We start from the raw sequence: 46,423 nt of genomic DNA on the forward strand, positions 1-46,423 counted from the left end.
CGGTACCCCGCGCCCCTCGCGGGGCGTCCGCAGGGCCGCGCGGGCCTTCGCCGCGCCCGCCGCCGCGTCCCCGGGCGGGCCCGACGGCTCCGGCGCCGCGGGCCTCGTCGCCCTCGCGTCCAGTTCCGCCGTCGACCCCGACGGCGACCACTGCTCGCCCCGCTTCCCCGCGTCCATGGCCTCGTTGGCCAGGCGGTCGGCGTGCTTGTTCCGTTCGCGCGGGATCCACTCGTAGGTGACCTGCGCGGGCGGCAGGATCCGGGCGGCCTCGGCGGCCAGCGGCTTCATGTCCGGGTGCTTGATCTTCCAGCGGCCGGACATCTGCTCGACGACGAGCTTGGAGTCCATCCGGACCCGGACCGTGGCGGTCGGGTCCAGCTCGCGGGCCGCCGTCAGTCCGGCCACCAGGCCGCGGTACTCGGCGACGTTGTTGGTGGCGAAGCCGATGTACTCGGCCGCCTCCGCCAGCGTCTCCCCGGTGGCCGCGTCGATGACCACGGACCCGTACCCCGCGGGACCCGGGTTGCCCCGGGAACCGCCGTCGGCCTCGACGATGAACTCCCGCACGCCCACGGCCCCTACAGGCCGGACTCGGACGTGCGCACCAGGATCCGGCGGCAGTTCTCGCAGCGCAGCACGGTGTCCGGGGAGGCCGCCTTGACGTCGTTGACCTCGGTGATGTTGAGCTCCAGGCGGCAGCCCTCGCAGCGGCGCTGGTAGAGCCGGGCCGCGCCGACGCCGCCCTGCTGGTCGCGCAGCTTGTCGTAGAGCTTGAGGAGATCGGCCGGGACCGAACCCGCGACGACGCCGCGCTCCTTCGTCACCGTGGCCGTCTCACCGTCGAGGGACTCGAAGGCCGCGTCCCGGCGCCCGGTCGAGTCGTCGATCTTCGACTGGACGGAGGAGACCCGCTCGGTCAGCTCGGCGACCCGCTCCTGCGCGGACTCGCGGCGTTCCATGACCTCCAGGACGACGTCCTCCAGGTCGCCCTGCCGCTTGGCGAGGGAGGCGATCTCGCGCTGCAGGTTCTCCAGGTCCTTGGGGGAGGTCACGGCGCCCGAGTCCAGGCGCTGCTGGTCACGGGTGGCGCGCTGGCGCACCTGGTCGACGTCCTGCTCCGCCTTGGTCTGCTCGCGGGCGCAGTCGCTCTCCTCGGTCTGCGCGGCGACCAGCAGGTCGCGCAGCTGCGTGAGGTCCTTGTTCAGCGACTCGATCTCGGCGTGCTCGGGCAGCGACCTCCGCTTGTGCGCCAGCTGCTGCAGGCGTACGTCGAGGGCCTGGACGTCGAGGAGTCGGATCTGGTCGGCGGGCGCGGCGTTCAGTTGGGGGCTCCAGATGTGTCGGTGTTCGAGGCCGCGTGGGCGGTCCAGGGGTCGGTGACCGTCTTCGAGACGTGGACCCGCAGGTCCCATCCGTGGCGGTCGGAGATCTCGTCGAGCTGGGTGGCGGCCAGCTCGCACCAGGGCCACTCGGTGGCCCAGTGCGCCGCGTCGAGCAGCGCGAGAGGACGGGGGGCGCGGACCGCCGTGAACTCCGACGCCGGGTGATGGCGCAGGTCCGCGGTGAGGAAGGCGTCGACGCCCGCGGCACGCACGTCGTCGAAGAGGCTGTCGCCGGAGCCGCCGCTGACCGCGACGGTCCGTACGAGCGCGTCGGGGTCGCCCGCGACCCGGATGCCCTGCGCGGTGGCCGGCAGCCGCCCGGCGGCGCGCGCGGCGAACTCGCGGACGGTCACCGGGTGGTCCAGTTCACAGACGCGGCCCAGGCCACGGCGGCCTTCGGGGTCGGTCGGGTCCGGTACGAGGGGGCGTACGACACGGAGGTCGAGGGCGCCGGCCAGGGCGTCGGAGACACCGGGGTCGGCCCGGTCGGCGTTGGTGTGCGCGACGTGCAGCGCGATGTCGTTCTTGATGAGGGTGTGCACGACCCGGCCCTTGAAGGTGCCGGCCGCGACCGTCGTCGTCCCGCGCAGATAGAGCGGGTGGTGGGTGACCAGCAGGTCGGCGCCCAGTTCCACCGCCTCGTCGACGACGTCCTGGACCGGGTCGACCGCGAACAGGACCCGCGTGACCTCCTGGTCGGGGTCGCCGCAGACGGTGCCGACCGCGTCCCATCCCTCGGCCCTCTCGGGCGGCCAGAGGGTGTCGAGCGCGGCGATGACTTCAGACAGACGGGGCACGGGCAAAGGCTACCTGCCCCACGTCCGTGTCCCACCGGTCGCGGGTTCTCCCGACCGGGCGGGCGGACCGCCTCCGGGCACGGGGTCCGTGGTCACCCCGGCCCCACCCCCTCCTCCGCACCCCGCTCAGCACACCCGCCCCCGTTCCCTCAGGCGAATCGCGACATGGCCACCCTTATGTGTGAAGCGGCCGGGCGTCGGTCCCGCGTCTGTGCGTACGAAAACTAGCTTCGTCGCCGGAGGTGACCGAACGATGACGGCCTGTGCGACCGAGCCCGCGGCGGACCACGAGAACCACGAGAGCACGGAGAACACGGAACACGTGGAGAACGCCGATCACGAGACCGGGCGGGCCGGCCGCCCGGGATGCGTGATCACCGCCGACGGGACCTACGCGGCGCGCCTCGCGCTCGACGGCGAGTGCTGGTTCCCGGAGCGCTGGACGCTGGACGGCCCCGAGCCGTACGCGGTCCCGCTGCCGTCGCACCAGCCGGAGGAGCCCGGCACCGAGGTGCTGCCGATGACCGACGGACGGGTGCTGATCCACCGGGTGACGGCCGGACGGCACGCGTTCTCGCTGCTGTATCCGACCGGGCCGGGCACCGGGGAGCTGCCGCTCGGCGCGGTGGAGTGCGCGGAGGAGGGCTCCCGGCTGTGGCTGCTGCCGCCCGCGCCCGACGGGGAGCGGGCGTACGCCCTCGCCGTGGGACGGGCGTCCACGGCGGTCTGGCTGGTGGCGGGCGGCGCCTTCGGTCCCGAACACCTCGCCGAGATCCCGGGCCGCTGTTCGGGCGGGGTGTGGCTGGACGGCACGGGACGCATGCTGGCGCTGGACCGTTTCCAGGGCGGCCGGACGAAGACCGTCGTCGTCGACCTGGAGCGCGGCGGCGAGGTGTCACCGCTGTTGCAGATCGCCGAGGACAGCAACGACCGGTTGCTCCTCGCGGACGCCGACAGCGGGCTGCTGCTCATCCGCTCGGACGCGCCTTCGCCGGGGCACGCCCGGCTGGGCTGGGGGGTGCTGGGGAGCACGCTGCCGGTCCGTTTCCCGGAGTGCCTGCGCGCCTCGGACTGCGCGGTGACGCCGTTCGCGATCCAGCCGGGGCAGGTGCTGACGCCGGAGCGTTGCGCGGTGGCGCTGCGGATCGACGGGCCGGCGGGCACCTGGGTGGGGATGTGGCGGCCCGTCGAGCGCCAGGTCCACCATCTTCCGGCGCCCGAGGGGTGGTTGGCGGGGGCGGGCCTGTTGACCGAGGAGGGCGTGCTCCGACTGCCGTACGCCACGAGGGCGGTGCCGTGCGGGGTGGCGCGGCTGGCGGCCCCCGCCGTTCCGGTGGACGCGGAGTCCGCCCGCCCCCCGGACCGGGTGGCCGCGCGTCCGGTCCCGCTTCAGCAGGCGCCCCTGACCGACCGGACCGCTCCGCCCGCCCGCCCGGCGGGACGGGCCGGCGGCGGCGCGGCCGATCCGGCCCTTCCCGCCGTTCCGGTCGTCCCGATCATCCCGGTCGCTCCCGCCTTCCCGGTCTCCCGGGCCGGGCGAGGGGCCGGAGACCGGGTGATCGGTGGGTGGGAGCGGGTGGAACTGGCCGGGGCGCATCCCGGTCACCCGCCCACGGCCCGGACATGACCACCGGTTAGAATCCCCCGGCTACAAAGAAGGATCTTGTTGACGGGGTGAACACCAGATGAGCGACATCAGCACCATGGAACCGCCGGTCACCGACGCCCAGGACGCCACGGCGTCGGCCACGGGCCACGGCAGGCACCGGGGGCCGGTCTCCGGCCAGGACGACGAGGCGATGCCGCACGGCCGGCACCGCAAGCCGTCCGGCCAGCCGGACACGTCGGCCTGACGGCACGTCCGACCAGGACACGGCCCCGCTCACCCGAGGTGAGCGGGGCCGTGTCGTGCCGCCGCCGTGTCGTGCCGCGTCGCGTCGCTTTGGCACCGCCGTTCGTCGGCCGTGGAGTCTCCCCCGTATTCACCGGGAGCCCGTCCACGCGCCCGGGATCACGGCGCCCGGACAGGTCCCGGTCCCGTGGGCCGGTCGCTACCCGTGCGCCAGCCCCAGGACCTCGGCCGCCGCGAACGTCTCCCCGCGTGGGCGCCCGGCGTAGTGCGGGCTGAGCAGCGCGTCGAGTTCGTCGTAGGTGAAGGCCTCCTGCTTGGTGTCGAACTTGGCGGCCACCCGCGGCCGTTCGACGACCGCCACCATGCCGCCGTGCACGACGAGCAGTTGCCCGTTGACGTGCGCGGCGGCGGGCGACGCCAAGTAGCCGACGAGCGGGGCGACATGTCCGGGAGCGAGCGGGTCGAGTCCCTCCCCCGCCGCCGCGCCGGCCCGTCGGGGCGGGAAGCCCGCGAACACGTCCTCCGTCATCCGGGTCCGGGCGCGCGGGCAGATGACGTTCGCCGTCACCCCGTACCTGGCGAGCGCCAGCGCGGTCGACGTGGTCAGGCCGACGATCCCGCCCTTGGCCGCCGCGTAGTTGGGCTGCCCGGCCGAACCCGCGAGGAACGCCTCCGACGAGGTGTTGACGATCCGCCCGTACACCGGCGCGTCCGCCGCCTTGGACCGCGCCCGCCAGTGCGCCGACGCGAAGTGCGTCATGTTGAAGTGGCCCTTGAGGTGGACCCGGATGACCGAGTCCCACTCCTCCTCGGACATCGAGAAGACCATCCGGTCGCGCAGGATGCCCGCGTTGTTGACCAGGATGTCCAGGCGGCCGAACTCGGCGACCGCCGACTCGACCAGCCCGCGGGCCTGTTCGTGGTCGGCGACGTCGCCGGTGTGGGCGAGGGCGCGGCCGCCCGCCGCGCGGATCTCGGCGGCGACCTCCTCGGCGGGTGCGGCGGAGGCCGCGCCCGAACCGTCCCGCCCGGGGCGCCCGTAGTCGTTGACGACGACGGACGCGCCCAGGCCGGCGAGCTCCAGCGCCTCGGCCCGGCCGAGGCCGCGCCCCGCACCGGTGACGATCGCGGTCAGCCCCTCGAGTGGCAGTGACATCAGGGTCCTCAGCGGTGGTCGGGGTCAGATCTCGATGCAGGTGCGCAGGGCGGTGCCCGTCCGCATCTGGTCCAGTGCCTCGTTGATCCCGGACAGCGGCACCCGGTGGGTGATCAGGCCCTCCAGGTCGATGCGGCCCGCGCGCCACAGGGCGACGGTCCGCTCGTAGGAGCGCAGGACGTCGCCGCCGCCGTACATGGAGGGCAGGATGCGCTTCTCGTCGAAGAACAGCTCGAACATGTTGAGCTGGAGGAAGTCGTCCATGGCGCCCGCGCCGACGACCACGAGGGTGCCGCCGCGCCGGGTGTTCTCGTAGGCGGTGCGGGCGGTGGCCGACCTGCCGACGACCTCGAAGACGTAGTCGAAGCCCTCGCCCGCGGTCACCGACTGCTTGGCGTCGGCCAGTCCGTCCGGAGCGACCGCCGTCGTCGCGCCGAACCGCAGCGCGGCCTCGCGGCGGGAGGCGACGGGGTCGACGGCGACGATCTCGGCGGCGCCCTTGAGGCGCGCGCCCTGGATGGCGGAGATGCCGACGCCGCCGCAGCCGATCACCGCGACCGACGAACCGGCCTGCACGTCGGCGGTGTTGAGGGCGGCGCCGAGCCCGGTCGTGACGCCGCAGCCGATGAGGGCCGCTATGTCGAAGGGGACGTCGTCGGGGATGGGCACGGCGCAACCCGCGTCCACCACGATCTCCTCCGCGAAGGTGCCGGTCCCGGCGAAACCGAAGACGTCCTGGCCGGAGCGCCTGAAGTTGGGGGTGCCCGCGTTCATGAACCCGGCCAGGCACAGCTCGGTCTGGCCGCGCTTGCAGGCGGGACAGGCGCCGCAGGCCGGCAGCCAGCAGACGACGACCCGGTCACCCGGCTTGAGACCGGTGACGCCCTCGCCCACCTCGGTGATCTCCCCGGCGCCCTCGTGACCGGGCACGAACGGTGCGGGCTGCGGCAGGACGCCGCTCATCGCGGACAGGTCCGAGTGGCACAGTCCGGTGGCCCGGACCCGGATCCTGACCCGGCCGGGCCCGAAGCCCACCGCTTCGACGTCGTCGAGGACGTCGAGTTTGTCTTGGCCGATCTCGTGCTGTACGGCTGCGCGCATGGTGCGGTTCCTCTCGACGGTGGGCTGGGCTCACGCGTGTTCGACGACGGTGTCGGCCAGCACCGGCGCGTCGTCCCGGTCGGCCGCGGTCACGGACACCCGGATCCCGCCGTCCGGGGCCGGTCCGCGCCACATGCGGATGCGCAGGGTCTCGCCGGGGAACACGACACCGGCGAAACGGGTGGTGTAAGAGCGGACGCGGGACACGTCCCCGCCGAGCAGCGTGTCGACGACCGCCTTCAGCGTCATGCCGTAGGTGCACAGTCCGTGCAGGATCGGCCGGTCGAAGCCGGCCAGTTTGGCGAACTCGGGGTCGGCGTGCAGCGGGTTCCAGTCGCCGGAGAGCCGGTAGAGCAGCGCCTGGTCCGCACGGACCGGGCGCTCGACGGTCCGGTCCGGCGGCCCTTCCGGTGCGTCGAGGCGTGCCGAGGGGCCCCGGTCGCCGCCCCAGCCGCCCTCTCCCCGTACGAAGATCTGGGCGTCGTTCGTCCACAACGGTCCCTCGGCGTCCGCGACCTCGGTGCGCATGACCAGGATCGCGGCCTTGCCCTTGTCGTACACGGCGGCGATCCGTCCGGTGGCCGTCGCCCTGCCCTCGGCCGGTATCGGGCGGTGCAGGGCGACGCGCTGGCCGCCGTGCAGGACGCGGGTCAGGTCGACGTCCACACCGGGCATGGACAGACCGCCGATCACACCGGGGGAGCCGGCGCCCGCGACGGTGGCGAAGCTCGGCAGGACGTGCAGCGCGGACTCGAAGGTGTACCGCAGCTCGTCGGCGTCCGTGGCCGGGTTCCGCTTGTCCGGGTTCGCGCCGGCTCCGACGCCGAGGTGGTAGAGCTGGACGTCCTTCCGGTCCCAGGCGATCTCACCGATGCGGGGTTCGGCGGCGAGGGCCTGTGCGGCGTCGATGGGCATGGGACTCCTGATCACTAGCGCGAAAGACCTCGATGCGGCCGTCCGCACCGTCGGCCGCACCGAGGTCGACACGGGGCCTCGGAACCCGCCTGTTCTAGAACGCGTTCCAGTACGGCGACCCCCTGTATAGCCCAGCGTCCCTGAGTTGTGAAGGCTGCTGACGTCATGTCAGATCCGGGCTCGACCACCGGCCTTGGCGCGTGCCCCGGGACGAGGCGCGGGGCCGGACACGGCACCGGGGAGCGCCCGGCCGTGACATTTGTCCCGGCCGATCGCCCACAAGTGCCTCTGCCGGGCCCACCGTCCGGGCTCGTAGCGTCGTCCTCATGACACGGACGACGGGGATGACCGGAACGACGGGGACGGAAGCGGCGGTGTCCTTCACGGGGGCCGCCAAGGCGTTCGGCGCGGTGCGCGCCGTGGACGGGATCGATCTGGAGATCGCCCGCGGCGAGACCGTGGCGCTGCTGGGGCGCAACGGGGCGGGCAAGTCGACGGCGATCTCCCTCCTGCTCGGGCTGAACGAGCCCGACGAGGGATCGGTCGCGCTCTTCGGCGGACCCCCGGAGCGGGCGGTGCGCGCCGGGCAGGTCGGCGCCATGCTCCAGGAGGCGCGGCCGGTGCCCCGGGTCACCGTCCGCGAGCTGGTCTCCTTCGTGGCGGGCCGCTATCCGGCGCCGCTGCCGGTGGACGAGGCGCTGCGGCTGGCGGGGATCGCGGAGCTGGCGGGGCGGCGCGCCGACCGGCTCTCCGGCGGCCAGGCCCAGCGGGTGCGGTTCGCGGTGGCGCTCGCCGGGAACCCCGCGCTGGTCGTGCTCGACGAGCCGACCGCCGCGCTGGACGTGGAGGCGCGGCAGGCGTTCTGGGTGTCGATGCGGGCGTACGCGCGGCGCGGGCACACCGTCCTGTTCTCCACGCACTACCTGGACGAGGCGGACGCGCACGCGGACCGGATCCTCGTCATCGACCGGGGGCGGATCGTCGCGGACGGCACCGGTGAGCAGCTCAAGCGGTCGGTGGGCGGCAACCTCGTCTCGTTCGACCTGGCCGGGGCGGGCACACAGGGGCTGACCCTGCTGCCCGGCGTGGTGTCGGTGGAGGTGCGCGGGGACCGGGCGCGCCTGCGGACGGACGACTCGGACGCGACGGTGGTCGCGCTGGCCCGACGGGGCTCGATCCGTGGCCTGGAGGTCACCGCGGCGTCCCTGGACGACGCGTTCCTGGCCCTCACCTCGTCCGCTCTGGAGGCGGTGTGATGCTGGACTACCTGCGGCTGGAAGTACGCCGGACGCTGCGCGACACCGGTTTCGTGATCGGTGGCGTCGCGATGCCCGTGATGATGTACCTGCTGTTCACCAACCTCGGTGGCGGAGGCGACGACGGCGGCTGGAAGACCGGTTCGATGATCGGGATGGCCGCGTACGGGGCGGTGGGCTCGGCCCTGAACACGGGTGGCGGGGTCGCGGAGGACCGGGTGACCGGCTGGCTGCGGCAGCTGCGGGTGACACCGATGACACCGCGCGAGGTGGTGCTGGGGCGGGCGCTGACCGGCTCGGTGACGGTACTGCCGGCGATCGCCGCGGTGCTGGCGGCGGGCGGTCTGGTCAACGGCGTGCGTCTGGCAGCCTGGCAGTGGGCGGCGGTCGCGGCGCTGCTCTGGCTCGGTTCCGTCCCGTTCACGCTGCTCGGCCTCGGCAACGGCTACCGGCTGACCGCGCAGACCACCGGCGTCGCGAACATGGCCTGCAACCTGGGGCTCTCGGTGGTGGGCGGTCTGTGGTTCCCGATCACGCTGTTCCCCGGCTGGCTGCGCTCGGTGTCCGTGTACACGCCGGCCAACCGCTTCGCGGAGCTCGGTGTGTCCGTCACCGACGGCCGCCCTCCTGCGCTCGGCGCGGTCGCGGTGCTCGTGGCCTGGCTGCTGGCCTTCGGTTCGTACGCTGTGGTCTCGTACCGCAGGGCGGGGCGGTCCTCCTGAAGGGCGCCGGTGCGTCCGTACCCGGGCCGTCCGCCCGTACCGCGGCGGCCCGTCCGGGCGGCGGCGGGGGGACGTCCGGACAAGGGGCGGGGAAGCCTCCCGGCAGGAACGCGGAACGGGGAGCACGGACATGGCGTGGTCGGACAGCTCATGGATACGGGTGGTGATCCGCCGGATGAAGGCGTGGCGGGAGTCGCGGCGGCAGTGGAGGGCGGACATGGCGGGGTTCAAGGCGGCGCGGCGCGCCGCGCGCGCGAACGGGGAGTCGCCGCCCGAGAATCCGGGGCCGCCGCCGACCGGGTTCGCCCTGCTGCCCTGGCTGCTGCTGGGCATGGGGGCCTTCTCCAACCTGTTCCAGGGCAGGACCGCGAACCCCTGGATAGGCGCCGTCGGACTGTTCGCCTTCAACTCCCTGTACATCTACGTCGCGTTCCGTGCCTTCGTGAAGAAGACGCGCGAGGCCCGCTCCACCCGCCTGGCGCTCGCCGCGATGGGCGTGCTGACCTGCGGTCTCGCCATCGGCTACGGCGGCAACTGGCTGCTGTTCTTCCCGCTGCTGGGTCTCGCGGCGGGGGCGATCCTGCGCGGCCCCTGGCTCGGCAGGTCGGGGATCGGTCTGGCCGCGCTGGCGGGCGGTGTCTCGGGCGTCCGGGAGGGCTGGGACGCGATCAACATCGCGTACGGCACCTTCCTGTCCACGATGGTCACGGCGGCGATCCTGTCGCTCGCCGAGGCGGTACGCGAGCTGCGGGCGGCCCGTGAGGAACTGGCCCGGCGTGCCGTCGAGAAGGAGCGCCTGCGTTTCTCCCGCGATCTGCACGACCTGCTCGGCCACACGCTCTCCGTGATCGTGGTGAAGTCGGAGGCGGCCCGCCGGCTGGCGCCGCGCGATCTGGAGGCGGCCCTGGTGCAGGTCGCGGACATCGAGTCGGTCGGCCGCCAGGCCCTCACGGAGATCCGCGAGGCGGTCACCGGGTACCGCGAGGGCAGTCTGGCCACCGAGCTGGACCGGGCCCGCTCCGCGCTGTCCGCGGTCGGCGTCGACCCGGTCGTACGGCAGTCGGGGCCGCCCCTCGTGCCGCGGTCCGAGGCCCTGCTGGGCTGGGTGCTGCGCGAGGCGGTCACCAACGTCCTGCGGCACAGCGGCGCGACCCGCTGTGAGATCACCGTCGCCGGCACCCCGGACCGGGTCCGCCTGGAGGTCGCGGACGACGGGGACGGCGTGCTCTCCCCGTCGCCGGTGCCGGGCATCGGCGGAACCGGCCTGAAGGGCCTGACCGAACGCCTGGCGGCGGCCGGCGGGTCCCTGCGGGCCGGCCCGTCCCCGCGCGGCGGCTTCACGGTCACGGCCGAACTGCCCGTCGAGGGCGAACTCCCGGCGGAGGGCGAACCGCCCACGGGGGACGGCCTCCCCGCGGCGGGCGCCCCCGCGGAGGGGGAACGTCCGGCGGAGGTCCCGCCCGCCGCGGACCCGGCGGAGCCGCCGCTGTCCAAGGCGCCCAGGGCGCGGTGACCCCCCATCTCACCTCGCCCGTCCGGGACATGACGCTGCCGCGGGCCTACGCTGGGCCCGTGGACGAGATGCCCAGGGATCACCGGCCGGTGAAGTGTGTGCGGGTCCTGCTCGCCGAGGACCAGGGAATGATGCGCGGGGCGCTCGCCCTGCTGCTCGGCATGGAGGAGGACCTGGAGGTCGTGGCACAGGTCGCGTCGGGCGACGCGATCGTGGACGCCGCGCTGCTGCACCGCCCGGACGTGGCCCTGCTGGACATCGAACTGCCGGGCATCAGCGGCCTGGACGCCGCCGCCGAACTGCGCCGGCAGGCCCCGGACTGCCGTGTGTTGATCCTCACCACCTTCGGACGGCCCGGGTATCTGCGCCGCGCCATGGAGGCGGGCGCCGCGGGGTTCCTGGTCAAGGACGGCCCCGTGGAGGAACTGGCCGAGGCCATCCGGCGGGTGCTGACCGGCGAGCGGGTCATCGACCCGGCGCTGGCCGCCGCCGCGCTGAGCGCCGGGCCCAGTCCGCTCACGGCCCGCGAGTGCGACGTGCTGAAGGCCTCGGTGGACGGCGCCACCGTCGCCGACATCGCGGGCAGGCTCCACCTCTCCGAGTCGACGGTCCGCAACTACCTGTCCTCCGCGATCGGCAAGACCGGCACCCGCAACCGCATGGAGGCGATGCGGGAGGCCCGTCAGCAGGGGTGGCTCTGACCGGCGGCCGCCCGCGTCGCCACGCGGCTCCCGCCGCTACTTCGTCACCGCCGCCGCCCTGAAGGTCCTGCCCTCCGGTCCCAGGCAGACGAACCAGTCGGACGGCGAACCGTCCGCCGGACGGATCAGGTCCTCGAAGTCCCCGGCGATGCCCGTCCCCGGGGCGGGCCGGTACGCCTTGGTCGTCGTGGCGTCGTCCCAGGTGCAGGTGACCTCCTGGGCGGTCGTGGAGACCCGGCCGATCACGAGCCGTTCGCCGGACCCCCTCGGCGTCGTCCTCCTGATCTCCAGCGGCAGCGCGGCGGACCACACCTCCCGGCCCGACAGGGTGTCGCGCCTGTCGAACACCCCCCGCACCTTGGTCGACGTCCTGCCGTCCACGGTCAGGCGCACGAAGTACGCGCTCCTGCCGACGAGTCCGGCGGCGGTCGGCGGCTCCACCCCCGGATTCCCGAACCCGGCCCCGGCCATGGCGTCCATCTGCCGCCGCGCCTCCGTCCGGTCGCGGGGCGCTCCCCACACGGAGACGACCACCTTCCACTTCCTGCCGTGGTCGGTCCCCCTGGCCAGGTCGCTGCTCCGCGGCTCGTACAGATGCCGTTCGTCGCTCGCCGGCGGGCGCGTCGCGGCCGGCGCGACCCGCTTCGCGCCGTCGTCCGCCGTCCCGGCCAGCGCCAGCGTCCCCGTCGAGCCGGCGACCACCAGGGCGGCGGTCGTGGCCAGCGCCCAGTGGCGGGCCCTGCGGCGCCGGCCGCCGCGGACCAGCGCCTGGCAGGGGGCCGGTCCGATCCTCACCTCGTCCGCGGCCGCGGCCAGCAGCAGGGCGATGTCCCCGTGCGTCATGCCGTGGTCGGTGTCCCGGTCCGCGTTCATCACTTCCGCCCTCCGTACGTCACCATGTCGGCCAGTCCCGGTACGGCGCGGAGCTTCGCGATCCCCTTCGCCGCGTTGCTCTTCACCGCGCCCACCGAACAGCCCATCGCCTCCGCCACCCGTGCTTCGCTCAGGTCCTCCCAGTACCGCAGGACCACCGCCTCGCGCTGGCGCGGCGGCAGCTGGGCGAGGGCCTTCAGCAGGGCACTGCGGTCGTCGGCCTGGGCCATCCGGTCGGCGCCCTCGGGAACCTCGTACGTCAGGCCCGAGTCGTCCTTCGGCGCCAGGAACTCCTTGAGGCGCCGCCGGTGTCTGCGGGCATGCGCGTTGATCATCACGCGCCGGACGTACGCGTCCGGGTCGTCGGCCGTGTCGACCCTGCGCCAGGCCACGTACACCTGTTCCAGCGTCGACTGGACCAGGTCCTCGGCCGCGTGCTGCTCCCCCGTGAGGAGGAACGCCGTACGCAGCAGCCGCGGCCAGCGGCCGACGACGAAGCCCTGGAACTCCTCGTCCCGGGCGTGTATCCGATCCCCCATGGGCACCTCCTAGATGTTCAAAGGAGTCCACGAGCACCGGTTTTCGTTGCCTCCGGGGCCGGAGATCTTGAACGGTGGCCCGGCGCGACCGGCGGGACCGGCAGGACCCGCGGGATCACCACCGCGCCGCGGGACCTCACGGGTGCACACCGTACGAGACGGGACCGCACGCGGCCCCCGGCGGGGCGCGCGAGGCGGGGCCCGCCTCGCCCCCGGGGTCCGGGCGGCCGTCCTCCCGGGCGGAGGCGGTCACCACGGGCGCCGGCGCCTCCGGTGCGTGCCGCGCACGGGGCGCCGGACGCCGGACGGGTACGTACGACACCGCCCGGTCCCGGTTCAGCCGTGCGCCGCCCGCAGCAGCGTGACCACGGCCGCCCCGCCGAGCCCGATGTTGTGGGCGAGGCCGACCCGCGCGCCCGCGACCTGCCGTTCGCCGGCCTCGCCCCGCAGCTGCCAGACCAGCTCGGCCACCTGGGCGATCCCGGTCGCGCCCAGCGGGTGCCCCTTCGAGATCAGGCCGCCGGACGGGTTCACCACCCACCGGCCGCCGTAGGTGGTGGCCCCCGATTCGACGAGCTTGCCGGACTCCCCCTCGCCGCACATGCCCAGCGCCTCGTACGTCAGCAGCTCGTTGATCGAGAAGCAGTCGTGCAGTTCCACGACGTCCACGTCCTGGATGCCGAGCCCCGCGCGCTCGTAGACCTGGCGTGCGGCCTCCCGGGACATGGGCTGCCCCACGACGTCGATGCACGACCCGGAGGCGAAGGACTCCTCGGTGTCCGTGGTCATCGCCTGCGCGACGATCTCCACGGCCCTGCCGCCCAGCCCGCGCTCCTCGACGAACCGCTCGGACACGACGACGGCCGCGGCGGCGCCGTCGGAGGTGGGTGAGCACTGGAGTTTCGTCAGCGGCCGGTGCACGGCCCGGGAGGCGAGGACCTCGTCGACCCCGTACACGTCCTGGAACTGGGCGTACGGGTTGTGGGCCGAGTGCCGGTGGTTCTTGGCGCCGACCGCGGCGAGCTGCGCCTCGGTGGTCCCGTACCTCTCCATGTGCTCGCGCGCCGCGTCACCGAAGATCTGCGCGGTGGGCGGGGACATCTCGAAGCCGTGCCGGGCGGCCATGATCCCGTAGTGCCGGGCCACCGGAGAGGTCGCGAAGTCCCCGCCGTCGGCGCCACCGCCCAGCGCCCCGCGCTTCATCTTCTCGAACCCCAGTGCCAGGACGCAGTCCGAGATCCCGCCCTCGACGAACTGCCGCGCCAGCATCAGCGCGCTCGCCCCGGTGGCGCAGTTGTTGTTGACGTTGTAGACGGGCACGCCGGTCAGGCCCAGCTCGTAGGCGGCCCGCTGTCCCGCGGTGGAGGCCTGGAAGCAGTGGCCGACGGGCACCTGCCGGACGTCGGAGTACGCGACGCCCGCGTCCCGCAGGGCACGGGTGCCCGCCTCCTTCGCCATGTCCCAGTACTGCCACTCGCGGGTCTCCGGCTTCTCGAAACGGGTCATCCCGACCCCGGCGACATACGCCTTCACGGCACCCCCAGCCTCGCGGTGCGCGTCAGACTAGAACACGTTCTATCGGGGCGCCAGGTCTGACGGACGTTCAGATCCTCACGAGAAGGTCAAGTTTTCGTTAGTACGCCGAAGCATCGGAATAGTTGCCCCGGCGCACCGGGTTCACCTTGCACGTATCCGCACCGACTCCCGCACGGATTCCCGCACGGATCGTTCTCCCCTTGCTTTCCTCTCCCGGCCTGGAGGCCCCACGCAATGACGCACACGACGACCCAACAGCCCGCCCGGAGGACCAGTGCTGCGGTCGTGCCGGTGCTGGCCTTCGCGGGCATCGTTGTCGCGGTGATGCAGACCCTGCTCGTCCCGGTCATCAAGGACCTGCCGGAGCTGCTGGGCACCGCCCCCAGCAACGCCACCTGGGTCATGACCTCGACGCTGCTCGCGGGAGCCGTCGCCACCCCGATCATGGGCCGGCTCGGTGACCTCTTCGGCAAGCGGCGCATGCTGCTCATGAGCCTGTCCGTGATGGTCGTCGGCTCACTGATCGCCGGGTTCACCAGCGACCTGCTCGTGATGATCGCCGGCCGCGCGCTGCAGGGCTTCGCGATGGGCGCCATCCCGCTCGGCATCGGCCTGATGCGGGACATGCTGCCCCGCGAGAAGCTCGGCTCGGCGATGGCCCTGATGAGCTCCTCGATCGGCGTCGGCGGCGGTCTCGCGCTGCCGGTCGCGGCCCTCGTCGCGCAGCACGCCGACTGGCACTCCCTGTTCTTCCTCGCCGCCGGACTCGGCGTCGTCTCGATCGTGCTGACCCTCGTCGCCGTGCCGGAGTCCCCGATGCGCGCCGAGGGGACCTTCGACGTGCTGGGGGCGATAGGCCTGTCCGCGGGCCTCGTGCTCTTCCTGCTGCCGATCACCAAGGGCAGCGACTGGGGCTGGAGCTCGGGCACCACGCTCGGCCTGTTCGCCGCGTCGGCCGTCGTGCTCGTGCTGTGGGGTGTGATGGAGCTGCGCGTGAAGGCGCCGCTGGTCGACCTGCGCACCACCGTCCGCCGCTCGGTGCTCTTCACCAACCTCGCCTCGATCATGGTCGGTGTCTCCTTCTACGTCGTCTCCCTCGTCCTGCCGCAGCTCCTCCAGCTGCCGAAGGCCACCGGTTACGGCCTCGGCCAGTCGATGGTGGTCGCGGGCCTGTGCGTGGCGCCGCTCGGCCTGACGATGATGTTCACCGCGCCGGTCTACGCCCGGATCTCCGCCAAGTACGGCCCCAAGGTCACGCTGATCCTCGGCATGCTGATCATCGGGATCGGCTACGGCGCGGGCCTCGGCCTGATGAGCGCCGCCTGGCAGACCATCGTCATCGCGGTGGTCCTGGGCGCGGGCATCGGCCTCGCCTACTCCTCGCTGCCCGCGCTGATCGTCGGCTCCGTCCCGGCCTCGGAGACGGGCGCGGCCAACGGCCTCAACACGCTGATGCGCTCGATCGGCACGTCGGTGTCCAGCGCCGTCATCGGCATGGTGCTCGCGAACACGGCGAGCGACGTCGGCGGTGTCGCGGTCCCGACCATGCACGGGTTCCGCGTCTCCTTCATGATCGCGACGGGCGCGGTGGCGGTCGGTCTGGTCATGGCGCTCTTCCTGCCCCGCCAGCGCCAGGCGACCAAGCCGCAGCTGCTCGCCAGCAGCGCCGAGGACGCCGCGCTGGAGCGGGCCCACGAGGTGCTCGGCGGCTTCCGCGGCCGGGTCCTGACCACCGACGGCGACCCCGTCGCCCGCGCCAAGGTCACCCTGATCGACCGGCGCGGCCGGCAGGCGGGCGCCACGCTCTCCGGGGAGGACGGCAGCTACGTGCTGGCCGTGCCGGCCCAGGGCGCGTACGTCCTCGCCGCCAGGGCCGCGGGCCACGGCCCGCTCGCCTCCTCGGCGACGCACTCCGGCGACGACCGTCCGGTCGACCTGGACCTCGCCCTGCCCGCCGAGACGGTCCCCGCGTAGATCCGAGCGGGCCGGTCCCACCGGGGCCGGTCCCACCGGAACGCGCCCGGCGGCCCAGGCACCACCGGTCCCGCCGCCGGGGTCCCGCGCACGACAGCCCACCCCCGTCGCCCCCGCGACGGGGGTGTGGTGCAGCATGGGGCGCTCACGGGCCCGTACAAGAGGGGCCGGTATCAGCTGGAGGACCCCATGCCCGCGGCACCCAAGCCGGAGACCCTCGCCGCCTTCGAGGCCGCCAAGGGGTTCATGCCGCTGGACGAGGGCCTGGCGCTGTACGACGCCGCCGTCGAGGCGGGCCGGCTCGGGCTGCCCCTGCTGGAGGTCGGCACCTACTGCGGGCGCTCCACGATCCTGCTGGCCGACGCGGCGCGCGCGGCCGGGGTCACGGCGATCACGGTCGACCATCACCGGGGCAGCGAGGAACAGCAGCCCGGGTGGGAGTACCACGACCCGTCCACGGTCGACCCCGAGGTCGGCCGGATGGACACCCTGCCCACCTTCCGCCGCACCCTCCACGGGGCCGGCCTGGAGGACCAGGTGGTCGCGATCGTCGGCCGCTCACCGCAGATCGCCGCCTTCTGGGGGACCCCGCTCGGTCTCGTCTTCATCGACGGCGGTCACACCGACGAGCACGCGTCCGGCGACTACGAGGGCTGGGCTCCCCATGTGGCCGAGGGCGGCCTGCTGGTGATCCACGACGTGTTCCCGGACCCGGCCGACGAGTTCACCGGCCAGGCCCCGTACCGCGTCTACCTCCGGGCCCTGGAGTCCGGCGCGTTCACGGAGATCTCGGCGACCGACTCGCTGCGCGTCCTGCGCCGAACGGGAGCAGGGATCCGAGGTCGCGGTTAGAGTCGCAGACGTGTCGTACGTAGGCCCTGACTTCGATCCTCCCCAGCCGCGCCGCCCCGGGCGCGGGCCGATGACCGTGACGCTCGCCGCGCTGGTGCTGGGCACACTGGTCGGATGGCTGGTGTGGCAGGCGGTGGGTGACTCGGGCGGTCCCTCAGGGGCCGCCGTGTCCTCGTCCAGCTCTCCGACGTCCGCGTCCTCCGGGGCCGCCGCGTCCCGGACACCGTCGGCGTCCGGGACGGACGACGGGCGGCGCCAGAGCCCGTCTCCCTCCGGGTCCTCCACCCGATCCGGTCCCTCCACCGCGGGCGGCGCCGCCGGCTCCGGCCCGCTCAAGGGCAAGGTCGTGGTCGTCGACCCGGGACACAACCCGGGCAACTTCGGGCACACGGCCGACATCAACCGCAAGGTGAACATCGGCACGAACTCCAAGGAGTGCGACACCACCGGCACGTCGACCAACGCGGGTTACACAGAAGCCCGGTTCACCCTCGACGTGGCCCGGCGGCTGCGCACGCTCCTCCAACAGGAGGGCGCCACGGTGAAGTTCACCCAGGACGGCGACCGCCCCTGGGGCCCCTGCGTCGACGAGCGGGCCCGGATCGGCAACGAGGCGCACGCCGACGCCGTCGTCTCCGTCCACGCGGACGGCTCCGTGGCCGGCAACCGCGGCTTCCACGTCATCCTCCCCGCGTCCGTCCACTCGGGCTCGGCCGACACCCGGCCCATCGTCGCCCGGTCGCGCGATCTGGGTGAGCGCATCGCGGGCAACTTCGTCCGCGCCACCGGAAGCGCGCCCTCCAACTACATCGGCGGCGGCACCGGACTGGACGTCCGCAGCGATCTCGGCGGTCTCAATCTGTCAACGGTTCCCAAGGTGTTCATCGAGTGCGGCAACATGCGCGATAGCAAGGACGCGGCGTTGCTGACCAGCGGCGCGTGGCGGCAGAAGGCGGCGCGTGGGATCTCTGAGGGAATCGTGAGTTTCCTGCGCGGGTAGTGACCGGCGGGTCACACCTTCCGGACACCCCGATCAAACGGGCGATAGTGTCGCCTTTACGATGTGGGGCCGCCCCGGCGCTTCACACCAGGGCCTGACGGCGACATGGTGTCAGCGACGCCTCCACCGACGACGAGACGACTGACGAAGGACCTGAAGTGAATATCCGCTCCCTCACTCGAGGCGACGGCGTGGTGATCGGAGCAGCGGTACTGCTGTTCATCGCGTCGTTCCTCGCCATCTTTTCGATCGACGACGTCACGTCCCCCGTCGACGGGCACAAGGTACCCATCGACAGCCCCAGCACCTGGGCGAGCGGCCCCTTCGTACTGAGCGTGCTCCTGGCCGGCATCATCGGAGCCGGCCTGGTCGTCGCCTCCCGTGCCCTGCCGCGGGTGCCCAAGGTCGCCGGACTCGACCTCGGCCCGTTCGGTGTCGCCCTCACCGTCTTCGCCGCGTGGAGCGCGCTCGGGAACGTCTTCGACCCGTTGGGCGGCTTCAACAACATCCAGGGCGCGGGCGGCGGTGTGGGCCCCGGCATCGGCCTCTTCCTCGCCCTCATCGCGACCCTCGTCATGGCGGCCGCCGCGATCGCCACCCCTCTCGTCCCCGCGCTCCAGGTCGGCCTCGTGCCCGCCCCGAAGCCCGTCACGCCCCAGCCCTACGGCGGTCAGCCGCAGGGTGGTTACGGGTACCCGGGTGCCCAGCAGCCGGGTCAGCCCTACGCCGGTCAGCCGCAGCAGGGGCAGTCGTTCGGCGGCGCGCAGCCGAGCCAGCCGCAGCAGGCGCCGGCCCCGCAGGCACAGCAGCCCGCCGGGGACTTCTCGCCGTTCTGGTTCGCCGTGCCGGTGCCGCGTCCGCTGTTCTCGGAGGACGGTTCGACGGCGCCGATCGCCGAGCTCGCGCCGGGCACCTGGTACCTGGCCGTGGAACAGCGCGGCCAGCACCTGGTGGCGCAGACGCAGGACGGCCGCCGCGGTGTGCTGCAGGACATGTCGGGGATCCAGCGCGGCTGACGCGCGCGCCCGCTTCGCCGCGGCCCCTCGCCCTTTCGGGCGGGGGGCCGTTGCCGTACAGTCGCCTGACGGTTGCACAGAGCTGACGATGCGTCAGAATATGGCGCCTGGAGGGGACATGCGGCTCGGCCTCGCACTCGGCTACTGGGGGCGCGGCCCCTCCGCGGACCACCTGTCGCTGGCACTGGAGGCGGAACGGCTCGGCTACCACTCCGTGTGGACGGCCGAGTCCTGGGGCTCGGACGCCTTCACCCCGCTGACCTGGATCGCGGCGCAGACCACCCGTATCCGCCTCGGCACGGCGGTCGCGCAGATGGCGGCCCGCTCGCCTACCACGACCGCGATGCACGCGCTCACTCTGGACCATCTCTCGGGCGGCCGGATGATGCTCGGTCTCGGCCTGTCCGGGCCACAGGTGGTGGAGGGCTGGTACGGGCGTCCCTTCCCGAAGTCCCCGCTGACCGCGACCCGCGAGTACGTGGACGTCGTACGCCAGGTCCTCAGACGCGAGGGACCCGTGCGACTCGACGGTCGTTTCCACTCCCATCCCTACCGGGGCGCCGACGGCACGGGTCTCGGCAAGGCGCTGCGGCCGATCACCCACCCCCTCCGTGCCGACCTGCCCGTCCTGCTCGGTGCCGAGGGGCCGAAGAACATCGCGCAGACGACCAGGATCGCGGACGGATGGCTGCCGCTGTACTGGGCGCCCACCCGCCCGCAGGCGTACGAGGCGGCGCTGGCGGAGCTGGGTGACGCCCGCGCGGGCGCGGCCCCGTTCCTCGTCGCGCCCATGGCCCAGGTCCGTGTCTGCGACGACGTCGCCGAGGGGCTGCTGCCCGTCAAGGCGATGCTCGGCTTCTACATCGGCGGCATGGGGCACTCGGCGCGCAACTTCCACGCCGACCTGATGGCCCGCATGGGCTACGAGGAGGAGGCGCGGCTCATCCAGGAGCTGTTCCTCGCCGGCCGCCGCCAGGAGGCGGTGCTCGCCGTGCCGGACGCCTTCGCCGACGAGATCTCACTGGTCGGACCGCGGGAGCGCATCGCCGAACGGCTCGAACTGTGGCGCAAGGGACCGGTGACAGACCTGCTGGCGCTGTCGCCGGACCCTCACTCGCTCCGCGTCCTGGCGGAGCTCAACCAGGGCATGTCGTGAACGTCCCGTCAGGGAAGGGGCTTCAGCCGTGGGTCAGCTGGGAGCCCGACGGCACCTTGTCGGTGACGTTGGCGCCCGCGCTCTTACCGGCGTCCTTCACCTGGTTGATGATGTCGTCGAAGGAACCCACGGTGGAGTCGGTCGACTTGCCCTTGCGCAGCTTGGCGGGCAGGCTCTTCAGGGCTTCGATGCCCGCGGTCAGCGGGCCGATCGCCTTGGACAGGGTCGGGTCGCCCTTGGCGTTCTTGCTCGCCGCCTTGAGCCTGTTGTACGCGAAGGCGCCCGCGACGCCCGCCTTGATGAGGGCGAGCTTGCGTCCCTTCACGCCCTTCTTGAACTTTCCGGCCTTCCAGGGCTTCACGATCCACTGGTAGGTGGCTCCGGCCGCGAGGCTCGCGTTGGCCACGAAGCGGGTCTTCGAGAGCCTCTGCTTCTCGGCGGTGGTGCTCGGGGACGGGGCCGCGGCCGCCGCCGCGACGGCCGCGGTGTCCTTGGTGGCACTGCTGCCGCTGCTGGAGCAGGCGGTGGCACCGGCGACCAGAGCACAGGAAAGAGTGAGCGCCACGATGAGGCGCCGTATCGATACAGGCACGGGGTCCTCCGGGGTGGGGGAACGGTTCTCCCCGGATGCGGGAAGAACACGGCTCTTACAGCAGCCTCACCCGGCTCCGTGCATTACGCCACTTGGGCGAAACCCGTACGGGTTTCAACCCTGAATACGCGGCAACACGGACGGCATGTCCCCTCGATATCGCAACGGCTCCAACCAGGCGGGCACGGTCATCGCGATCGTCGCCGACGTGATGGCCCTCATCCTGGGCCTGTGGATCCTCATGTATCTGCTGGACGCAAATCGGGCCAACGACCTGGTCCAGTTCGTCCACAACCTGGCGAGCTGGCTCGCGGGCTGGTCCCGTGACCTGTTCACCTTCGACGAGGCATGGGCGCGCGTCGTCGCGGGCTACGGTCTCGCCGCCGTCGTCTACCTCTTCATCGGCCACGCCATCGCCAACCGCATGCACCGCCACTGAGCCCGGCCGGGCCGGTGCGGCGCTGCTAGGGCGTGTTACGAAGGTCCCGCCTGCCCCGGGCGGACGACGGGACTTTCGCAACACGCCCTAGCAGCACTCCGCGTCGAGTCCCCGCGGCAGTCGCTCGCCGCCGAAGACGGCGCAGGTCGGCTCGTCGCCGCCCAGCGCGGCGACGGCGAGCAGGAGCGAACCCGCCGTCCAGGTGGTCAGCTCCTCGGGCCAGATCGCCCGGGCGTCGAAGACGTAGCCCGTCCAGTACAGGCCGGTCCTCGGATCGCGCAGGTGCTGGATGGACTGGAGAATCTCCAGAGCACGGTCGGACTCGCCCACCGCCCACAGGGCCAGGGCGAGTTCGGCCGACTCACCGCCGGTCACCCACGGGTTCGGCACGACACAGCGCACGCCGAGCCCGGGCACCACGAAGCGCTCCCAGCCCTCGGCTATCCGGGACTTGGCCTCGACGCCCGTCAGCGCGCCGCCGAGCACCGGGTAGTACCAGTCCATCGAGTAGCGGTCCTTGTCGAGGAATCGCTCGGGGTGCCGGCGGATCGCGTGCCGCAGCAGACCGAGCGCCAACTCCCAGTCGGGCTGCGGCTCCTCACGCTGGTCGGCGATGGCGAGCGCACAGCGCAGCGCGTGGTGGATCGACGAACTCCCGGTCAGCAGCGCCTCGTTCGTCGCCGTACCGTCGTCCTCGCGCTTCCAGCCGATCTGTCCGCCGGGCTGCTGGAGCCCCAGGACGAACTCCACGGCCGCGTAGACCGAGGGCCACATCCGGTCCAGGAAGGCGTCGTCGCCGGTGGCCAGGTAGTGGTGCCAGACGCCCACCGCGACGTACGCGCAGAAGTTGGTCTCCCGGCCGCGGTCGGTGACGTCCTCGAAGTCCCCGTCCGCGTAGGCCGCGTACCAGGACCCGTCCGGGTTCTGGTGCCGGGCCAGCCACGTGTAGGCCCGCTCGGCCGCCTCGTGCTCGCCCGCCGCGTCCAGCGCCATGGCCGCCTCGGTGTGGTCCCACGGGTCGAGGTGGTGACCGCGGAACCACGGTATGGCGCCGTCCGGACGCTGCGCCCCGAGGATGGCGCGCACCGTGACGGCGGCCTCCTCGGCGGTGAGCACCCCGGGCAGGACGAGGTGCTCGGTACGGGGTGTGGTCACGAAGCGTCCACCGCGGCGGAGTCGGCGGGCAGGTGCGGCTTGGTCGCGTACGCCACGAAGCTCTTGCCGATCAGCGGGTTCAGCGCGTTCTCCGCGACCCGGGTGGCCAGCGGCTTCTTCATGATGTCCCAGACGAGCAGTTTGTGGTACGCGCGCACGGGCAGCGCCTTGTCGTTGTCGACGCCGAACGCGCACTTCAGCCACCAGTAGGGGCTGTGCAGGGCGTGGGCGTGGTGGGTGCCGTACGGCTTGAGTCCGGCCTCCTTCATCCTGCCCAGCAGTTCGTCCGCCTTGTAGATGCGGATGTGGCCGCCCTCGACCTCGTGGTAGGCGTCGGACAGTGCCCAGCAGACCTTCTCGGGCCCGTAGCGCGGGACGGTGATCGCGATCCGGCCGCCGGGCTTGAGCACCCGGACCATCTCGGCGAGGACGCCCTTGTCGTCGGGGATGTGCTCCATCACCTCGGAGATGATCACCACGTCGAACGAATCGTCGGGGAAGGGGAGTTGGAGCGCGTCGCCCTCCATGGCGGTGGCGGTCGCGCCCTCGGGCGCCTCGCCCGCCTCCTTCATCGCCGCGAACCACTTGGCGACCTCGCGGATCTCCTCGCCGTTCTGGTCCAGCGCGACGACCCGGGCACCGCGCCGGTAGCACTCGAACGCGTGCCGGCCGGCACCGCAGCCGAGGTCCAGTACGCGGTCGCCCGGGGCGAGCGGGAACCGGGAGAAGTCGACGGTCAGCACGAGGCCCTGCTTTCGCGGTTGGGTACGACAGCTTCAGCTGCTTCTTCGACGACGCCTGCGGGGGCGGCGCCGGGAGTCACGGGGTGGCCTCCGGCCGGGGACACGGAGTCGCCAGGGGCCGGTGCGGCTGAGTGGCCGTCGGTGACGGACGCGGAAAGGCCGGCGGCCACGGACCCGCCACGGCCGAAGGCCTGGTCCGCGGCGGAGCCGGTGGTCCGGGGCGCGGAGGACGCGGGGCGCGGTGTGGCGCGAGGAGAGGCGGAGCCGGCGGCGCGGGCGATGGCCTCGCGGTAGTGGGCGACCGTGCCCTGGGCGGCGCGGGCCCAGGTGAAGCGCTCCAGGACCCGCGCGCGTCCGGCGGAGCCGAGGCGCGCGCGCAGGTCCGGGTCGCCCAGGAGCCTGCTCAGGCTCGCGGCCAGCGCGCCGGCGTCGCCGGGCGGCACCGCCAGGCAGGTCTCGCCGTCGGGGCCCGCGACCTCCGGGATGGCGCCGCCGGTGGTGGCCACCAGCGGCGTACCGGTGGCCATGGCCTCGGCGGCGGGCAGCGAGAACCCCTCGTACAGGGAGGGCACGCAGGCGACTTCGGCCGACCGTACGAGGTCGACGAGTTCGGCGTCCGAGATGCCCTTGACGAACTCGACGGCGCGCTCCAGGCCGTACCGCTCGATGGCCTGGGCGACGGGCCCGTCCTCGGCGCGCCTGCCGACGACGACGAGGTGGGCGCCGGGGTGCTCGGTGCGCACCTTGGCGAGCGCCTCGACGAGGTGGACGAGTCCCTTGAGCGGCACGTCCGCGCTGGAGGTCGTGACGATCCGGCCCGGCACCTGCGGCACGGCGGGGTCGGGCGAGAAGAGGTCGGTGTCGGCGCCGATGTGCACGACGTGGATGCGGTCCCGGGTGACGCTCAGGTGGTCGACGATCTCCTGGCGCGAGGTGCCGGAGACGGTGAGCACGGACGGCAGCCGGCGCGCGACGCGCTTCTGCATCCGCGTGAAGGCGTACCAGCGGCGCACGGACGCGCGGCGGCGGCGCCCCTCGGCGGCGTCCAGCTCCAGCCGCCGGTCGACGGTGATGGGGTGGTGGATCGTGGTGACCAGCGGCGCGCCCACGTCTCCCAGCAGCCCGTAACCGAGGGTCTGGTTGTCGTGCACGACGTCGAACGCTCCCCGCCGGGACCGCAGATGACGGCGGGCGCGCAGCGAGAAGGTCAGCGGCTCGGGGAAGCCCCCGGTCCACATCGTCCCGACCTCGACGGCGTCGATCCAGTCGCGGAACTCCTCGCGCGCCGGGGTGCGGAAGGGGTCCGGCTGACGGTAGAGGTCGAGGCTGGGCAGTTCGGTGAGGCTCAGGCCGGGCAGGCCCTCGTCCAGGACGGGGTACGGCTGGGAGCCGATGACCTCGACGCGGTGGCCGAGACGGGCGAGTTCGCGCGAGAGGTGCCGTACGTACACGCCCTGACCGCCGCAGAACGGGTTCCCCTTGTACGTCAGGAGCGCGATGCGCAACGGTCCGTCGCCGTCGATGGCCGCGCCCGCTCCGGGGCCCGCCTCCATGGCCTCAGCGGTCACTTACGGCCCCCTTCTCCCTGCACATTCCCGCGAGATTACGCCGGGACGCTAATCTAGAACAAGTTTCAGACTTGATCGTTCGAGGAGCACTGAATCTACCGGCAGGTAGGGCCTCTGTGAGAAGTGGATCAGGTGATCCGCGCCACGACGGAGGCGTTCCGGCCCACGGATCAGTTCTGCCATGCTGTCTGGTCGCTCCTCCAGCTGAACCCACGGAACGGGACCCATGCCTGCGGAAGTCAAGGTGGAAGCCAAGTCCGCGCAGTTCGCCTCTCCCCCGCTCACCGAGCGTCAGGAAGCACGCCGGCGGCGGATCCTGCACGCGAGCGCGCAGCTGGCCGGCCGGGGCGGCTTCGACGCGGTGCAGATGCGTGAGGTCGCGGAGTCGTCGCAGGTCGCCCTGGGCACGCTCTACCGCTACTTCCCCTCGAAGGTCCATCTGCTGGTGGCCACGATGCAGGACCAGTTGGACCACATGCACGGCACCCTGCGCAAGAAGCCGCCGGCCGGCGACTCGGCGGCGGAGCGGGTCGCCGAGACGCTGATGCGGGCCTTCCGCGCCCTGCAGCGCGAGCCGCACCTCGCCGACGCCATGGTCCGCGCGCTGACCTTCGCGGACCGCAGCGTGAGCCCCGAGGTCGACCAGGTGTCCCGGCAGACCACGGCGATCATCCTGGACGCCATGGGACTGGACGACCCGAGCCCCGCCCAGCTCTCCGCGGTCCGCGTCATCGAGCACACCTGGCACTCGGCCCTGATCACCTGGCTCTCCGGCCGCGCCTCCATCGCCCAGGTCAAGATCGACATTGAGACCGTGTGCCGACTCATCGATCTGACGGACCCGGGCGACAAGGCGCCGGACCAGAAGGCCTGAGGACGCGGGGCGGCGGAGTGCGCCCGCGTTCACTCCTCGGGCGGGAACACCGGCTCCCCACTGCCCAGCAGCGTGATCATGATGGCTTCCACCGGACAGCCCTCCGCCGCCGCGAGGATCCTCTCGTTGGCGTCGGTCTCCGGTTCGGCGGGGTGGGACTGCATGCCGGAGTCGAGGCGGAAGTGGTCCGGGACGAGGTGGACGCACTGGGCGGAGCCGATGCACAGGGAGCGGTCGACCTCGATGTTCCAGCGGTCGCCCATCCCTAGGCCTCCCAGCCCGCGGGCAGGTGGATCATCTTGTGCTCCAGGAACTCGCCGTAGCCCTCGGGCCCGAACTCCCGCCCGAGCCCGGAGTTCTTGTAGCCGCCGAAGGGGCCGAGCATGTCGAGGCTGAAGGTGTTGACGGAGTAGGTGCCGGTGCGGACCCGGCGGGCGATGTCGATGCCGTGCGCGACGTCCGCCGTCCAGACGCTGCCGCTCAGCCCGTAGTCGGAGTCGTCGGCGATCTTCACGGCCTCGGCCTCGTCGCCGTAGGGGAGCAGGCAGATCACCGGTCCGAAGATCTCCTCGCGGGCGATCCGCATGGAGTTGTCGACGTCGCCGAAGAGGGTGGGTTCGACGTACCAGCCGCGGTCGAGTCCCTGCGGACGGCCGCCGCCGGTGAGGACCTTGGCACCCTCCTCCTGGCCGATGCGGATGTAGTCGAGGCTGCGCCGCCGCTGCCGCTCGGCGACCAGCGGGCCCACCTGGGTCACCGGGTCCAGCGGGTCGCCGACCACCAGGGCGCTCGCCGCGGCGGCGAAGGCGTCCGCGAACTCGTCGTAGCGCGAGCGGGGTACGAGGATGCGGGTCTGGGCGACGCAGGCCTGGCCGTTGTTCATCCAGGCGGCCTGGACGATCCCGGGGACGGCCGTGGCGAGGTCCGCGTCCGGCAGTACGACCGCCGCCGACTTGCCGCCCAGTTCGAGCGTGACGCGGGTGAGGTTGCGCGAGGCGACCTCCATCACGCGCCGGCCGGCCGCGACCGATCCGGTGAAGGAGACCTTGTCGACGCCGGGATGCCCGACCAGGTACTCGCTCACCTCACGGTCGGCCGGGAGGATCGACAGGACGCCCTCGGGCAGTCCGGCCTCCCGCGCGATCTCGCCCAGCAGGTAGGCGTCCAGGGGTGATTCGGGGGACGGCTTCAGTACGACCGTGCAGCCGGTCAGCAGCGCGGGCGCGAGTTTGGCGGCCGCCACGAACTGCGGCACGTTCCACGGCACCACGGCCGCGACGACCCCGACCGGCTCCCGCCGGACGAGGATCCTGCCGAGGACCCCGTCGCGCGTCTCCTCGTACGTGAAGCCGCGCGCCACCGTGAGGGCCGCGTCCCAGACCATCATCGCGCCGAGGGCCTGCGCGAGGACGCTCCAGGAGTACGGGGAGCCGTTCTCGGAGGAGATGACCCGGGCGATCTCCTCGTGCCGGGCGCCGATCGCGTCCTTGATCCTGGTGACGACCGCGATCCGTTCCTCGGGGCTCATCCGGGGCCAGGGGCCCTCGTCGAAGGCGCGCCGCGCGACGGCGACGGCCCGGTCGACGTCCCCGGCCGAGGCGTGCGGGACGCGCCCGATGACCTCCTCCGTGTGCGGCGAGATCACCTCGATGACGCCGGTGCCCAGGGGGTCCGTCAACTCCCCGCCTATGAACAGCTGTCCGTGTTCCACGAGCTCGGTCATGACCGACCGCCTCCCCGGGGGGCGTTCTCCGACACTGCCGACTTCTGACACTTCATCAGATACGAGAACTGATACCAGCTCCGGTCGGAGGAGTCCACGGGCCGGAGCCGACGGCGCGACAGTTGGTTCGGGCACCCATTGGAATACGTTCTAGTTATAGTGACGGCAGGACGGCGATTGGTGGGAGCCCATGACACAGGTGACCGATCACGGCGGGGGCGTACGGTCGCTCAGGGTCCCCATCCCCGACAACCCCCTCGGCACCACGCTGGTCCACGTCGTCGACACCGACCGGGGCCCCGTGCTGATCGACACCGGCTGGGACGACCCCGCCTCCTGGGACGTCCTCACCGCCGGGCTCGCCGACTGCGGCATCCCGGTCGCCGAGGTGCACGGCGTGATCATCACCCACCACCATCCCGACCACCACGGCCTGTCGGGCAAGGTGCGGGACGCGTCCGGGGCGTGGATCGCGATGCACGCCCTGGACACCGAGATCGTACGGCGGACGCGGGAGCACAAGGCCGAACGCTGGTTCGCCTACATGGCGGACAAACTGGAGGCCTGCGGCGCGCCCGAGGAACACGTGGCGCTGCTGCGAGCGACGGGCACGGCCCGGCGCTCGGAGGGCCTGCCCCAGTTCGCCCCCGCGCTCCCCGACCGCGAGATCGTCCCCGGCGAACTGCTCGACCTGGCCGGCCGCCGGCTGCGCGCGATCTGGACCCCGGGCCACACGCCCGGCCACGTCTGCCTGCACCTGGAGGAGGCGCACCCCGCCGGACTGCCGGGCCACGGCCGCCTGTTCTCCGGCGACCACCTGCTGCCGCGGATCACCCCGCACATCGGCCTGTACGAGGACCCGGACGACGTCACCGTCGCCGATCCGCTCGGGGACTACCTCGACTCCCTGGAGCGCGTGGGCCGACTCGGCCCCGCCGAGGTGCTGCCGGCCCACCAGCACGCGTTCACCGACGCCCCCGGCCGGGTGCGGGAGTTGCTCACCCACCACGAGGAGCGCCTCACCGGTCTGCTCACCCTCCTCGCGACCCCGCTCACCGCCTGGCAGCTCGCCGAGCGCATGGAGTGGAACCGGCCCTGGGAGCAGATCCCCTTCACCTCGCGGAACATCGCCGTCTCGGAGGCCGAGGCGCACGTCCGCCGTCTGGTGAAACTCGGCCGCGCGGAGGCCGTGCCGGGCAGCGGTCCGGTGACGTACGTGGCGGTCTGAGCCGCCGGGCGCGGCCCGTCCGCGGCGCGTCAGCCGTCCCCCGCCGCGTGGTCCGCCCTCCGGACGGACGGCGGGGCTTTCGCGGCCCGCCCTAGAAGGCGAGCGTGCGGACCAGTTCCTCGGCGTCACCGAGGAGCCGGACCTCGTGCGCGCTCATCGTCGGATTGGCGGCCCGCCGCCGCACCGCCTGCGTGAGACCGTCCGGTGTCACACAGTCCGTGTTCGCGTCGAGCATCGCGGCCAGCGTCTCCCCGGCCACCCCGGCCCGTTTCTCGCCGCCGACGGCGACCTGCGCGAGGATCACCGCGGACATGCCCCAGTCGAGGCCCGGCGGGCCCTCCTCGGCGTCGGTCCAGTCGATGACCCTCGGACCGTCGGGGGTGAGCATCACGTTGTCGGGGTGCAGGTCCAGGTGCAGCACACGCACGGCGGGGTCGGCGGAGAGCCGCGCGGGCACGGCGTGCAGCCTGCGCAGCAGCCGGGCGAGGGTGAGCCCGGCCTCCTCGGCGGAGAAGAGCCCCGCGCCGAACGCCTCCAGCATGGTCGGCCCCGTCAGCCGTTCCATCACCAGGTCCCCGTGGGTCGCCGCCCGCACCCCCGGCACCGGATAGCCGTGCCGGCGTACGTGTTCCATCACCGTGGCCTCGGCCGTCGCGTCGCCCCGGCCCTCGCGGTCGCGCCGCAGCACCCACGTCTCGTCGATCTCGTAGACATCCGCCGAACGCCCCGAGCCGAGCAGTCTCCCCGTCCGCATGAGGCGAACCTAGCCGGTCGCCGGCCCCGCCCCGCAGGCGGCGCCCGGGCGATTCCTACGGGCCGGTAGAGTGAGCGCGTCGTCATCACGCCCGTACGGGAGGAAGCCGGTTCAAATCCGGCGCCGGCCCTGTCCCCGAGCTCTCGGCCCCGTCCGAGCGGGGAGACCCCGATCCGTGAACCGCCCAGTCGGCGGTGCGCCGGATCATCGCGCCCGGGACGTGACCGACTCGTGCCATCGGCAGCCCGCCGGTGGCCGGCACCGTCGAGGCATACGGTGCCGGAGCCGCTCGGGGCCAAGCCTGTGCCCGGTGCTGCCCGGCCCCCGCAGGGAGAGTCATGATCGTTCGCCGCACCGCCGCGGTACTGGCAGCCACCGTCGTGATCGGTACGGCCCTCGTCCCGGCCGCCGTGGCCGAGAGCTCCTCCCCGTCCCCCACCGCGTCCCGGGCGATACCCTCCGGCCTCTTCGGCAGCACCGACCCCACCTACGACGGCGTGTGGCGGCAGTCCCTCGCCCTGCTCGCCCAGCACACGGTCGGCGAGCGGCCCGCGGCCAAGGCCGTCGACTGGCTGGCCGGGCAGCAGTGCGCGAACGGCGCGTTCGCCGCGTACCGCGCCGACGCCGCGGCCCCGTGCGACGCCAAGACCATGGTCGACACGAACAGCACCGCCGCGGCCGTCCAGGCCCTCGCCGCGCTCGGCGGGCACGACGGCGGGACGCGCGAGGCGGTCGGCTGGCTGAAGTCCGTACAGAACAAGGACGGCGGCTGGGGCTACACGGCGGGCGGGCCGACCGACGCGAACTCCACCTCCGTGGTGGTCGGAGCGCTGGCCGCGGCCGGCGGGAAGCCCGGCGACGTGAAGTCGAAGGACGGCAGGTCGCCGTACGACGCGCTCGTGAAGCTGGCGATCGCGTGCGACGGCGAGGGTGCCGACGCGGGCGGCTTCGCCTACCAGCCGGACAAGCGGGGGGCACTGGCCGCCAACGCGGACGCCACGGCCGCGGCGGTGCTGGGAGCCCTCGGCAAGGGGCTCGTGACGACGGCCGGGAAGGCTCTCCCGCACGGCCACACCTGCGAGAAGGCGGACACCCCGACTCCCGCGCAGGCGGCGGACAACGGCGCCTCCTACCTCGCCCGTCTGCTGCGCGACACCCCGTACCTGAAGTCGGCACTGCCCGGCGCCAAGGACCAGCCCGACTACGGCAACACGGCGGACGCGGTCGTCGCACTGGCCGCGCAGGGCGGGATCACGGAGACGAGGAAGCCCCTCGCCTGGCTGGAGAAGACCTCCGGTCCCTGGGCGGCGACGTCCGGCCCGGCCGCGTACGCGCAGCTGATCCTCGCCGCCCACGCCACCGGCACCGACCCGCGCGCGTTCGGCGGCAGCGACCTCGTCGAGCGGCTCGGCGCGACGGGACCCGCCGCCCAGGCGTCCGGCTCGGCGGCGGCCTCCGCCGACGCGGGGAAGGACGCGGGGAAGAAGGACCGGAAGGACGACGCGAAGAGCGTCAGCGTCTGGTGGATCATCGGTGTCGGTCTGGTCGGCGGCATCGGCATCGGCTTCCTGATCAGCGGGCGCTCGAAGAAGCGGCAGCCGTGAACCGGCGCCGCGCGACGGCTCCGGCCCTGCTCCTCGCTCCCCTGCTCCTGGCCCCGCTGCTGCTGGTGCTCACCACGGCCGGGCAGGCGCAGGCCGTCGGCTACCGCTACTGGTCCTTCTGGGACCGGACCGGCGGCTCCTGGACGTACGCGACCCAGGGCCCGTCGACCGCGCGGCCGTCCGACGGGGACGTCGAGGGTTTCCGCTTCGCGGTGAGCGAGGACTCGCAGGACGCCTCGAAGCCGCGCGGGAACCCGGACTTCGCGTCCGTCTGCGCCAGGACCGAGGCGCGGTCGGGCACCAAGAGGGTGGCCCTGGTCCTCGACTTCGGCACGGCGGCCGACGCTCCCTCCGGAGAGACGCCGCCGGCGCCGCGTACGGCCTGCGCCCGCGTCCCCTCCGACGCGACGGCGGCGGACGCCCTGGCCTCGGTGGCCAAGCCCCTCCGTTACGACACCAACGCCCTGCTGTGCGCCATCGCGGGCTATCCGCGGACCGGTTGCGGCGAGCAGGTCTCGGCCCCGCGCGACCCGACGGCGTCCGCCCGCCCGCGGTCCGGGGCGCCCCACCACGGCCCGTCGGCGGGTCTGCTCGCGGGTCTCGCCGCGGTCGTCCTCCTGGGCGCGGCCGCGATCTGGCAGGCTCGCCGCCGCCGCGGCTGAGCCGCGGTGACCAGGATGACGACAGGCGACGAGGAACGGGACACCGCGACGGCGGCCGACGGGTACGGGACCCGCAGGGAGCCGAGGGCGGCCCACCGGTACCGGACCCGCCAGGAACCCGCGGCACCGAGCACACCCGCCGTGCCGCCCGCGCCCGCCGAACACGTCGCGCCGTCGGCGCCGGTCCACCCCGCCGTACCCGCGTCCCGGCCCGCGCCGCCCGTGTCCGACACCCCGGACACGCCCGGCGGACCCGGCACACCCGCCGCGCCGCCCGCGCCCGCCGAACTCGCGCCTTCGGCGCCGGTCCACCCCGCCGTGCCCGCGTCCCGGCCCGCGCCGCCCGTGTCCGACACCCCGGACGCACCCGGCGGACCCGGCACACCCGCCACCGCCGCCGTCATCGCGGCCGGCGCCCGGCCGGCCCGGCTCCCCCGGCCGGAGTCCGGCTCCCGCGTGCTCGCCCCGCCCGGCGTGCCCGACGCCGGCCCCCGCGGGCGCCGGCGGCCCCGTCGTACCCGTGCGCCGCAGGCCCACCGCGGCAACGCCCTGCACCCCGGAGCCTGGTGGATCTGGGCCCTGGGACTGGGCACCGCCGCCTCCCGCACCACCAACCCGCTGCTGCTCGCCCTCCTCGTCGGCACGGCCGGATACGTGGTGGCGGCGCGCCGCACCTCGGCCCCCTGGTCCCGCTCGTACGGCGCGTTCGTCAGGCTCGGCGTGGCCGTGCTCGGCATCCGTCTCGCCTTCGCGATCCTCCTCGGCTCCCCCGTCCCCGGCTCGCACGTCCTCGTGACGCTCCCCGAGGTACCGCTCCCGCACTGGGCGCAGGGCATCCGTATCGGCGGCCGGGTCACCGCCGAGGGCCTGGTCTTCGCGCTCTACGACGGCCTGAAACTGGCCACGCTCCTCATCTGCGTCGGCGCGGCGAACGCCCTCGCGAACCCGGCGCGGCTCCTGAAGTCCCTGCCCGGCGCGCTGTACGAGGCGGGTGTCGCGGTCGTCGTCGCGCTGACCTTCGCACCGCACCTGATCGCGGACGCGCAACGGCTGCGCGCCGCCCGCCGGCTGCGCGGCCGCCCCGACCGGGGCCTGCGCGGCCTGCTACAGGTCGCCCTCCCGGTCCTGGAGGGCGCGCTGGAACGTTCCGTCGCGCTCGCCGCGGCGATGGACGCGCGCGGCTACGGCCGGACCGCCGAGGTGGCGCCCGCCGTCCGCCGGACCACCGCCGTCCTGACCCTGGGCGGCCTGGTCGGCGTCTGCGCGGGCACGTACGGACTGCTGACCGCCGAGGGCGACGGTTACGGACTGCCCGTGCTGATCGCCGGCCTGGCCGCGGCGCTGGCCGGTCTGTGGCTGGGCGGCCGCCGCTCGCCGCGCACGCGCTACCGCCCGGACGTGTGGGGCGCACGGGCGTGGCTGGTGGCCGGGTCCGGCATCGCCGTCGCCACCGGACTGATCGTCTGCGCCGCGTACGACCCCGTGTCGCTGCGCACCGGTGTCGTCCCCCTGGTGGCCCCGGCCCTCCCCCTGTGGCCCGCCGCCGCCGTGCTGCTCGGCCTGCTGCCCGCCTTCGTCGCCCCCGTTCCCGGGCCGCCCCGCTCGCCCCGGAACCGCCCGACCGCCCCGGATACCGCCGCCCCCGAGGAGCCCTCATGATCCGCTTCGAGGATGTCTCCGTGACCTACGACGGAGCGTCCGGACCCACCGTCCGGGGCGTGGACCTGGAGGTGCCCGAGGGTGAACTGGTCCTGCTCGCCGGGCCCTCCGGAGTCGGCAAGTCCACCGTCCTCGGCGCGGTCGGCGGTCTCGTCCCCCACTTCACGGGCGGCACCCTGCGCGGCCGGGTCACGGTCGCCGGGCGGGACACCCGCACCCACAAGCCACGCGAACTCGCCGACGTCGTCGGCACGGTGGGCCAGGACCCGCTGTCCCACTTCGTGACGGACACGGTCGAGGACGAACTCGCCTACGGCATGGAGTCGCTGGGCCTCGCGCCGGCGGTCATGCGCCGCCGCGTCGAGGAGACCCTCGATCTGCTGGGCCTCGCGGACCTGCGCGACCGTCCGATCGCCACCCTCTCCGGCGGTCAGCAGCAGCGGGTCGCCATCGGCTCGGTCCTCACCCCGCACCCGCGCGTGCTGGTCCTCGACGAGCCGACGTCCGCGCTGGACCCGGCCGCCGCCGAGGAGGTCCTCGCCGTTCTGCAGCGCCTCGTCCACGACCTCGGCACGACCGTGCTGCTGGCCGAGCACCGCCTCGAACGCGTCATCCAGTACGCCGACCGGGTCGCCCTCCTCCCGTCCCCCGGCGTCCCGCCGCTCCTCGGCACCCCGGCCGAGATCATGGCCGTCTCCCCGGTGTGTCCGCCGGTGGTGGAGCTGGGCCGGCTGGCGGGCTGGTCCCCGCTCCCCCTCACCGTCCGCGACGCCCGGCGCAGGGCGGGACCGCTGCGCGACCGGCTCGCCGAGCTCGCGCCGCCGGCGACGGCGGCACCCGGGCCCCTCCCCCCGGCGGCCGTCCCCGCCGGCGGGCCGCCCGACCGCCCCCGGCGTCCCCGGTTCCTCCCGCCCGCCCGGCCGCGTCTCCCCCGCGGCCGCACCCCCGGTTCCCCGGCCCAGGCCGCGCCTGCCGCCGTCGTCGAGGGCCTCGCCGTGCGCCGCGGCCAGGTCGAGGCGCTCCGCCGCGTGGACCTGACCGCCGCCCCCGGCGGCATCATCGCGCTGATGGGTCGCAACGGAGCGGGCAAGTCCACCCTGCTGGGCACCCTGGTCGGGCTGGTCGAACCGGCCGCCGGTTCGGTCCGGGTCGGGGGCGCGGTCCCGCACCGGACGTCACCCCGGGACCTGATCCGGCGCGTGGGTCTCGTACCGCAGGAGCCACGGGACCTGCTGTACGCCGACACGGTCGCCGCCGAGTGCGCCGCGGCCGACGCCGACGCGGGCGCCGAGGCCGGCAGCTGCCGGGCGCTGGTCTCCGCGCTGCTGCCGGCGATCACCGACGACACCCATCCCCGGGACCTGTCGGAGGGGCAGCGGCTGGCACTGGCGCTGGCCGTCGTCCTGACGGCCCGCCCCCCGCTCCTGCTCCTGGACGAACCGACCCGGGGCCTCGACTACGCGGCGAAGGCCCGGCTGGTCACCCTCCTGCGCGAGCTGGCCGCGCAGGGACACGCGATCGTGCTGGCGACCCACGACGTGGAGCTCGCCGCCGAGCTCGCGCACCGCGTGGTCGTCCTCGCGGACGGCGAGGTCGTCGCCGACGGCCCGACGGCCGAGGTGGTCGTCGCGTCCCCGTCCTTCGCTCCGCAGGTCACGAAGGTGCTGGCCCCGCGGCCGTGGCTCACGGTCGCCCAGGTCCGGGACGCGCTCGCCGGGGACGCACGCGCATGACCGTCTCCGGCGCCCCCCGGCACCCCGCACCGCACCAGCCCCAGGTCCGTGCCGTCCGCCTCGGCCCCCGCTCCGTGGCCGCCCTGTGCCTGGTGAGCGTCATCGGCGTCGCGGGATTCGGCTGGCCGCTCTTCGCCGACCCCGCCTCCCAGGTCGGCACCCACGCGCAGGACGCCCCCTGGCTGTTCGCGGGGCTGCTCGTGCTGCTCGTCGCCGTCGTGGCCGCGACGATCTCCGAGTCCGGTCTCGGTCCGAAGGCGGTGGCCATGCTCGGCGTACTGGCCGCGACCGGCGCCGCCCTGCGGCCGATCGGGGCCGGGACCGCCGGGATCGAGCCGATGTTCTTCCTGATGGTGCTGAGCGGACGGGTGCTCGGACCGGGGTTCGGCTTCGTCCTCGGGTCCGTGACCATGTTCTCGTCCGCGCTGCTCACCGGTGGTGTGGGCCCGTGGATGCCGTTCCAGATGCTCGCCATGGGCTGGTTCACGATGGGCGCCGGGCTGCTGCCGGGTCCGGACCGGCTGCGCGGGCGCGCCGAGCTGTCGCTGCTCGCCGGGTACGGGTTCCTGGCCGCCTTCGCGTACGGCACCGTCATGAACCTGGAGGGCTGGCCCTTCATGAACGCGCTGGCCTCGAACGTCGCCTTCGACCCGCACGCCGGGGTCCCCGCCAACCTGGCCCGCTTCCTCGCGTACTGCCTGGCCACCTCGCTCGGCTGGGACCTGGGCCGGGCCGTGGTGACCGTCGTCCTGACACTCACCCTGGGTGCGCCGCTCCTGAGGGCGCTGCGCCGGGCCACGCGGCGGGCCGCATTCGAGACGCCCGTCACGTTCGACCCCCGGTGATCTGCGGCGCCCGTCACACCGGCCGGACGCGCTCCGCACATCCGCGTGCGCGCCGTGCGACGCGCGGGGTGAAGCAGCCCACAGGACGTCCGTCACATCCGAGGCGCGGTAGTAGTGAAACCGGACGGCACGGACGCGTCCTCATACCCTCTGACCTGGGATTTGAGAGCCAGGTCACATAAGGACCTTTCGCCCCGGATGCGACCACCACTAGTAAAAGGGGGGCATTGCGGGCGAGCCCCGGGCCTGTTTCTCTGAAGCAGTCGCGAGGCGCCGACGAACCCACCCGGGTCGCGGCGCCGCCGTACGCAGTCACCACGCACCACTTGGTTCCGGCCTACCGCGACGGTCGTGTCCCCGAAGAAAAAGGTTCTCCGTGTCCGTCTCCTTCATCCGCCGCATCGCCTCTCCGAAGAAGGCCCTCACCACTGCCGCCGTGGCCACCGCCACCGTCGGCATGGCTCTGGCCGCGGCTCCCGCCCAGGCCGCCACCACCTCGGCCTCCTCCGCCCAGTCGATCGCGCACGAGATGATCCCGGACGCCGCGCAGTTCACCGCCTTCAGCAAGATCGTCGAACGTGAGAGCGGCTGGAACCCCAGCGCCACGAACTCCGCCTCCGGCGCCTACGGTCTGGTCCAGGCGCTGCCCGCGTCGAAGATGTCGTCCGCCGGCTCCGACTGGAAGACCAACCCCGCCACCCAGATCAAGTGGGGTCTCGACTACATGAACTCCCGCTACGGCAGCCCCGCCGCCGCCTGGAGCTTCTGGCAGGCCCACAACTGGTACTGAGCAACCCCCACCGCACGTGAAGGCGGCGGCCCCCGATCCCCGGGGCCGCCGCCTTCGCACGTCCCGGCCCCGGGCCGACGCCGCGGTGCGGGGGCGGTTCGCCGGCGGTGCACGCCCGTACGCCGCGGACCGCGCCGGGCCGGGCCGTGCCGGACGCTGCCGGGCCGTGCCGGACCGGTGGCGGTCCCCGCGCGACGGGGAACCCGGACCTGCCGGCATCGCCCCGCGGCCGTGGTGGACTTGGGTCCTCGACGACCGTCCAGCCGACCGGAGGCTCCATGAGTGCGGACAGCGCGGCCGCGCGGACCGACGACCCCGAGGAGCGCGGACTGCGCCTGGTCGCCGTCCTGTTGGGGCTGACCGTGGTCAGCGGGCTCATCGACGCGGTGAGTTATCTCGGGCTCGGGCACGTCTTCACCGCGAACATGACCGGCAACGTGGTGGTGCTGGGCTTCGCCGCGGCCGGAGCTCCGGGCTTCTCCGTGTGGCACACGCTGACCTCGCTCGCCTGCTTCCTGGTCGGCGCCGCGGCCGGCGGGCGGGTCGCGGTGCGGTTCGGCGGCCGCTCCCGCCGGTCCTGGGCGCGGGTCACGCTCGCCGTCGAGGCGGTGCTCGTCGGCGGGTGCGCGGCAGTCGCCTTCACCGCGCCGGGCGCCACCGGCACGACGTACACCCTGATCGCCGTCACGGCCTTCGCCATGGGCCTGCGCAACGCGACCGTCCGCAAGCTGGGCGTACCCGACCTGACGACCACGGTCCTGACGATGACCCTGACGGGCCTGGCCGCCGACGCGGCCGTCGGCGCCGGCGCGGGCAGCCGTTCCCCGCGGCGCGCCGCCTCCGTCGTCGCGATGGCCGTGGGCGCGCTGCTGGGCGCGTGGCTGGTGCTCCACCACGGACTCGGGATCCCGTTGCTGATCGCGGCGGTGGCGACGGGGGTGCTGGCGGTGTCGGCCTCCGGGCGGGAGTAGTCCCGCCCCCGGCTGGAGAGGACTCTCCCCGAGCCGTGGGCCCTTGGGCTCCCCCGGCTGCCGACGTCCGCGGGGCTCCAGGCAGACTTCCTCGGAGCAGTCCCATGACCAGGAGGATCACGCATGATCACGCTCACGAAGGAAGACGGCCCAGCGGACCTGGACGGGGTGACCCATCTGTCCATCGGGGTGTCCTGGGACCCCACCGCCGGAGCGAGCGGCGGCCTGATGGGGAAGCTCCGCCGGCAGGCCGGCACCGACCTCGACCTGATCGCGATCGCGATGCAGGGTGCGGACCCGGTGCGACTGGCGGGCCTCGACTCCCTGGACCCGCTGGGCAACGGCTCGTTGGTGCACAGCGGCGACAACCAGACCGGACGCGGCGACGGTGACGACGAGACGGTGACCGTCGAGTTCGCCCGGGTGCCGGCCAACGTCACGTCGATCGTGTTCGTCGCCGCCGCCTTCAAGAAGGGCAGTTCCTTCCAGAAGGCCCGGAACATCAGCATCAAGGTGTACGACGCGACCGGGGGCACCACCCAGCAGGTCGCCGACATCTGGCCGAGCCTGCTGAGCAACGACAACGGCTGCGCCGTGGCCAAGGCGATAAGGACCGGCGGTGTCTGGAAGCTGGAGGTGATCAACCAGACGGGCCGGATCAAGCAGGGTGACGAGCGGGACCTGATGCGCTTCGCGGTGAACAAGTAGGGACACCGGCGAGCGGGGACACCGGTGGGGGCTCGGGGGCTGACCCGTACGTCAGCCCCCGCCCGGCACGCCGCCCGGGTGTCCCGGCTACAGCCGCTGGATGATCGTCCCGGTCGCCAGTGCCCCGCCCGCGCACATGGTGATGAGCGCGAACTCCTTGTCCCTGCGCTCCAGTTCGTGCAGGGCCGTCGTGATCAGGCGCGCCCCCGTGGCCCCCACCGGATGCCCGAGCGCGATCGCGCCACCGTTCACGTTGACCTTCTCCAGGTCCTGTTCGAAGACCTGCGCCCAGCTCAGCACCACCGAGGCGAAGGCCTCGTTGATCTCGACCAGGTCGATGTCCTTGAGCGACATACCGGCCTTGCCGAGTACGGCCCGGGTCGCGTCGACCGGTCCGTCCAGGTGGAAGTGCGGGTCCGCGCCGACCAGCGCCTGGGCCACGATCCGGGCCCGCGGCCGCAGCTTCAGCGCCCGCGCCATCCGCTTCGAGGCCCACATGATCGCGGCGGCTCCGTCCGAGATCTGCGACGAGTTGCCCGCCGTGTGCACGGCCGTCGGCATCACCGGCTTGAGGCGCGACAGGGCCTCCGCCGACGTGTCGCGCAGCCCCTCGTCGCGGTCGACGAGCCGCCACATGCCCTGCCCGGCACGCTGTTCGTCCTCCGTCGTGGGGACCTGCACGGCGAACGTCTCCCGCTTGAAGCGCTCCTCCGACCAGGCCACGGCCGCCCGCTCCTGCGAGACGAGACCGAGCGAGTCGACGTCCTCGCGCGTCAGCCCACGGCGCCGGGCGATCCGCTCCGCCGCCTCGAACTGGTTGGGCAGGTCCACGTTCCACTCGTCGGGGAACGGCTTCCCCGGGCCGTGCTTGGACCCCGAGCCCAGCGGCACCCGCGACATCGCCTCGACACCGCAGGAGATGCCCACGTCGATCACCCCGGCCGCGATCATGTTGGCGGTCAGATGCGCGGCCTGCTGCGAGGAACCGCACTGACAGTCGACGGTCGTCGCGGCGGTCTCGTAGGGCAGGCCCATGGTGAGCCACGCCGTGCGCGCCGGGTTCATCGACTGCTCCCCGGCGTGCGTCACCGTGCCGCCGACGATCTGCTCGACGCAGTCGGCGTGGATACCGGTGCGGCCGAGGAGTTCACGGTAGGTCTCGCCCAGGAGATAGGCGGGGTGGAGATTGGCGAGCGCGCCACCGCGCTTGCCGATGGGGGTGCGTACGGCTTCGACGATCACGGGTTCCGCGGCCATGGGGCTAGGTCCTCTCCTCGCTGACCCGCGCAGCGCGGGGCGTCCCGGCCCACCCACCGCGCCGAACTAGAACGTGTACTAGTTCTCCGTGCAGTCTGCTGAGCGGAACCCCCGTGCCGCAAGGGTCGTGCAGGCCCCGAAGTCGCCATCCGCGGCGCTACCGCCCGCAATTGGGGGTGCCGCACCCCTTGCGACTTGTAGAACCCGTTATTACCTTCACGGCGATTCCCTTTTCTGATGGACCGTCAGGCCATCAGTGGGCGGCCGCCGGAACACGGCCGTCGGAACACCGTCGCCACAACAGAACGCGTGAGAGCTGGAGTTGCCGATGCCCTGTCCAGCGCTGCCCGACGGGTTCGACTTCACCGACCCCGACCTGCTGCACCACCGCGTGCCCCTGCCGGAGTTCGCCGAACTGCGCCGGGCCGAGCCGGTCCGCTGGATACCCCAGCCGCCCAACCTGGCCGGCTTCCAGGACGAGGGCTACTGGGCGGTGACCCGGCACGCGGACGTCAGGTACGTCTCCACGCACCCGGAGATCTTCTCCTCGACCCTCAACACGGCGATCATCCGCTTCAACGAGCACATCGAGCGCGACGCGATCGACGCCCAGCGGCTGATCCTGCTCAACATGGACCCGCCCGAGCACACCCGCGTCCGCCAGATCGTGCAGCGCGGATTCACCCCGCGGGCCATCCGGGCGCTGGAGCAGCGGCTGCGCGACCGCGCGCACGCGATCGTCGAGGGCGCCCGTGCCCACTCCGGGCCCTTCGACTTCGTCACCGAGGTCGCCTGCGAACTGCCCCTCCAGGCGATCGCCGAGCTGATCGGCGTCCCGCAGGACGACCGGGTCAAGATCTTCGAGTGGTCCAACCGGATGATCGCGTACGACGACCCGGAGTACGCCATCACCGAGGAGGTCGGCGCCGAGTCGGCCACCGAACTCATCTCGTACGCGATGAACATGGCCGCGGACCGCAAGCAGTGCCCGGCGAAGGACATCGTCAGCACCCTGGTGGCTGCCGAGGACGAGGGCAACCTCGGTTCCGACGAGTTCGGCTTCTTCGTGCTGATGCTCTCCGTCGCCGGCAACGAGACCACCCGCAACGCCATCACGCACGGGATGCACGCCTTCCTCACCCACCCCGCGCAGTGGGAGCTCTACAAGCGCACCCGTCCGGCGACCACCGCCGAGGAGATCGTCCGCTGGGCGACCCCCGTGGTCTCCTTCCAGCGCACGGCGACCCAGGACACCGAACTCGGCGGCAAGGCGATCAGGAAGGGAGACCGGGTCGGCCTCTTCTACGCCTCCGCCAACCACGACCCCGAGGTGTTCGAGCACCCCGACGACTTCGACATCACGCGTGACCCCAACCCGCACCTCGGGTTCGGTGGCGGCGGCCCCCACTACTGCCTCGGGAAGTCCCTGGCCGTCCTGGAGATCGACCTGATCTTCCAGGCGCTCGCCGACGCGATGCCGAACCTCTCCCTGGTGGGCGACCCGCGCCGGCTGCGCTCCGCGTGGATCAACGGGGTCAAGGAGCTCCAGGTCGACGCCGGCTGACCCCGGCACCCGCTCGGGCCGACGGCCTCCCGGCGTCCGTCGGCCCGTCCCGCGGGAGGCAGGGGCAGCCCCCCTACGCTCCGCCCCTGCCTCCCCCGAGGGCCGGGCCCCCTGACCGCGGCGCACGTGCCGGGCCGACGCACGTGCCGGGCCGGCGCCGGATCAGCCCGCCGTACGACCCGCCGGGCTGTCTGCGCGGCCGTCCGCGGGGCCGTCCGCGCGACCGCCTTCCGCGCTCCCGCCGGACCTCCCCCCGGAACTCTGCACAGGGAGTTCCACCGGACCGTCCGCGGGGCCGTCCGCCGAGCTGTCCGCCGAGCTGTCCGCGGGGCCGCCTTCCGCGCTCCCGCCGGACCTCCCCACGGAACTCTGCGCGGGAAGTTCCACCGGGCCGTCCGCGGAGCCGGCCGCGCGGCCGGCTGCCGCCGGGGCCGGCTCCTTCGTGCCGGCCTCCACGGGCCGCACCAGCGGCCGCGGCCTCGGGCCCTGGAGGAGGTAGGTCAGACCGAAGCCCGCGGCGACGACCGCCGCGCCGCCCACCGCGTCCAGTACCCAGTGGTTGCCGGTCGCCACGATCGCCGACACGGTGAACAGCGGGTGCAGCAGGCCGAGCGCCTTCATCCACCACTTGGGCGCCAGGATCGCGATCACCAGTCCGCACCACAGGGACCAGCCGAAGTGCAGCGAGGGCATCGCCGCGTACTGGTTGGTCAGCGCGGTCAGGGTGCCGTAGTCCGGCTTGGAGAAGTCCTGCACACCGTGCACGGTGTCGATGACGCCCAGCCCCGGCATCAGTCGCGGCGGGGCCAGCGGGTAGAGCCAGAAGCCGACGAGCGCGAGCAGCGTGGCGAAGCCGAGTGCCGAGCGCGCCCAGCGGTAGTCGCCGGGGCGGCGGGTGTAGAGCAGGGCGAGGACGGCGAGCGGGACGACGAAGTGGAACGACTCGTAGTAGAAGTCGAAGAAGCCCCGCAGCCACTCGACCTTGAACACCGCGTGGTTGGCCCAGTGTTCGATGTCGAGGTGCAGGAACCGCTCGATGGAGAGTATCTGGTCGCCGTGGTGCTCGGCGGTGGCCCGGCCGCCCGCGTTGGTGCCGCCCGTCGCGGCCAGCCTGACCTGCTGGTAGGCGGAGTAGCCGACGCGGATCAGGAGCAGTTCCAGCAGCAGGTTCGGGCGGGTGCGGACGCGGCCGAGGAAGGGCAGCAGCGGCACCCGCTTCCACCGGGTGGGGACGGGCCGCGCGTAGTCGGTGGGGATCGGCGCCCGGTAGTACTCCGAAGTGCGGGAGAGGAAAGGCACCAGCGTGGCGGCGGCGAGCGCGGCGAGCAGCACCAGGTTGTCGCGCAGCGGGTAGACCGCGGCCATGTTCGGCAGCATCATCTTCGCCGGCAGGGTCATGACGAGGATGACGGCGACGGGCCACATCGCCCGGTCCGAGGCCTTCTTGCCGACCCGGCCGACCAGCGCGAGCAGGACCCACAGCAACTGGTGCTGCCAGGTGGTGGGCGAGACGGCGACGGCGACGCAGCCGGTGATCGCCACGGCCAGGAGCAGCTGCCCGTCCTTGGCGTAGCGCACGGCACGGCGCAGACCCAGGGCCGCGACTCCCGCGCCGAGCAGCAGGAACAGGCCGATCTCCAGCGGGCCGTTGAGGCCGAGGCGCAGCAGCGCGCCGTGCAGCGACTGGTTGGTGAGGTCGTCGGCGTCCCGGCCGAGTCCGACGCCCGCGAGGTGGTGCACCCAGTACGTGTGGGAGTCGTGCGGCATCGCGGCCCAGGCGAGTGCGGTGCTCGCGGCGAAGGTGAGCACGCCCGACACGGCGGCGCGGCGGCGCCCGGTGAACCAGAGCAGCGGGGCGAAGAGTAGCACGGTGGGCTGTAGCGCCGCCGCGAGGCCGATCAGGACGCCGCTCGCCCGCTCCCCGCGGACCGTGAAGCAGCCCAGCAGGACGAGCAGGACCGGGATGATGCTGGTCTGGCCGAGGGAGAGGGCGTTGCGGACCGGCAGCGACAGCATCAGCAGGCTGATCGCCACGGGTGCGGCGAGCAGCGAGGTGCGCCGGCTCACGGGCTGCGGCAGGGCGCGCGCCGCGACCACGCCGAGCACGACGACCAGCGACAGGCTGCCGAAGGTCCATCCCCAGCCGAGCGCCTGTTCGGCGGCGCGGGTGAGCGGTTTGAGGACGAGTCCCCCGAAGGGGGTTCCGGTGAACCGCGTCGAGTCGTACAGCGATCCCTTCACATGCAGGACGCCCTCGGGACCGACCCAGGTCTCCAGGTCGGTCAGCCGCTCCCCTTTGGGGGTGCTCAGGACGACGGCGACCTGCCGTACCGCGAGGACCGCGGCGATCAGCCACAGCCCGATACGGATCGTGCGCAGCCGTGCCCTCGCCGATTCCGCCGCCCCCGCCCCGAAGGCACCACCCGCTCGCCCGCCGTGCTCCACATTCGCCACGCCCCGTCGGCCCTCCCGCCCCGTTCGTCCCGCGTATCCCGTGCGCCGGTGTCTGCCCGGACCCCTAAGAGGCTCGCACTGCCCCCGTGGATGGACGCAGGCAACCCCCCCCTTCACCTGACGTCCCCCCGTCTTTTGTCCGGATGACGATAGTGCGAGATCGGTTCGGTTCCCCCCTCGGTCCGCGACATGGATCACATTCACCCGCGACAAAGGTCACAGACAGGCCACTCGAAGCCGGGGTCCGGAGCGGCCGTCGCCCCTGCGCACACGGTGTTTGCGCACGTTGAGCACAGGGTCGGCCACGACACGTGACGCGCGGGGGCGACCCTATGGTCGCTTTTTGGTCTGTCCCGGGTCGTCACGCGGGGCGGACCACGTCCTTGTCCCCGTCGAAAGGCAGGCGAGCGGAATCTTGCCCTCCGTCACTCCCGTCGCTCCCGTCGCTCCCGTCCGGCTCCGGCCCCCCGTGCGGCCGGAGGTCACCGTCACCGACCCCGCCCTGGTGAAGCGCGCCGTCAAGGCCGCCGCCCTCGGCAACGCGATGGAGTGGTTCGACTTCGGTGTCTACAGCTACATCGCGGTGACGCTGGGCAAGGTCTTCTTCCCGTCCGGCAACCCCACCGCGCAGCTGCTGTCCACCTTCGGCGCGTTCGCGGCGGCCTTCCTGGTCCGCCCGCTGGGCGGCATGGTCTTCGGGCCGCTGGGCGACCGCGTCGGCCGCCAGAAGGTCCTGGCGGTCACCATGATCATGATGGCGGCGGGCACCTTCGCGATCGGTCTGATCCCGTCGTACGCGACGATCGGCGTCGGCGCCCCCCTGCTGCTGCTCGCGGCCCGGCTGGTGCAGGGCTTCTCCACCGGCGGCGAGTACGCGGGTGCCTCCACCTTCATCGCCGAGTACGCGCCGGACAAGAAGCGCGGCTTCTTCGGGAGCTGGCTGGAGTTCGGCACGCTCGCCGGATACATCGGCGGCGCGGGACTGGTCACCCTCATGACCGCGTTCCTGTCCACCGAGGACCTGCTGGCCTGGGGCTGGCGCGTGCCGTTCCTGATCGCGGGCCCGATGGGCGTCATCGGGCTGTATCTGCGGATGCGCCTGGAGGAGACCCCGGCGTTCGCGGCGGAGCTGGAGAAGGCCTCGAAGAAGGAGAAGGACCGCCCCAAGGTGCCGCTGCGCGTGATGCTCGCCGGCCAGTGGCGCGCGCTGCTGCTCTGCGTCGGCCTGGTGCTGGTCTTCAACGTCACCGACTACATGCTGCTGTCGTACATGCCGAGCTATCTGACGAGTGAGCTGAAGTACGACGAGACGCACGGTCTGCTGGTCGTCCTCGCCGTGATGGCGCTGATGATGATCGTGCAGCCCTTCGCGGGCGCGCTGACCGACCGGATCGGCCGCCGCCCGGTGATCGCCGCCGGGTGCGCCGGATTCCTCGCGCTGTCCGTCCCGGCCATCCTGCTCATCCGCCAGGGCAGCCTGCTCGCGGTCGCGCTCGGCATGGGCGCGCTGGGCCTGCTCCTGGTGTGCTTCACCTCCGCGATGCCGGCCGCGCTGCCCGCGCTCTTCCCGACGAAGGTCCGCTACGGCTCGCTCTCCATCGGCTTCAACGTCTCCGTCTCGCTCTTCGGCGGCACCACCCCGCTGGTGGTCACGGCGCTCATCGGGGCGACCGGGAACATGATGATGCCCGCGTACTACATGATGGCCGCGGCCGTGATCGGCGGCGTGGCGGTGTGGTTCATGTCCGAGTCGGCAGGCCGGCCGCTGCCGGGTTCCGCCCCGGCCGTCGAACCCGGCACCCGGCCCGGCACCGGCCACGGCACCCCGACCGCCGTGGGCGCCGACGCCTGACCCGCCTCCGCCGATCGGCCGACGTCACCACCGCGCACGGAGGATCACTCCCTCATGCGGCTGACAAGCGCGGGCGGCGCGACTAGATTCGTCGACGGAAATAGTTAGTGCTCCTAACTAGACGCACGAAAGGCATGGTGCATGAGCGAGTCGCAGTTGTGGAACGACGTCGACGACTACTTCACCGCCCTCCTCGCCCCCGCCGACGAGATCCTGACCGCCGCACTGCGCGACAGCGACGCCGCCGGGCTGCCGCACATCAACGTCGCGCCGAACCAGGGCAAGCTGCTCCAGCTCCTGGCCCGGGTCCAGGGCGCCCGCCGCATCCTGGAGATCGGCACCCTCGGCGGCTACAGCACGATCTGGCTGGGCCGCGCGCTGCCCGCCGACGGCCGGCTGGTGACCTTCGAGTACGACGCCACCCACGCCGAGGTCGCCCGCCGCAACCTCGCCCGCGCCGGCCTCGACCGGATCGCCGAGGTACGGGTGGGTCCCGCGCTGGAGTCGCTGCCGAAGCTGGCGGAGGAGAACCCGGAGCCGTTCGACTTCGTCTTCATCGACGCGGACAAGGTGAACAACCCGTCCTACGTCGAGTGGGCCCTCGAGCTCACCCGCCCCGGCAGCCTGATCGTCGTCGACAACGTCGTGCGCGGCGGTCACGTGACCGACGCGGGCAGCACCGACCCGAGCGTGCGCGGCACCCGGGCCGCGCTGGAACTGATCGCCGCCCACCCCAGGTTGAGCGGGACGGCGATCCAGACGGTGGGCAGCAAGGGGTACGACGGGTTCGCGCTGGCCCGGGTCCTCGACTGACTTTCGCGGCACGTCCCCGGACGTGCCGCGCTCCCCCGCCCCACCGCCCCGGGTGGAAACCCACCGTCACGCACAGCGGTCCCGTGCGCGCGAA

43 protein-coding genes are annotated in these 46,423 nt (G+C 73.1%); 25 read left to right on the plus strand and 18 right to left on the minus strand.

The window, feature by feature from the left end:
* The 3 genes from ACFV2J_RS19675 to ACFV2J_RS19685 form a co-directional block, all read right to left on the minus strand.
* Positions 1-567: reverse transcriptase-like protein (locus tag ACFV2J_RS19675; RefSeq protein WP_385439734.1), on the minus strand; the 567-nt coding region annotated here is incomplete at its 3' end.
* Between the two features lie 11 nt (positions 568-578).
* Positions 579-1,322: a zinc ribbon domain-containing protein gene (locus tag ACFV2J_RS19680; protein ID WP_385096075.1), complete on the minus strand. Its 744-nt coding sequence runs from the start codon at positions 1,320-1,322 to the stop codon at positions 579-581.
* Complete coding sequence (locus tag ACFV2J_RS19685) at positions 1,319-2,179, minus strand: Nif3-like dinuclear metal center hexameric protein (protein ID WP_385096064.1); 861 nt, start codon at positions 2,177-2,179, stop codon at positions 1,319-1,321. Before ACFV2J_RS19685 ends, ACFV2J_RS19680 begins: the two co-directional genes overlap by 4 nt.
* A gap of 253 nt (positions 2,180-2,432) precedes the next feature.
* Between ACFV2J_RS19685 and ACFV2J_RS19690 the strand changes: the two genes are divergently transcribed.
* On the plus strand, positions 2,433-3,806 hold the full coding sequence (locus ACFV2J_RS19690) for a hypothetical protein (RefSeq protein WP_385439737.1): 1,374 nt from the start codon (positions 2,433-2,435) through the stop codon (positions 3,804-3,806).
* Between the two features lie 58 nt (positions 3,807-3,864).
* On the plus strand, positions 3,865-4,032 hold the full coding sequence (locus ACFV2J_RS19695) for a hypothetical protein (protein ID WP_385096070.1): 168 nt from the start codon (positions 3,865-3,867) through the stop codon (positions 4,030-4,032).
* Positions 4,033-4,230: 198 nt separating this feature from the next.
* Here the strand turns inward: ACFV2J_RS19695 and ACFV2J_RS19700 are convergent, their stop codons facing one another.
* From ACFV2J_RS19700 to ACFV2J_RS19710, 3 genes are read right to left on the minus strand one after another with little or no spacing between them, the layout of a single operon-like run.
* Complete coding sequence (locus tag ACFV2J_RS19700; RefSeq protein WP_385439739.1) at positions 4,231-5,187, minus strand: 3-oxoacyl-ACP reductase; 957 nt, start codon at positions 5,185-5,187, stop codon at positions 4,231-4,233.
* Positions 5,188-5,211: 24 nt separating this feature from the next.
* Complete coding sequence (locus ACFV2J_RS19705; RefSeq protein WP_385439741.1) at positions 5,212-6,288, minus strand: Zn-dependent alcohol dehydrogenase; 1,077 nt, start codon at positions 6,286-6,288, stop codon at positions 5,212-5,214.
* A gap of 30 nt (positions 6,289-6,318) precedes the next feature.
* Complete coding sequence (locus tag ACFV2J_RS19710) at positions 6,319-7,203, minus strand: MaoC/PaaZ C-terminal domain-containing protein (RefSeq protein ID WP_385439744.1); 885 nt, start codon at positions 7,201-7,203, stop codon at positions 6,319-6,321.
* A gap of 344 nt (positions 7,204-7,547) precedes the next feature.
* Between ACFV2J_RS19710 and ACFV2J_RS19715 the strand changes: the two genes are divergently transcribed.
* The 4 genes from ACFV2J_RS19715 (at position 7,548) to ACFV2J_RS19730 (ending at position 11,395) form a co-directional block, all read left to right on the plus strand.
* On the plus strand, positions 7,548-8,459 hold the full coding sequence (locus ACFV2J_RS19715; RefSeq protein WP_385439803.1) for an ATP-binding cassette domain-containing protein: 912 nt from the start codon (positions 7,548-7,550) through the stop codon (positions 8,457-8,459).
* Positions 8,459-9,181 carry an ABC transporter permease gene (locus ACFV2J_RS19720; protein WP_385093476.1) on the plus strand — a complete coding sequence of 241 codons (723 nt, stop codon included), beginning with the start codon at positions 8,459-8,461 and terminating at the stop codon, positions 9,179-9,181. The genes ACFV2J_RS19715 and ACFV2J_RS19720 overlap by 1 nt, the downstream gene beginning before the upstream one ends.
* 175 nt (positions 9,182-9,356) lie before the next feature.
* On the plus strand, positions 9,357-10,694 hold the full coding sequence (locus ACFV2J_RS19725) for a sensor histidine kinase (RefSeq protein ID WP_385093486.1): 1,338 nt from the start codon (positions 9,357-9,359) through the stop codon (positions 10,692-10,694).
* A gap of 68 nt (positions 10,695-10,762) precedes the next feature.
* Positions 10,763-11,395 carry a response regulator gene (locus ACFV2J_RS19730; RefSeq protein WP_385093489.1) on the plus strand — a complete coding sequence of 211 codons (633 nt, stop codon included), beginning with the start codon at positions 10,763-10,765 and terminating at the stop codon, positions 11,393-11,395.
* 36 nt (positions 11,396-11,431) lie between these two features.
* On the opposite strand, the gene ACFV2J_RS19735 is transcribed toward ACFV2J_RS19730, so the two are convergent.
* The 3 genes from ACFV2J_RS19735 to ACFV2J_RS19745 all read right to left on the minus strand — a co-directional run bounded on the left by ACFV2J_RS19735 (position 11,432) and on the right by ACFV2J_RS19745 (position 14,340).
* A complete protein-coding gene (locus ACFV2J_RS19735; RefSeq protein WP_385439746.1) occupies positions 11,432-12,268 on the minus strand; it encodes a hypothetical protein in 837 nt (278 codons plus the stop codon).
* Positions 12,268-12,807 (minus strand): SigE family RNA polymerase sigma factor, encoded by a 540-nt coding sequence (locus tag ACFV2J_RS19740; protein ID WP_385093481.1) that lies wholly within the window; start codon positions 12,805-12,807, stop codon positions 12,268-12,270. Before ACFV2J_RS19740 ends, ACFV2J_RS19735 begins: the two co-directional genes overlap by 1 nt.
* Positions 12,808-13,143: 336 nt before the next feature.
* The gene (locus tag ACFV2J_RS19745; protein WP_385093363.1) at positions 13,144-14,340 is read right to left on the minus strand and encodes a lipid-transfer protein; all 1,197 of its coding nucleotides are present in this window, start codon (positions 14,338-14,340) and stop codon (positions 13,144-13,146) included.
* Positions 14,341-14,577: 237 nt separating this feature from the next.
* Here ACFV2J_RS19745 and ACFV2J_RS19750 point away from each other — a divergent pair, with 237 nt between their 5' ends.
* The 5 genes from ACFV2J_RS19750 (at position 14,578) to ACFV2J_RS19770 (ending at position 20,341) form a co-directional block, all read left to right on the plus strand.
* Complete coding sequence (locus ACFV2J_RS19750) at positions 14,578-16,317, plus strand: MFS transporter (protein WP_385439751.1); 1,740 nt, start codon at positions 14,578-14,580, stop codon at positions 16,315-16,317.
* Between the two features lie 189 nt (positions 16,318-16,506).
* On the plus strand, positions 16,507-17,169 hold the full coding sequence (locus ACFV2J_RS19755) for a class I SAM-dependent methyltransferase (protein WP_385093357.1): 663 nt from the start codon (positions 16,507-16,509) through the stop codon (positions 17,167-17,169).
* A gap of 10 nt (positions 17,170-17,179) precedes the next feature.
* Entirely contained in the window at positions 17,180-18,169 is a 990-nt protein-coding gene (locus ACFV2J_RS19760) for an N-acetylmuramoyl-L-alanine amidase (protein ID WP_385093354.1), read from the plus strand.
* Positions 18,170-18,327: 158 nt separating this feature from the next.
* Positions 18,328-19,185: a hypothetical protein gene (locus tag ACFV2J_RS19765; protein WP_385093351.1), complete on the plus strand. Its 858-nt coding sequence runs from the start codon at positions 18,328-18,330 to the stop codon at positions 19,183-19,185.
* A gap of 118 nt (positions 19,186-19,303) precedes the next feature.
* Positions 19,304-20,341: an LLM class F420-dependent oxidoreductase gene (locus tag ACFV2J_RS19770; protein ID WP_385093348.1), complete on the plus strand. Its 1,038-nt coding sequence runs from the start codon at positions 19,304-19,306 to the stop codon at positions 20,339-20,341.
* A 22-nt stretch (positions 20,342-20,363) separates the two neighbouring features.
* Here ACFV2J_RS19770 and ACFV2J_RS19775 read toward each other — a convergent pair whose 3' ends face one another.
* Complete coding sequence (locus ACFV2J_RS19775; protein WP_385093345.1) at positions 20,364-20,933, minus strand: hypothetical protein; 570 nt, start codon at positions 20,931-20,933, stop codon at positions 20,364-20,366.
* A gap of 145 nt (positions 20,934-21,078) precedes the next feature.
* Here ACFV2J_RS19775 and ACFV2J_RS19780 point away from each other — a divergent pair, with 145 nt between their 5' ends.
* Positions 21,079-21,372 carry a hypothetical protein gene (locus ACFV2J_RS19780; RefSeq protein WP_153290868.1) on the plus strand — a complete coding sequence of 98 codons (294 nt, stop codon included), beginning with the start codon at positions 21,079-21,081 and terminating at the stop codon, positions 21,370-21,372.
* Between the two features lie 87 nt (positions 21,373-21,459).
* On the opposite strand, the gene ACFV2J_RS19785 is transcribed toward ACFV2J_RS19780, so the two are convergent.
* From ACFV2J_RS19785 to ACFV2J_RS19795, 3 genes are read right to left on the minus strand one after another with little or no spacing between them, the layout of a single operon-like run.
* Positions 21,460-22,527 (minus strand): prenyltransferase/squalene oxidase repeat-containing protein, encoded by a 1,068-nt coding sequence (locus ACFV2J_RS19785; RefSeq protein WP_385439758.1) that lies wholly within the window; start codon positions 22,525-22,527, stop codon positions 21,460-21,462.
* The gene (locus tag ACFV2J_RS19790; RefSeq protein ID WP_385091634.1) at positions 22,524-23,270 is read right to left on the minus strand and encodes a class I SAM-dependent methyltransferase; all 747 of its coding nucleotides are present in this window, start codon (positions 23,268-23,270) and stop codon (positions 22,524-22,526) included. Before ACFV2J_RS19790 ends, ACFV2J_RS19785 begins: the two co-directional genes overlap by 4 nt.
* The gene (locus tag ACFV2J_RS19795; protein WP_385439761.1) at positions 23,264-24,838 is read right to left on the minus strand and encodes a glycosyltransferase; all 1,575 of its coding nucleotides are present in this window, start codon (positions 24,836-24,838) and stop codon (positions 23,264-23,266) included. Before ACFV2J_RS19795 ends, ACFV2J_RS19790 begins: the two co-directional genes overlap by 7 nt.
* A gap of 226 nt (positions 24,839-25,064) precedes the next feature.
* On the opposite strand from ACFV2J_RS19795, the gene ACFV2J_RS19800 reads away from it, so the two are divergent.
* Entirely contained in the window at positions 25,065-25,712 is a 648-nt protein-coding gene (locus ACFV2J_RS19800) for a TetR family transcriptional regulator (RefSeq protein WP_385091643.1), read from the plus strand.
* A gap of 29 nt (positions 25,713-25,741) precedes the next feature.
* On the opposite strand, the gene ACFV2J_RS19805 is transcribed toward ACFV2J_RS19800, so the two are convergent.
* Positions 25,742-25,975, minus strand: coding sequence for a ferredoxin (locus tag ACFV2J_RS19805; protein ID WP_385091646.1), 234 nt, complete (start codon positions 25,973-25,975; stop codon positions 25,742-25,744).
* 2 nt (positions 25,976-25,977) lie between these two features.
* Positions 25,978-27,435: an aldehyde dehydrogenase gene (locus ACFV2J_RS19810; protein ID WP_385439765.1), complete on the minus strand. Its 1,458-nt coding sequence runs from the start codon at positions 27,433-27,435 to the stop codon at positions 25,978-25,980.
* Between the two features lie 190 nt (positions 27,436-27,625).
* Between ACFV2J_RS19810 and ACFV2J_RS19815 the strand changes: the two genes are divergently transcribed.
* The gene (locus tag ACFV2J_RS19815; protein WP_385091655.1) at positions 27,626-28,663 is read left to right on the plus strand and encodes an MBL fold metallo-hydrolase; all 1,038 of its coding nucleotides are present in this window, start codon (positions 27,626-27,628) and stop codon (positions 28,661-28,663) included.
* 91 nt (positions 28,664-28,754) lie between these two features.
* On the opposite strand, the gene ACFV2J_RS19820 is transcribed toward ACFV2J_RS19815, so the two are convergent.
* Positions 28,755-29,417, minus strand: a complete 663-nt coding sequence (locus ACFV2J_RS19820) for a phosphotransferase family protein (RefSeq protein ID WP_385091658.1) — start codon at positions 29,415-29,417, stop codon at positions 28,755-28,757.
* A gap of 338 nt (positions 29,418-29,755) precedes the next feature.
* On the opposite strand from ACFV2J_RS19820, the gene ACFV2J_RS19825 reads away from it, so the two are divergent.
* The 8 genes from ACFV2J_RS19825 to ACFV2J_RS19860 all read left to right on the plus strand — a co-directional run bounded on the left by ACFV2J_RS19825 (position 29,756) and on the right by ACFV2J_RS19860 (position 38,389).
* Positions 29,756-31,021, plus strand: coding sequence for a prenyltransferase/squalene oxidase repeat-containing protein (locus tag ACFV2J_RS19825; RefSeq protein ID WP_385091661.1), 1,266 nt, complete (start codon positions 29,756-29,758; stop codon positions 31,019-31,021).
* Entirely contained in the window at positions 31,018-31,683 is a 666-nt protein-coding gene (locus ACFV2J_RS19830) for an SCO2322 family protein (protein ID WP_385091664.1), read from the plus strand. The genes ACFV2J_RS19825 and ACFV2J_RS19830 overlap by 4 nt, the downstream gene beginning before the upstream one ends.
* A 402-nt stretch (positions 31,684-32,085) precedes the next feature.
* On the plus strand, positions 32,086-33,342 hold the full coding sequence (locus tag ACFV2J_RS19835; protein ID WP_385439807.1) for an energy-coupling factor transporter transmembrane component T: 1,257 nt from the start codon (positions 32,086-32,088) through the stop codon (positions 33,340-33,342).
* Positions 33,339-35,075: an ABC transporter ATP-binding protein gene (locus ACFV2J_RS19840; protein WP_385439769.1), complete on the plus strand. Its 1,737-nt coding sequence runs from the start codon at positions 33,339-33,341 to the stop codon at positions 35,073-35,075. The genes ACFV2J_RS19835 and ACFV2J_RS19840 overlap by 4 nt, the downstream gene beginning before the upstream one ends.
* Positions 35,072-35,920: an ECF transporter S component gene (locus tag ACFV2J_RS19845; protein WP_385097820.1), complete on the plus strand. Its 849-nt coding sequence runs from the start codon at positions 35,072-35,074 to the stop codon at positions 35,918-35,920. The genes ACFV2J_RS19840 and ACFV2J_RS19845 overlap by 4 nt, the downstream gene beginning before the upstream one ends.
* Positions 35,921-36,296: 376 nt before the next feature.
* Entirely contained in the window at positions 36,297-36,710 is a 414-nt protein-coding gene (locus ACFV2J_RS19850) for a transglycosylase SLT domain-containing protein (protein WP_385097817.1), read from the plus strand.
* 278 nt (positions 36,711-36,988) lie between these two features.
* Positions 36,989-37,681, plus strand: coding sequence for a YoaK family protein (locus ACFV2J_RS19855; RefSeq protein WP_385091628.1), 693 nt, complete (start codon positions 36,989-36,991; stop codon positions 37,679-37,681).
* 123 nt (positions 37,682-37,804) lie between these two features.
* Positions 37,805-38,389: a TerD family protein gene (locus ACFV2J_RS19860; RefSeq protein WP_385091626.1), complete on the plus strand. Its 585-nt coding sequence runs from the start codon at positions 37,805-37,807 to the stop codon at positions 38,387-38,389.
* Between the two features lie 87 nt (positions 38,390-38,476).
* Here the strand turns inward: ACFV2J_RS19860 and ACFV2J_RS19865 are convergent, their stop codons facing one another.
* Positions 38,477-39,646, minus strand: coding sequence for a steroid 3-ketoacyl-CoA thiolase (locus ACFV2J_RS19865; RefSeq protein ID WP_385091623.1), 1,170 nt, complete (start codon positions 39,644-39,646; stop codon positions 38,477-38,479).
* Between the two features lie 328 nt (positions 39,647-39,974).
* Here ACFV2J_RS19865 and ACFV2J_RS19870 point away from each other — a divergent pair, with 328 nt between their 5' ends.
* On the plus strand, positions 39,975-41,210 hold the full coding sequence (locus ACFV2J_RS19870; RefSeq protein WP_385091620.1) for a cytochrome P450: 1,236 nt from the start codon (positions 39,975-39,977) through the stop codon (positions 41,208-41,210).
* Positions 41,211-41,372: 162 nt separating this feature from the next.
* Here ACFV2J_RS19870 and ACFV2J_RS19875 read toward each other — a convergent pair whose 3' ends face one another.
* Complete coding sequence (locus ACFV2J_RS19875) at positions 41,373-43,664, minus strand: bifunctional glycosyltransferase 87/phosphatase PAP2 family protein (protein WP_385091617.1); 2,292 nt, start codon at positions 43,662-43,664, stop codon at positions 41,373-41,375.
* Between the two features lie 415 nt (positions 43,665-44,079).
* On the opposite strand from ACFV2J_RS19875, the gene proP reads away from it, so the two are divergent.
* Both proP and ACFV2J_RS19885 read left to right on the plus strand, forming a co-directional pair.
* Positions 44,080-45,516, plus strand: a complete 1,437-nt coding sequence (proP, locus tag ACFV2J_RS19880; RefSeq protein WP_385091614.1) for a glycine betaine/L-proline transporter ProP — start codon at positions 44,080-44,082, stop codon at positions 45,514-45,516.
* Between the two features lie 141 nt (positions 45,517-45,657).
* Positions 45,658-46,329, plus strand: coding sequence for an O-methyltransferase (locus ACFV2J_RS19885; RefSeq protein WP_385091611.1), 672 nt, complete (start codon positions 45,658-45,660; stop codon positions 46,327-46,329).
* Positions 46,330-46,423: the final 94 nt, after the last annotated feature.

Source organism: Streptomyces sp. NPDC059668 (assembly GCF_042734135.1).
Lineage (GTDB): Bacteria > Actinomycetota > Actinomycetes > Streptomycetales > Streptomycetaceae > Streptomyces.

Excerpts from the sequence above, each read along its gene's own strand:
- ACFV2J_RS19690 (WP_385439737.1), top strand. The coding sequence starts at position 2,433 with ATGACGGCCTGTGCGACCGAGCCCGCGGCGGACCACGAGAACCACGAG.
- ACFV2J_RS19695 (WP_385096070.1), top strand. The coding sequence starts at position 3,865 with ATGAGCGACATCAGCACCATGGAACCGCCGGTCACCGACGCCCAGGAC.
- ACFV2J_RS19700 (WP_385439739.1), bottom strand. The coding sequence starts at position 5,187 with ATGTCACTGCCACTCGAGGGGCTGACCGCGATCGTCACCGGTGCGGGG.
- ACFV2J_RS19705 (WP_385439741.1), bottom strand. The coding sequence starts at position 6,288 with ATGCGCGCAGCCGTACAGCACGAGATCGGCCAAGACAAACTCGACGTC.
- ACFV2J_RS19710 (WP_385439744.1), bottom strand. The coding sequence starts at position 7,203 with ATGCCCATCGACGCCGCACAGGCCCTCGCCGCCGAACCCCGCATCGGT.
- ACFV2J_RS19715 (WP_385439803.1), top strand. The coding sequence starts at position 7,548 with ATGACCGGAACGACGGGGACGGAAGCGGCGGTGTCCTTCACGGGGGCC.
- ACFV2J_RS19720 (WP_385093476.1), top strand. The coding sequence starts at position 8,459 with ATGCTGGACTACCTGCGGCTGGAAGTACGCCGGACGCTGCGCGACACC.
- ACFV2J_RS19725 (WP_385093486.1), top strand. The coding sequence starts at position 9,357 with ATGAAGGCGTGGCGGGAGTCGCGGCGGCAGTGGAGGGCGGACATGGCG.
- ACFV2J_RS19730 (WP_385093489.1), top strand. The coding sequence starts at position 10,763 with ATGCCCAGGGATCACCGGCCGGTGAAGTGTGTGCGGGTCCTGCTCGCC.
- ACFV2J_RS19735 (WP_385439746.1), bottom strand. The coding sequence starts at position 12,268 with ATGAACGCGGACCGGGACACCGACCACGGCATGACGCACGGGGACATC.
- ACFV2J_RS19740 (WP_385093481.1), bottom strand. The coding sequence starts at position 12,807 with ATGGGGGATCGGATACACGCCCGGGACGAGGAGTTCCAGGGCTTCGTC.
- ACFV2J_RS19750 (WP_385439751.1), top strand. The coding sequence starts at position 14,578 with ATGACGCACACGACGACCCAACAGCCCGCCCGGAGGACCAGTGCTGCG.
- ACFV2J_RS19755 (WP_385093357.1), top strand. The coding sequence starts at position 16,507 with ATGCCCGCGGCACCCAAGCCGGAGACCCTCGCCGCCTTCGAGGCCGCC.
- ACFV2J_RS19770 (WP_385093348.1), top strand. The coding sequence starts at position 19,304 with ATGCGGCTCGGCCTCGCACTCGGCTACTGGGGGCGCGGCCCCTCCGCG.
- ACFV2J_RS19780 (WP_153290868.1), top strand. The coding sequence starts at position 21,079 with ATGTCCCCTCGATATCGCAACGGCTCCAACCAGGCGGGCACGGTCATC.
- ACFV2J_RS19800 (WP_385091643.1), top strand. The coding sequence starts at position 25,065 with ATGCCTGCGGAAGTCAAGGTGGAAGCCAAGTCCGCGCAGTTCGCCTCT.
- ACFV2J_RS19805 (WP_385091646.1), bottom strand. The coding sequence starts at position 25,975 with ATGGGCGACCGCTGGAACATCGAGGTCGACCGCTCCCTGTGCATCGGC.
- ACFV2J_RS19810 (WP_385439765.1), bottom strand. The coding sequence starts at position 27,435 with ATGACCGAGCTCGTGGAACACGGACAGCTGTTCATAGGCGGGGAGTTG.
- ACFV2J_RS19815 (WP_385091655.1), top strand. The coding sequence starts at position 27,626 with ATGACACAGGTGACCGATCACGGCGGGGGCGTACGGTCGCTCAGGGTC.
- ACFV2J_RS19820 (WP_385091658.1), bottom strand. The coding sequence starts at position 29,417 with ATGCGGACGGGGAGACTGCTCGGCTCGGGGCGTTCGGCGGATGTCTAC.
- ACFV2J_RS19825 (WP_385091661.1), top strand. The coding sequence starts at position 29,756 with ATGATCGTTCGCCGCACCGCCGCGGTACTGGCAGCCACCGTCGTGATC.
- ACFV2J_RS19840 (WP_385439769.1), top strand. The coding sequence starts at position 33,339 with ATGATCCGCTTCGAGGATGTCTCCGTGACCTACGACGGAGCGTCCGGA.
- ACFV2J_RS19845 (WP_385097820.1), top strand. The coding sequence starts at position 35,072 with ATGACCGTCTCCGGCGCCCCCCGGCACCCCGCACCGCACCAGCCCCAG.
- ACFV2J_RS19855 (WP_385091628.1), top strand. The coding sequence starts at position 36,989 with ATGAGTGCGGACAGCGCGGCCGCGCGGACCGACGACCCCGAGGAGCGC.
- ACFV2J_RS19860 (WP_385091626.1), top strand. The coding sequence starts at position 37,805 with ATGATCACGCTCACGAAGGAAGACGGCCCAGCGGACCTGGACGGGGTG.
- ACFV2J_RS19865 (WP_385091623.1), bottom strand. The coding sequence starts at position 39,646 with ATGGCCGCGGAACCCGTGATCGTCGAAGCCGTACGCACCCCCATCGGC.
- ACFV2J_RS19870 (WP_385091620.1), top strand. The coding sequence starts at position 39,975 with ATGCCCTGTCCAGCGCTGCCCGACGGGTTCGACTTCACCGACCCCGAC.
- ACFV2J_RS19885 (WP_385091611.1), top strand. The coding sequence starts at position 45,658 with ATGAGCGAGTCGCAGTTGTGGAACGACGTCGACGACTACTTCACCGCC.